The organism is Methylobacterium sp. 2A, assembly GCF_009806555.1.
Classification (GTDB): domain Bacteria; phylum Pseudomonadota; class Alphaproteobacteria; order Rhizobiales; family Beijerinckiaceae; genus Methylobacterium.
The window spans coordinates 109,482-164,486 of record NZ_VUOK01000010.1 but is presented as its reverse complement, the minus strand read 5'-3'; the positions used below and the strand labels follow the sequence as shown (position 1 = coordinate 164,486).

Sequence of the window (55,005 nt, the reverse complement as noted above, 5' to 3'; positions counted from 1 at the left end):
CCGCCTTCAGGTAGCCCTCAAGCGTTCCGTAGAACACCACGTCGCCAGCGGTGGCCAGAGCACCGGACCACACCGAGAACTGCTCGGGGTCGGACCACTTGATCTTGCCGTTGACGCCATCCCACGCGATGAAGTTGCCCATGCCGCCGTGCGAATTCGGGGCCGGGTACATCGAGAGGGTCGCACCGACATAGGGCTGGCCCGGGGTGTAGGTCACCCGGAACGGCTCGTAGTCCATGCAGACGTGGTTGGTGGGCACGTAGAACAGGTTGGTCTTCGGCGAGAAGGCCGCAGGCTGCTGATCCTTCGACCCGAGGGCCGCCGGGCAGATGCCCTTGGAGTTGGTGTCCTCGCCGTTCTGCTCGGTCGAGTACTTCGACACGACCAGCGGACGGCCGTAGGTCTTGGAGCCCTTGTCCATATCGACCTTGGACGCCCAGTTGACGGCCGGGTCGTACTTCTCGGCGACCAGCAGGGCGCCGGTCTCGCGGTTCAGCGTGTAGCCGAAGCCGTTGCGGTCGAAGTGGGTCAGGAGCGGCTGCTCCTTGCCGTCGATCTTCTGATCCGTGAGGATCATCTCGTTGATGCCGTCATAGTCCCACTCGTCGTGGGGGGTCATCTGGTAGACCCACTTGGCCACGCCCGTGTCGGGGTTACGCGCCCAGATGGTCATCGACCAGCGGTTGTCGCCCGGACGCTGCTTCGGGTTCCAGGTCGAGGGGTTGCCCGAGCCGTAATACATCAGGTCGAGCTTGGGATCGTAGGAGAACCAGCCCCAGGTGCAGCCGCCGCCGGTCTTCCACTGATCGCCTTCCCAGGTCTTCAGCGAGGAATCCTTGCCGACCGGCTTGCCGAGGTAGGTGGTCTTCTCCGGATCGACCAGCATCTGGTCGTCCGGGCCCTCGGAATAGCCGCGCCACACCTTCTTGCCGGTCTTCAGGTCGTAGGCGGTGACGTGGCACTGCACGCCGAACTCGCCGCCCGAGATGCCGACGATGACCTTGTCCTTGACCGGCAGAACCGTCGCGGTGTTGGTCTCGCCCTTCTTCGGGTCGCCGTTCACGACCGACCAGTTGACCTTGCCGGTCTTGGCGTCGAGCGACACGAGGGTGGTGTCGGCCTGGTGCAGGAGGATGGCGCCGTCGGCATAGGCCAGGCCACGGTTGACCGTGTCACAGCACATGACCGGGATCACGGACGGATCCTGCTTCGGCTCGTACTTCCAGAGGATCTTCGCCTCGTGGTCGAGGTCGAGGGCGTACACGATGTTCGGGAACGGCGTGTGCACGTACATGACGTTGCCGACGACGAGCGGCGAGCCCTCGTGGCCACGCAGGACGCCGGTCGAGAAGGTCCAGGCGACCTGGAGATTCTTGACGTTCGACGCGTTGATCTGGTCGAGCTTCGAATAGCGGGTGTTGGCGTAATCAACCGTCTGGAGCACTTGCTCCGCCGGGTTGGCGATGCCCTTCATCACGCTTTCATTGGCCAGCGCCGGCGCGGCAATCGCCGCGACACCCGCGCCGAGCGCAAGGAGATGCACTGCTCTCATGGGTTCCTCCGACAAGTCTTTGAGAATACGCGCGGCACACTGAGAGAAGGGTGCCGCTCGGACCCCGACCTGACTGTTTGCGACAGGGATGGACGCCTCGGTAGCGGGCTTCGTCGACTGAGGGAGATCTTTCAGATCCCCTGGGCCAGGAGCCGCCATCCCTGATGCGGCTCCCTCGAAACCGAGGCTTGCCCGGACCTTAAGAGATTTTTGAGCGCCGTCAACTCGCTGTTTCGCGGTTCTCTACACAGGGTGAAAGCTTCTTCTGAAGTTACAAACGCCGGCCAAACGTCACGGGGCCGCCAAAAGAAATGTTGCGCCGCACAATCGCCGGGCGGTTCCTTGCGAAAGAGATCACGGCCACGCGAGCGCGACCCATGCAGATCTTGCACTGGGTGCAGCGTTACTGCCGGTCCGCATGCAGCGATCGCGCGGATAGTGGCGGCATAGCCAACGATCGCTCCCACATGGCGATCGTGGTGAACTGCGTTGCGATATCGCTCTGCAGCAAAGCTGCGATGTATTGAGGCAGGTAAGACTTATACGCGTCATCGCAGCAGGCTCGAAAATGCGGGATCCTTTGGCATCCGGGCCAATCGGGCGCGACAAATTGCCGAATCGTCCCGGCTGTCGGGCGCCGATCGGCGGTCAATGACACGTGCGGTGAGCCTTTGCGCTCGGCGATCCCGATCGCCCTGGTTGCGGATGTCAGAGGATGCCGATCGGGCCTGTGCTCTCGAATTCCGCCGCGTCACCAATCAGGTCCGTGACGGAGATGCTGAGTCGACGACCATTGGCGAGCCGTAGCTGTGCGTCCGGCTCGAGCCAGATGGGCCGCAAATTGGAGTGGCTGCCGTGCAGCGAGCCGTACGCGACGACCCCGCCTCCCCGTCGCTCGACGACGACGCGATAGCGAACCCGAACCGAACCGCATCCCTCCGCCGTAACGAGACCGCGGCCGGTCAGCGTCTTCAGGACTTCGTTCGGCTCGAACATACGCGGGACGCACGGGCGGGAAGGAACGGCAATCGGATTGCCACTTAATCCCACCCGCCGGGCCGAGTCACGCCAGCGTGCTCGCGTTACCCTGCAATCGTCAGCAGTCGCTCAATCGGCAGGTCCGCAACCCGCCATCGGAAGAGGCGCGTCGAGATTCCGCACGACGATGCGGCCGTGTTCGACGGACAGCGCCAGCCGGCCCTGCTTGAGGGCCAGCGCCTTCTCGCCGAACAGCATCCGCCGCCAGCCTTCGAGGGCTGGCACTTCGGCCGCATCATCGTCGGCGATGGCTTCGAGATCATCGACGGTCGCGATGATCTTCGGCGCGACGCCCTCGGATTCGCAGACCGCCTTCAGCAGCACCTTCAGCAGTTCCACGATGGCCCCGTTGCCGCCGCTGCGGCGGAGACGTTCCGGCATGCGGATGTCGGCCGTATCGCGCGACAGGCCCCGCTCCACGGCCGCGAGGATGTCGGCGCCCGTGCGGGAGCGTTCGAAGCCCGCCGGGATCGTGCGCAGGCGGCCCAGCGCCTCGACGCTGCGGGGCGCGGCCGAGGCGATGTCGATGACCGCCTCGTCCTTGAGGACGCGCCCGCGCGGGACGTTGCGGGTCTGCGCCTCGCTCTCGCGCCACGCCGCGACCTCCATCAACACGGCAATCTCCCGCGGCTTGCGCATGCGTCCGGCGAGGCGCCGCCACGCCTGGGCCGGTTCGGCCCGGTAGGTCTCGGGCGACGTCAGCACCGCCATCTCCTCGTCGAGCCACGCGCCGCGGTCGGTGCGCAGCAATTCGGCGACGAGGACTTCGTAGACCTTCACCAGATGCGTGACGTCCGACAGCGCGTAGGTGAGCTGCGCGTCCGACAAAGGCCGCCGCGACCAGTCGGTAAACCGGGAGGATTTGTCGATCTTGGCCTTGGCGACGTCGTTGACGAGCTGCTCGTACGAGACGGAGTCACCGTAGCCGCACACCATGGCGGCCACCTGCGTGTCGAAGAACGGGTGCGGCAGGATCCCGCCCAGCATCCAGACGATCTCGAGATCCTGGCGGGCGGAGTGGAAGACCTTCACCGTGCGTGTATCCGCCATCAGCTCGATGAACGGCTTCAGGTCGATCCCGGGCGCCAGGGGATCGACCAGCACGGCGGTACCGTCCGGAGCTGCCATCTGGATCAGGCAGAGCTTGGGGTAGTAGGTCGTCTCGCGCATGAACTCCGTGTCGACGGTCACGAAGGGTTGCGCGGCCAGACGCGTACAGATGTCCCGCAGCGCGTCGGTTGAAGAAATCAGGTCCATGGACCGGCTATACGCAACCGGCGCGGCGCTGGGGAGGGAAACCGGCGCCGCGCCCCCGGTTTTTCCCGCATTCCCCGTCGCGAACCCCTTACGAAAAGGCCTCGACCGGCCGCGCGGTGGCCCTGCGGCGCGCCCGCGCCTGCCGTTTGATCCGAAGGGCAGCGGCCCGGCGTTGCGCTTCGGCGCGCCCGAGCAGCCGGTCGAGGATGCCGGTCTCGATCCGCTCGCCGGTGGCCCCGTCGACGAGACGGCGGATCCGGTCGACGCGGAAGCCGCGATAGCCGCCGCGGCGCGCATCGATGCCGCCGAGAAGCGTCCGGCCCGGTCCGAGCTTGAGTTCGCGCGCCTCGAGGGACCGGTTGCTCCAGGCACCGGTCGCATCCTCGTAGACGAGGTCGAAACGGCCGTCGAGCGGTAGCGTCCGCCACGCACGCGGCGGCGGGTCGCGGGGCGTCGCCGGCTCGACCGCCTTCGGGAAAAAAGCGTTGTCGTTCATGGACATCATATGGGGATTGCCGGCCCTATCCGGTAGTCCGGCCGCGCCCGCGGAGGCGGTTCGCGACGGGACCCGGCGCGGGCCGCGCCTGACGCTGCGCTTGACTTGGGGGGCCTCGCGTGAATGGTGCCGGCCTTCCCACAGAAGAAGCCCGTCATGCATCGTTACCGTTCCCACACCTGCGGGGCGCTCCGCCCGTCCGATGTCGGGCAGTCCGTCCGCCTCTCAGGCTGGTGCCACCGCATCCGCGACCATGGCGGCGTGCTCTTCATCGACCTGCGCGATCATTACGGGCTGACCCAGTGCGTGGTCGATTCCGATTCCCCCGCCTTCAAGGCGGCCGAGGGCGTCCGCTCGGAATGGGTCGTGCGGATCGACGGCCGCGTGCGCACGCGGCCCGCCGGCACCGAGAATCCCGAGCTGCCGACCGGCGCAGTCGAGGTCTACATCGACGACCTTGAGGTGCTGGGGCCCGCGGGCGAGCTGCCGCTGCCGGTCTTCGGCGACCTGGAATATCCGGAGGAGACGCGGCTGCGCTACCGCTTCCTCGACCTGCGCCGGGAGAAGCTCCACGCCAACATCATGAAGCGCGGCGCGATCATCGACTCGCTTCGCCGGCGGATGCGCGCGGGCGGGTTCTTCGAGTTTCAGACGCCGATCCTGACGGCCTCCTCGCCCGAGGGTGCGCGCGACTACCTCGTGCCCTCGCGCGTCCATCCCGGCAAGTTCTACGCGCTGCCGCAGGCGCCGCAGCAGTTCAAGCAGCTGACGATGATCGCGGGCTTCGACCGCTACTTCCAGATCGCCCCCTGCTTCCGCGACGAGGATGCCCGGGCCGACCGCTCGCCGGGCGAGTTCTACCAGCTCGATATCGAGATGAGCTTCGTCACCCAGGAGGATGTGTTCCAGGCGGTGGAGCCGGTGCTGCGCGGCGTCTTCGAGGAATTCGCCGAGGGCAAGCGCGTCACCAAGGAATTCCCGCGGATCACCTACGCGGATTCGATGCTGAAATACGGCGTCGACAAGCCGGATCTGCGCAACCCGTTGATCATCGCCGACGTGACCGACCTGTTCGCCCGCGAGGACGTGGCCTTCAAGGCGTTCAAGGGCGTGATCGCCTCCGGCGGCGTGGTCCGGGCGATCCCGGCGACCGGGGCGGCGAGCCAGCCGCGCTCGTTCTTCGACAAGCTCAACGACTGGGCCCGGTCCGAGGGCGCGCCGGGCCTCGGCTACGTCGTGTTCGAGGAGGAGAACGGCCAGCTCTCCGGCAAGGGGCCGATCGCCAAGTTCATTCCGGCCGAGGTGCAGGCGCTGATCGCCGAGCGGGCCGGGGCCAAGGCGGGCGATGCGGTGTTCTTCTCCGCCGGCGTCGAGGGCAAGGCGGCCGGGCTCGCCGGGAAGGCGCGCATCCGCATCGGCGACGAGCTGGGCCTGTGCGACAAGGACCAGTACGCCTTCTGCTGGATCACCGACTTCCCGATGTACGAGTGGAGCGAGGAGGAGAAGCGCATCGACTTCTCCCACAACCCGTTCTCGATGCCGAACATCGACCGCGAGGAGTTCCTGGCGCTCGATCTCGGAGCACTGGCCTCCGAGGATGAGAACGGCCCGAACACCAGGCGCATCCTCAACATCAAGGCGTTCCAGTACGACATCGTCTGCAACGGCGTGGAGCTGTCCTCCGGGGCGATCCGGAATCACCGTCCGGACGTGATGGAGAAGGCGTTTGCCATCGCGGGCTACGGCCACGAGGTGCTGGAGCAGAAGTTCGGCGGCATGCTCAACGCGCTCCGCATGGGCGCCCCGCCGCACGGCGGCATCGCGCCGGGGGTGGACCGCATCGTCATGCTCCTGTGCAACGAGCCGAACATCCGCGAGGTGGTGCTGTTCCCGATGAACCAGCGCGCCGAGGACCTGATGATGGGTGCGCCCTCCGAGGCGACGCCCAAGCAGCTGCGCGAGCTGCACATCCGGCTGAACCTGCCCGAGAAGAAGGCTTGAGCCCGGCCGCGCAGTGCCGCGCCTCGTCGCGATCGTCGTCGCGCATGACAGCGCGGCGGCGCTGCCCGCCTGCCTCGCGGCGCTCGCCGGCCAGCACGTGCCGGCGATCGTGGTCGATAACGCCAGCCGGGATGCCTCCGTGGCCGTCGCGGAGGAGGCCGGCGCGCGGGTGATCCGCAACGCCCGCAACGAGGGCTATGGCCGCGCCAACAACCGGGGCGTCCGGGCCGCGGAGACCGCGGAGCACGTGCTGATCGTCAACCCGGACGTGATCCTGCGGCCGGGTGCGGTTGACGCTTTGCTGACGGCGGCGCGGACCTGGCCGGATGCGGGCCTCCTGGCGCCGCGGCTGGTCGAGCCCGACGGGCGCTTCTTCTTCCAGGCGCGCTCGCTGCTTGCGCCCTATCTGACCAATCCCGGCGGCCGGCTCGCGCTGCCGCAGGGGGATGCCTGCGCGCCGTTCCTCTCCGGGGCCTGCCTGATGATGCCGCGCCGCCTGTTCCTGGACCTCGGCGGCTTCGACGAGCGGATCTTCCTGTTCTACGAGGACGACGACCTGTGCCGGCGCATCGCCGAGGCCGGGCGGGCGCTGATCCATGTCCACGCCGCCGAGGCGCTGCACGGCCGCGGCCGCTCCTCGGCGCCGGAGCGGGGCCGCGTGTTCCGCACCCGCTGGCATCAGGCGTGGTCGCGGGCCTATGTGAGCCGCAAATACGGCCTGCCCGATCCGAGCCTCGCGACCCTGCTGACCAACCTGCCGAAGGCGCTGCTCTCGGCCCTGGTGCTGCGCCGGAGCGGGCTGGAGCGCTATGGCGGCTCGACAGCCGGCGCCCTCGCCTTCCTGCGCGGCCGGACCGCGCTCGCCCGCGAGGGCCTGCCCGGATGAGTGCGCCGACCATCTCCGCCGCCCTCGGCGGGCGCAACGGCTTCACCGGGCTGCGGCTGGCCCTGGCCCTCGCCGTGGTGGTGTCGCACGCCTTCAGCGTCGCGACCGGAGCCGCCGGCGACGAGCCCCTGGCCCGGCTCACCGGCTACACGCTGGGCGAGCACGCAGTGAACGGCTTCTTCGCCGTCTCGGGCTTCCTCGTGACCATGAGCTGCGAGCGGCGCGGGATGCGCGACTACGTGCTGGCCCGCAGCTTACGGATCCTGCCCGGGCTGGCGGCCGCGACCCTCGTCGTGTCGCTCGGCCTCGGCGCCGTGCTGACCCGCCTGCCCGTCTTCGAGTACTGGCGCGATCCGCACCTGTGGTCGTTCATCCGCGGGACGCTGACGACCTTCAAGAGCAACGCCGCCCTCCCCGGCGTGTTCGAGTCCAACCCGTACCGGGCGCCCCTCGGCACGGTCTGGACGCTGAAATACGAAGTGCTGTGCTATCTCGGCGTCCTCGCCGCCGCCCTATGCGGTCTGCTGCGGCGGCGCTGGTCGGCCCTGGCGATCGTCGCCGGGCTCGCGCTGGCGCTGGCCATCGTGGGGGGGCTTCGGGGTTCCAACCTGCCCAAGGGCACCGAGACCGCCCTGCGCCTGCCCCTGATCTTCGCGGCCGGCGCCTGCCTCTATTTGTGGCGCGAGCGTTTGCGGATCTCCGGTGCCGCCCTGGCCTGCCTCGCCTTCGGGGCCTTCGTGCTCGCCCGGACGCCGGCCTATCCGGCCCTGCTGTTCCTGGCGGAGGCCTACGGCGTGGTCTGGCTCGCCCTCGAGCCCCTGGCGCGCGGATTGTTCGATCCGCCCGCCGATCTGTCCTACGGGGTCTATCTCTACGGCTGGCCGATCCAGCAGAGTCTGCACGCCCTGTGGCCGCAGATGTCTGGGCCCGCGCTGCTGGCGCCCGCCCTCGCCGTGACGCTGCCGGTGGCGGCCCTGTCCTGGTACGGGATCGAGCGGCCGGCCCTGGCGCTCAAGGCCAAGGCGCTGGGGCGGCGCCGCCTCGGTACGATCGAGCCGGCGGGGCCGTGAACGTCGGCATGCACAGCGATCGAAACGCGGGCGACCACGGCCTTCGTTCGCGCACTGACCTTTTCCCGGGCGCATGCAGCGCCAGCGGAATGCGACCTGGGATCCAGCGCAAAACGTCGCGAAGCGTCGATCTGGATTAACCTGTGCCGCTGACGCGGCGCTTTTCGTGCTAGGTCCCGGATCAGGTTCCGCTGTCGCTCCACCTGTCCGGGAAAGGGCGCGGGTCAGGAGCCGGAGGCGCCCGATCCCGCACGGTCGAGAAAGGACTGGATGCCCTGCAATGGCTGTTCAAACCATTGTCACCCCGTCGGGCGAGCGGCTGATCGTCCTATCCGAATCCGCCTACACGGCGCTTCTGGAAGCCGCCGAGGACGGGGCCGACCGGGCTGCTGTCGCCGCCTTCCGGCGTCGTTTCGATGCCGGGGACGAAGAATTCGTCCCCGGCGCCGTGGTGGACCGCCTGCTTGCTGGTGAGAACCGTATCCGCGTCTGGCGCGAGCACCGGGGCCTTGAGGCAGAAGCCCTTGCGCAACGGGCGGACATCACGCTGTCCGAGATATCTCAGATCGAGGCCGGCACCCGAGAGGGCACAGTTGGCACGTATCGCAAGATCGCCGAGGCTCTCGGTGTCGATCTCGACGACTTGGTGGCTTGAGCCCGTTAGAGAAATACTGCGATGGCCCCGGCGCCTCCGGCCGCCTTTGATCTGGCGGTCCGGCTTCTGGAGTCTCACGGCTTCACGGTCGTCGCGCGCAACGAGCGCGGCGACAGCCTCTATCTCAGGCCGGCCGACTGCCCGTGGCACCTGCGCCTGTCGAACCATGCCCGCACCGCCAAGCAGCGCGCCCGGCGCACCGACATCCTGGCGAGCCTCGTCATCGACGAGCCGCGCTCTGCGGAGCAGATCAAGGCGCTGGTGGCGGACGCCGTCCGCAACTTCCGCGCCTCGCTCGCCCGGAAGGCCGATCAGGCCTCGGAGGCAGGCTCGCGCAGGTAGGGCTCCACCGGGCCCTTCAGCTTCACCGTCATCGGGTTGCCGGCGCGGTCGAGGGTCTTGCCGGCCGAGAGGCGCACCCAGCCCTCGCTGACGCAATATTCCTCGACGTTGGTCTTCTCGACGCCCTTGAAGCGGATGCCGACGCCGCGCTCCAGCAGGGCCGCGTCGTAATACGGGCTGTTCGGGTTGACCGAGAGGCGGTCGGGCAGCGCGGGGTCGGACATGGTCGGGCTCCGGAGTGAGCGTGAGCGGCAAAAGTGGGCAGCGGATTACGCAATCCCCTGGCCGCCCGCAACGGCGTCCATGGCCGCGATGAGGCCAGCCGCGTCGCCGCCCTGCAGCAGCGGCACGAGCCGCGTCACGTCGGCGTGCGGCAGGTCCCACCACGCCGCCGCCAGCAGGGCCTCAACGGTCGCGGCGTCGAACCGGTGCCGCACCACCCGCGCCGGATTGCCCGCCACCACCGCGTAGGCGGGCACATCGCGGGTCACCACGGCGCGGGCCGCCACCACGGCCCCGTGGCCGATCGTGACGCCCGAGAGGATCATGCAGCCCGAGCCCAGCCAGACATCGTGCCCGATCGTCACGTCGCCCCGGGATGCATGGAAGTCCTCCGGCGCCCGCGCGTCCGGGAACAGCCCGCGCATCGCGGCGAACGGATAGGTGGACACCCAGTCCAGCCGGTGATCGCCGCCGAGCAGGATCTCGACTTTGTCGGCGATGGAACAATAGCGGCCGATCGTCAGCCGCCGCCCGCTCTCGGGGAACCGGACCTTTGGACGCCCGTACGAGTAGGCGCCTATGGAGAAGCCGTAGGCCCTCGCCAGCTTGGCGAGATGGAGCCGGGTCTCGTTGTTCGGGTTGCGCCCCCTGCGCAGCCGGTGCAACAGACCGGTCATGACGCGAGCCCGCGCGCTGTGCGGTCGCGTCGTCCTCGGTGAAAAAGGTGAGCGGGAGCGTGGGCGATGGCCGATAACATGTCCGAGGACCTCAAGGCCGGGGCGCTCGTCTACCACCGCCTGCCCAAGCCCGGAAAGCTCGAGATCCAGGCGACCAAGCCGCTCGGCAACCAGCGCGACCTCGCCCTGGCCTACACGCCCGGCGTCGGCGCCGCCTGCATGGCGATCCACGACGACCCGCAGGAGGCCGCCAACCTCACGGTCCGCCAGAACCTCGTGGCGGTGCTCACCAACGGCACGGCCGTGCTCGGCCTCGGCGATATCGGCCCGCTGGCCTCCAAGCCCGTGATGGAGGGCAAGGCCGTCCTGTTCAAGAAATTCGCCGGCATCGACGTGTTCGACATCGAGGTCGACCAGAAGGACGTGTCGAAGCTCGTGGACGTGGTCTGCGCCCTTGAGCCGACCTTCGGCGGCATCAACCTGGAGGACATCAAGGCGCCGGAATGCTTCGAGGTGGAGGAGCAGTGCCGGGCCCGGATGAACATCCCGGTCTTCCACGACGACCAGCACGGCACCGCGATCATCGTGGCGGCGGCCGTCCTCAACGGGTTGGAGCTCGCCGGCAAGAACCTCTCCGACGTCCGGATCGTCACCTCCGGGGCGGGCGCGGCGGCGCTTGCCTGCCTCAACCTGCTCGTGTCGCTCGGCGCGACCCGCGAGAACATCACGGTCACCGACATCAAGGGCGTGGTCTACAAGGGCCGCCCGGAGCTGATGGACCGCTGGAAGGACGTCTACGCCCAGGAGACCGACAAGCGCACGCTCGCCGAGGTGATCCCGGGGGCGGACGTATTCATCGGCCTTTCGGCCGGCGGCGTGCTGAAGCCGGAACTGCTCAAGGAGATGGCCGAGAAGCCGCTGATCATGGCGCTGGCCAACCCCTATCCGGAGATCATGCCGGATCTGGCCGAGAAGGAGCGGCCGGACGCGATGATCTGCACCGGCCGGTCGGATTTCCCGAACCAGGTCAACAACGTCCTGTGCTTCCCCTACATCTTCCGCGGCGCGCTGGATGTCGGCGCGCACAAGATCAACGAGGAGATGAAGAAGGCCGCCGTCAAGGCGATCGCCGGCCTCGCCCACGAGACGACTTCCGACGTGGTGGCGCGGGCCTACGATGGCGAGGCACGGCCGTTCGGGCCGAAATCGCTGATCCCGAGCCCGTTCGATCCGCGCCTGATCCTGCGCATCGCCCCGGCGGTCGCCAAGGCCGCGATGGATTCGGGCGTGGCCGGCCGGCCGCTTCAGGATCTCGACGCCTATGTCGAGAGCCTCGACCGGTTCGTGCACCGGTCCGGCCTAATCATGAAGCCGCTCTTCTCCAAGGCGAAGGCCGATCCCAAGCGGGTGATCTACGCCGAGGGCGAGGACGAGCGCGTGCTGCGCGCCGTGCAGGCGATCGTCGAGGACAAGGTCGCCTATCCGATCCTGGTCGGGCGCCCGCGGGTGGTGGAGACCCGCCTCAAGCGCTTCGGCCTGTCGATCGAGCACGGCCGGGACTTCGAGCTGATCGATCCCGAGGACGATCCGCGCTACCGCGCCTATGTCCAGACCTACCTGGACGTGGCGGGCCGGCGCGGCATCACCCCGGACGCGGCCCGGACGCTGGTGCGTACCAACAACACCGTGATCGGCGCCATCGCGGTCCGCCGGGGCGAGGCCGATGCGCTGATCTGCGGCCTCGAAGGGCGGTTCGAGACGCGGCTGCGCATCATCCGCGACGTGATCGGCTTGGCGCCGGGCGTCGAGCAATGCGCCGCCGTGAGCCTCGTGGTGACGCATAACGGCGCCTACTTCCTGGCCGATACCCATGTCCGGCCGAACCCCACCGCGGAGGAGATCGCCGACGTGGCGCAGGCCTGCGCCGGGCATGTCAGCCGCTTCGGGATGACCCCGAAGATCGCGCTGCTCAGCCACTCGGATTTCGGCCAGTCGGATTCGGCCTCCGCCATGAAGATGCGGGACGCCCTCGCGCTCCTGCAGAGGCGCGATCCGGAGCTGATGGTCGATGGCGAGATGCAGGCGGATTCGGCTCTCTCCGAGATGGTGCGCGACCGGGTGCTGCCGGGCTCGCGCCTCAAGGGGGCGGCGAACGTCCTGATCTTCCCGAACCTCGATGCGGCCAACATCGCGTTCCAGTTCGCGAAGGTGATGGCGGACGCCCTGCCGGTCGGCCCCCTGCTGATCGGACCGGCCAAGCCCGCCCACATCCTGACGCCGTCGGTGACCGCGCGCGGCATCGTCAACGTCACGGCCGCCGCGGTGGTCGAGGCGCAGGCCGACGCGCCGCCGCCGAAGGCCGAGGAGGCCGGGGCCGGGATGATTTCCGAGTGAGGAGACCTGCGGCGGCCGCACGCGTGGCCGTCGAATTGCTTGGCCGCGTCCGGGAAAACGCAACCACCGGATGCGGACATCATGTGCCAGGGCGACGACCCGAATTGCCACGCCTTCGCCGAACACCGGCGCCGGTTCAAACGCGATCTTGAGCCGGAGCGGCGCGCCTTCCTGAAGAGCGGCTTCGCCGCCACGGGCGCCGCGGCGGCAGCCTTCGCGGCCGGCGGCCCCTCGCTGGTGAGCCCGGCCCTGGCCCAGGCTTCGAGCGCCGGGTTTGCCGCGACCGGGCATTACCACCTGCCCGCCAACGCCGACACGGTGCATTGGGGCTTCTTCAGCCGCAGCCTCAAACCGCAGGTCGAGATCGGCTCGGGTGACTTCGTCACCATCGAGACGCTGACCCATCAGGCGAGCGACGATGCCGAGCGGATGATCCAGGGCGATCCGGGCGCGGAGAGCGTCTACCTGTGGACCAAGGACAAGATGGGCGTCTCGCCCCGCGGTGCCGGACCGATGGACGCCAAGATCGGCCCCGGCGGCGGCCTCGGCGTCCACATCTGCACCGGGCCTGTCGCGATCCGCAACGCCGAGCCCGGCGACGTGCTGGAGGTCCGCATCCTCGACGTGGCGCCCCGCCCCAGCGCCAACCCGAAATACAAGGGGCTCGCCTTCGGCAGCAACGCGGCGGCCTGGTGGGGCTTCCACTACAAGGACCTGATCACCGGCGACAAACCCCGGGAGGTGGTGACGATCTACGAGGTCGATGCCACCGGCGCGCGCGACTGGGCGCGGGCGGTCTACAGCTTCCGCTGGCCGGGCGTGACCGATCCGTTCGGGGTCGAACACCCGACCATCGACTATCCCGGCCTGCCGGTGGATCACGCCAAGACGCAGAAGACCTTCGACGTGTTGAAGGGCATCCGCGTGCCGATCCGTCCGCATTTCGGCACGATCGGCGTGGCCCCCGCCGAGGCCGACCGGGTCAACACGATCCCGCCGAGCTATACCGGCGGCAACATCGACAATTGGCGGATCGGCAAGGGCGCGACGCTCTACTTCCCGGTCGCGGTGCCGGGGGCGCTGTTCTCCGTGGGCGATCCCCATGCCAGCCAGGGCGATTCCGAATTGTGCGGGACCGCGATCGAGTGCTCGCTGACCGGCACGTTCCAGTTCGTCCTGCACAAGAAGGCCGATCTGCCCGGCTCGCCGCTGGAAGCCCTCGACTTCCCGATGATCGAGACGAAGGACGACTGGGTCCTGTCCGGCTTCAGCTACCCGAATTACCTGCGGGATCTCGGCCCGGACGCCCAGGCGGCGATCTTCGAGAAATCGTCGATCGACCTCGCCATGCGCGACGCCTTCCGCAAGATGCGCCAGTTCCTGATGCACGCGAAGGGGCTGACCGAGGACGAGGCGATCTCGCTGATGTCGGTGGCGGTGGATTTCGGGATCACGCAGGTCGTGGACGGCAACTGGGGCGTCCACGCCGTGGTCAGGAAGGCGATCTTCCCGGATCGGACCGCCTGAAACGCGTCGCGGCCTCAGCCGATCTCGACCCGACCGTCGAGGCCGACGACGCGGCCGAGGCCGCGGACGCGGTTCAGAAGACGGTCGCCGCTCAGGGCCTCCCAATCGCGCGGCAGCCGCAGGGTCACCCGCCCGTCCTCGACGGTGAGCGGCGCCCGGCCCAGCACCCCGTCCATCCCGGCCGAGATCGGGAACGCGATCCGCAGCAGCCCCCCGAGGAGCCTGGCCCGGTCGAACAGGCGGGAGCCCGCCACGCCGCGCAGGATCGGATTGGCCTTCTCCGGCGCAAGCCCGGAGTGCCGCAGCGACACCGCCAGGGCGAGATAGGCCCGGCCCGGGTGATCGACGCCCACGAACGCGGCGTTCTGGATCGCCCCGATGCTCTGCTCATCGCGGTAATCGGGATGGGCGCGCCAGCCGACATCCGAAAGCAGGCAGCCCGCATGGCGCAGGCGGCGTTCGTCGGCGGTCTCGTGGCCGTCCAGCGTCGCCACGAACCGGTCGGTCCAGGCGATCAGCTCCTCGCCGTGCCGGGGCGCCCGCGCGCGCAGGGTGTTGAGCTCCGCCGCCGAGGCGAGCAGTGGGTCGATCAGCCGGGCGTCCCGGTCGAGCTGCTCGAACAGCAGGCCCTCCCGGACGCCGGAGGCCGAGATCGCCACCTCCCGCGGGCGGCCGACCCGGATGATCTCCTCCAGCACCACCGCGCCATAGGCGAGGAGCGGACGCCGCGCCTCGGAGATCGCCTCGACGTCCTGCAGCAGCGAGACGTCGGTCTGCTCCACGAGCTGCAGGAAGGTCAGCTCGTCGTTCGGCTCGACCGTGTAGCCGTGCATCACGTGGACCGGGTAGCCGCGGGCCGCCATGTGCAGCCGCGCCAGCGCCCGCCACGTGCCGCCGACCGCGTAGAAGGTCCGGCCGCGCAGGGTTTCGAGCTGCGGCACGGCCTTGCGCATGTGCTCGCGCACGATCTTGGCGGCCTTCTTCACCGAGCCGCCGGAGAGATCCTGAAGGGCGAGGCCGCCGAGCGGCATGGTCACGCCCTGGCCGACCACGGTGCCGCGGACATCGACGAGTTCCAGCGAACCGCCGCCCATGTCGCCCACCACCCCGTCCGGCGCGTGAAAGCCGGAGATGACGCCCATCGCCGAGAGTTCCGCTTCGCGCCGGCCGGAGAGGAGCTGGATCTCCTGCCCGCAGGCCGCCTCCGCGGCGCGGAGGAAGTCGGGGCCGTTCTCCGCGTCGCGGGCCGCCGCGGTGGCCAGCACGAAGACACGGCCGACCCGCATCGTCTCGCACAGCACCCGGAACCGGGCCAGCGCGGCGAGCGCCCGGGCCACCGCCTCCTCGTTCAGCCGGCCGGTGGTGAGGACGTTGCGGCCGAGGCCGCACAGGACCTTCTCGTTGTAGAGCGGCGTCGGCGCCCGGGTCAGGCCGTCATAGGCGACCAGCCGGACCGAATTCGAACCGATATCGATGATGGCGACCGGGGATTGCGCGGCATGCACGGGCTGCTCCGCTTTGTGCGCGAGGAAGAGGTTGGCGCGAGAACTGCCCAAACGTCGAGGTCCTTGATTGCGCGTGGCCGGCTCGACGGACGCGCTGCCGGTGTGATCCGGGGCCGTGGCCGGTCGCACGGCGACCGAGATCGGCTCCAGATCCAGGATGTCGCTGCCCGGCTGCCGGGCTGGAAGCCAGGGCGGCGACGAGGAAACCACATGGCGTTGTGTAGGCGGACGGGTGCTTCCTTTGCGCAGTTCTTTGAGCGTGCGCAAGTTCCTGACGCAGAACCGCAACGCGTCCGTCCGAAACCTGTCGAGCCTCCGGCGCATCCGACGGAGATCTAGGCGCGCTGCGCCCGGCGGCTCAGCGCACGGGGACTCGACTTCTTCGACGCCTTGCCGCGGCCCGAGAGGCTCGGGTTCGTCATGAAATATTTATGTGCGTTGAACGGTTCCTCGCCGTCGGCCGGCTGGATCCGCTCGCACCCGCCGGAGGCGAGCAGCCGCCAGCTCTGGCGGTTGTCGAGGAGGTTCGCCAGCATGATCTGGTCGAGCACCTGCTGATGCACGGTCGGGTTGGTGATCGGCAGCAGCGCCTCGACGCGCCGGTCGAGGTTCCGGCTCATCAGGTCGGCCGACGAGATGTAGACCGTGGCCTTGGGATGGGGCAGCCCGACGCCGTTGCCGAAGGCGTAGATGCGCCCGTGCTCCAGGAAGCGCCCGACGATCGACTTCACCCGGATCGTCTCCGACAGGCCGGGGATGCCCGGCCGCAGGCAGCAGATGCCGCGCACCACGCAGTCGATCTGAACGCCCGCCTCCGAGGCGTCGTAGAGCGCATCGATGATCTGGGCATCCACCAGGGAATTGCACTTGATCCAGATCGCCGCCGGACGGCCGGCTTTCGCGTGCGTCACTTCGGCCTCGATATGTTCGAGGAGCCGGTTCTTCAGGGTCAGCGGCGAGACCGCCATCCGCTCCAATTCGGCGGGCTCGGCGTAGCCGGTGATGAAATTGAAGATCCGCGACACGTCCCGGGCGATCGCCGGATCCGCCGTGAAGAACGACAGGTCCGTGTAGATGCGCGCGGTGATCGGGTGGTAGTTGCCGGTGCCGACATGGCAGTAGGTGACGAGCCTGTCGCCCTCGCGCCGGACCACCAGCGACAGCTTGGCGTGGGTCTTCAGCTCCACGAAGCCGAACACCACCTGCGCGCCCGCCTTCTCCAGGTTGCGCGCCCAGCGGATATTCGCCTCCTCGTCGAAGCGGGCCTTCAGCTCCACCAGCGCGGTGACCGACTTGCCGAGCTCGGCCGCCTCCGCCAAAGCCGCCACGATCGGCGAGTTGGACGAGGTGCGGTAGAGCGTCTGCTTGATCGCCACCACGTTCGGGTCGCGGGCCGCCTGGGCCAGGAACTGCACCACCGAGTCGAAGGATTCGTAGGGGTGGTGGACGATGAAGTCCTTCTGGCGGATCGCCGCGAACACGTCGCCGCCGCTCTCGCGGATGCGCTCCGGGAAGCGCGGGTTGTAGGGCTTGAACTTCAGGTCCGGCCGGTCGATCCCGACCACCTGGGACAGCTCGTTCAGCGCCAGCATGCCCTCGACCAGGAATACCGCGTCCGGCGCGATCTCCAGCTCGTCCGCTACGAATCCGCGCAGATCCTCGGCCATCCCGGCCTCGACTTCCAGGCGGATGACCACGCCGCGGCGGCGCTGCTTCAGCGCGGTCTCGAAGTGGAGGACGAGATCCTCCGCCTCCTCCTCGATCTCGAGGTCGGAATCGCGCACCACCCGGAACGCGCCGCTGCTCTTCACGAGGTAGCCCGGGAACAGGCGGCCGGTGAACATCCCGATCACCTGCTCGATGGTGATCAGGTGCGCCGCAGTCTCGCTGTCGCTCACCGGCAGGCGCACGAACCGGTCGATGACGCCCGGCAGGCGGATGAGGGCGCGCAGCGTCCGCCCGTCCTTCGGCCGCACCAGCGTCAGCGCGATCGTGGTGCCGAGATTCGGGATGAACGGGAACGGGTGGGCCGGATCGATGGCGAGCGGCGTCAGAACCGGGAAGACGTGGGTGAGGAAGTAATCCTCCAGCCACGTCGCCTGCTCGGCGGTGAGGGCGGCGGGCTCGACGATGTCGATATCGGATTCGTGCAGCTCCGCGCGCAGCTCGCGCCAGCGCGCCTGCTGATCCGCCGCCAGCCGCGACACCTCCGCGCCGATCCGCACAAGCTGCTCGGAAGGGGACAATCCGTCTTGGGACGGGACCGTGAGGCCGGCGCGCACCTGATCGATCAGGCCCGCGACGCGGACCATGAAGAACTCGTCGAGATTGTTCGCCGAGATCGACAGGAAGCGCAGGCGCTCCAGCAGCGGATGGTTGGGGTTCGACGCCTCTTCCAGCACGCGCCGGTTGAACTGCAGCCAGGACAATTCGCGGTTCACGAACCGCTCCGGCGAGTGCCGCAGCCCGCGCCCGGCTTCGAGCACGGTCTCGCGGGCGGCGTCCGCCCGGGGTTCCTCGCGCTCGGCGAGGGCCGGCCATTCATCGGTCGTGTCCGGCACTTCGCCGGCCGGGGGCGGGGCGGCCTGATTGGCGGTCTGCGGTGCCGCAGGGGCTGCCGGACGGGCGAGAGCTGCGACGGGTGCGGGTGGCGCAGTCTGGGCAGCGGCGGCACCCTGCGCGGCGCTCGCCGGCGCGCGCCGGGCGACCGGGGGGCGGCGGGGGGTCGGATTGACCGCTGAACGCCGCCGGGGCTCCGCGGCCTCGTCGGCGGCTTCGCGTTCCACGGGCTTCTGCGTCGAATCCATTCCGGGTCCCTGCTCCTCGTCGCTGCGTCGCGCGTTCTACAATGTACACCGCGGGGTATCACGACAGTCTCGTGACGCCACGCGATTCCGCTCTCAGCCGTCCGGCTCGGCCTCGTCGTCGAAGCCCATGCGACGCAGGACGGCGAGGGCCAGCGGCCGGCTGATCCGCCTCTGCCGGCCGAGCGCATCCCGGTCGAGCTCGGCCACGACGTCGCGGGCACGACCGAGGGACCGATCGATTCGCAGGGCCAGCGAATCGATGACCCCGAGATCGACCACCAATTGGCGGTCGACGAACAGTTTCACCAGCACGGCCCGCAGGAGGGCATCGTCCGGCTCCGCGATGGCGATCCGGGGTGCGAGGCGCAGGCGCGAGCGCAGGTCGGGTGTCGCGAGGCCGAGGGCGTCGATGCCTGAGCCGCTCGTCAGCAGGAGTGGGCAGCCCAGCTCGCGCGCCCGGTTGAGCAGATGGAACAGGGCCGCCTCGTCCCGGCTCCCGGCCCGGTCGATATCCTCGATGACGAGCGCCCCGTTCGACACGAGGTGCTGGACCGCGTCCGCGTTGATGTCGGCGGCCGGAACCGTCCAGGCATGGGCGCGCTCGGCCCAGATCGCCGCGAGGTGGCTCTTGCCGCTGCCGGGCGGACCGGTGAGCACCAGCACGCTGTCGGGCCAGTCCGGCCACGCCTCGATCAGCGCGTAGGCGGCCTCGTTGGCCGGACCCACGAGGAAGTCCTCGCGGCCGTAGCGGGGATCGAGCGGCAGATCGAAGGCGAGCTGCCGGGGTGGTGAATTCTCGGGCATGCCGTCTCAGGATCATCCCGCATCGGCGCAGGTCAAGGGCCGATCCGCTGTCGGCGCGATCCGCCACCGACTCGCGCAACGCGCGGTTAGCCGCTAGAGCGGGCCGAGCAATCAGCGAGGTGGCGCGGGCATGACGGCCAGGGACGGCAAGGAGCCGACGACGGGGCTGACCTACGCGGCGGCGGGTGTCGATATCGACGCCGGCAACGCCATGGTCGAGACGATCAAGCCGCTGGTGCGGTCCACGCGGCGCCCCGGGGCCGACGCCGAGATCGGCGGCTTCGGCGGCCTGTTCGACCTGAAGGCCGCGGGGTTCCGCGACCCGATCCTGGTGGCGGCCAATGACGGCGTCGGCACCAAGGTCAAGATCGCGATCGAGACCGGGCTTCACGCCACGATCGGCATCGACCTCGTGGCGATGTGCGTGAACGACATCATCGTGCAGGGTGCAGAGCCGCTGTTCTTCCTCGACTACTACGCCACCGGCAAGCTGGTGCCGGGCGTCGGCGCCGATATCGTGCGCGGCATCGCGGAGGGCTGCCGGCAGGCCGGCTGCGCGCTGATCGGCGGCGAGACCGCCGAGATGCCGGGCCTCTACGACGGGTCGGATTACGATCTCGCCGGGTTCTCGGTCGGCGCCGCCGAGCGGGGCCGCCTGCTGCCGCGTCCGGGCATCCGCCCGGGCGACGTGGTGCTCGGCCTGCCCTCCTCCGGCGTGCATTCGAACGGCTTCTCGCTGGTCCGCCGGATCGTCGCGAAGACCGGCCTCGGCTGGGACGCGCCGGCCCCCTTCGCGCCGGAGACGAGCCTCGGCGAGGCGCTGCTGACGCCGACCCGGATCTACGTGAAGCCCCTGCTGGCGGCGCTCGGCGCCACGGACGGCATCCGGGCGCTCGCCCACATCACCGGCGGCGGCTTCCCCGACAATCTGCCCCGGGTCCTGCCGGACGATGTCGGCATCAGCATCGACCTCGACGCCGTGACCCCGCCGCCCGTGTTCGGCTGGCTCGCCCGCGAGGGCGGCGTCGCGGAGCCCGAGATGCTGCGCACCTTCAATTGCGGGATCGGCATGGTGGTGATCGCCGCCGCAGATGCTGTCGACGACGTCGACGACGCCCTGACGCGGGCCGGCGAGACGCCGGTGCGCCTCGGCCGCATCACGAAGCGGGGGCCTGAGCCCGTGACCTTCAGCGGGCGCCTCGCGCTCTGATGGCCGGCACGGGCAAGATGCGGGTCGCGATCCTGATCTCCGGGCGCGGCTCGAACATGGTGGCGATTCTCGACGCGGCCCGTGATCCGGCCTACCCGGCCGAGATCGTGCTGGTCCTGTCGAACCGGCCCGATGCGGCGGGCCTAGCCCGGGCTGCCGAGGCCGGCATCCCGACGCGGATCGTCGATCACACGGCCTATGCGGACCGCGCCGGTTTCGACGCCGCGCTCGATTCCGAGCTCCGGGCCGCTTCCGTCGAACTGGTGTGCCTCGCGGGCTTCATGCGGATCCTCACGCCGGGCTTCGTGGCCGGCTGGGCGGGGCGGATGATCAACATCCATCCCTCGCTGCTGCCCCTGTTCAAGGGCACGCACACGCACCGGCAGGCGCTCGATGCGGGCGTGCGCCTGCACGGCTGTACCGTCCATTTCGTGGTGCCGGAACTCGATGCCGGCCCGATCGTCGCGCAGGCGGCGATCCCGGTCCGCCAGGACGATGATCCCGACAGCCTCGCGGACCGCGTGATCGTGCAGGAGCGGCGCCTCTACCCGGCCGTCCTCGCCCTCGTTGCGAGCGGGCGCGCCCGCCTGGAGGGCGAGCGGGTCGTCATCGCCGAGCAGGCCCCCGAGGGCGTCCTGTTCAGCCTGTAAGGGGATCCCGAAGGGACGGGTCCCTTCGGTGGGGTCCGGGGCAGCGCCCCGGCGATCCTCAGACCGGGCGCTGCAGCTTGCAGCTGTCCAGCGCCGAGAGCGCCTTGGCGCGGGCCGAATCGTTGAAGTAGCCGGTGGTCCGATAGGCCTCGATCTCGGACTCGTCGAGGCTGCGCAGGGTCTGGCGGGCGTAGCAGCCGCAGGGGCGCTCCAGGGACGCCTCGGAGGCGCTGGTCATGCGGGCCTGAACGATTGTGCAGGCGTGGCGCACGCGGCCTTCGAGGTTCGCCTTGGTGGCGGTCTTGAGGGCCGGATCCGGCTCGTATTGCTGGAACGGAGCCGGGGATCCGCCCGCGAGGGCGGCGGTCGCCCCGAGGGCGACGAGACCGGTCGCGATCAGCAGGGGCAGGCGGCGCATCGTCATGGTGGTGAGGGTCCAGGCTGAGTTGGCTAAGCGCGGCCGTTGGACGCTTCCAGGCTCCCATCCGTCAATGGCGGACCGGACACACAGGGCGGCATTCACCCACCCCGAAGCGCAAGGTGGAGCGATGGCGGCCCGGTGTGCCCGGCCCGCCACCGCTGCCTGGATCAGCCGACGATGTCGGAATCCTGGAAGAACTGCGCGATCTCGATCTTGGCGTTCTCGGCGCTGTCCGAGCCGTGGACTGTGTTCTCGCCGACCGACTCCGCGAACTTCTTGCGGATCGTTCCCTCGGCGGCCTGGGCCGGGTTGGTCGCGCCCATGACCTCGCGGTACTTGGCCACGGCGTTCTCGCCCTCCAGGACCTGCACCACCACCGGGCCGGAGGTCATGAAGCTGACGAGCTCGCCGAAGAACGGGCGCTCCTTGTGCACCTCGTAGAACTTCTCGGCCTGCGCTTGGCTCATGCGGATGCGGCGCTGGCCGACGATGCGCAGGCCGGCCTCCTCGATCACCGCGTTGACGGCGCCGGTGAGGTTCCGCCGCGTGGCGTCGGGCTTGAGGATCGAGAAGGTGCGCTCGGTGGCCATGGTGCGTCCGGTCCGTCTGTGGAAAAGGCGTGCGGCGCGCCGAGATGCCGGGCGCGCCTCGTGAGCGAAAATCTCGCTTCGGCGCCGGGCTTATAGCGGTGGCTCTACGGGGTCTCAAGCGGCCCAGGCCGATCCGTTGCGGCAAGCGTGGCCGTGGCTCTGCCGCAACACTGCCGAAAAATCGCCCGATTGCAGCGGCGTACTCGCGCTCCATCGACTTCGTCCATCCCCCGGGCGTCCGCGACGCCCCCTTTCCGGAGACGAACCATGCGCATCGCCTTCAGCGCCGCCCTGCTTCTCGCCGGCCTCTCGGCCGCAGCCGCCGACACCGCCAAGGACCCCTCCGGCAAGGATCCCTCCGGCACCTGGCTGACCGGGGATGGCCGCGCCAAGATCCGGATCGACCGGTGCGGCCCGGGCCAGAAGCTGGTCTGCGGCAAGGTCGTGTGGCTCAAGGTGCCGACCACCGAGACCGGCGCCCCCCGCACGGATCTGAAGAACCCGGACCCGAAGAAGCGCAACCGCCCGGTCATGGGCCTTCAGCTGATCGACGGGTTGAAGCCCGATGAGGAGAAGTACACGGGCGAGATCTACAATATCGAGGAAGGTAAGATCTATACGGTCAGCCTCGAGCGGGAGAGCGAGGCCGAACTCAGCGTCTCCGGCTGCATGCTCAAGGTTCTGTGCGGTTCCCAGACCTGGACGCGGGTGCCGGACGTCAACCAGCAGGCCGCCAACAAGAACTGACCGCAGGAACCGACAGCTCGTCAGATCGCCGCGAGACCGCGCTGGACGGCAGGCCGCGCCAGCACGGTCTCCAGCCAGCGTTTCACGTTCGGCAGGGTTTCGATCTCGACACCCTGCTTGGAGTTGAGCTTGGCCCAGGCGAAGGTCGCGATGTCGGCGATCGAGTAGTCGTCGGCGAGGTAGGCACGCCCTTCCAGGCGGCGCTCCAGAACGCCGTAAAGGCGCTTCGCCTCGGCGGTGAACCGCTCGATCGCGTAAGGCACCTTCTCGGACGCGTAGATCTTGAAATGGTGGGTCTGGGTGAGCATCGGCCCGAAGCCGGCCACCTGCCAGAACAGCCACTGGTCCACGAGGACGCGGGCCCGCTCGTCCGTCGGATAGAACTGGCCGGTCTTGCGTCCGAGATATTGCAGGATGGCGCCCGACTCGAAGATCGAGATCGGTCGCCCGCCCGGCCCGTCGGGATCGACGATCGCGGGGATCTTGTTGTTGGGCGAGATCGCCAGAAAATCGGGCGCGAATTGCTCGTTCTTGGCGATGTCGACCGGGACGATCCTGTAGGGGAGCCCGCACTCCTCCAACATGATCGGGATCTTCCAGCCGTTCGGCGTGCTCCAGGTATGGACGTCGATCGGCCGCCCGGACACCGCTGCCATGCTCTGCCTGCTCCTCGACCGAACCGCCGCGGCGCGGCGCCCCTCCGCCGGGTTCGGACACTCCCGGCAGTGAAGACGATTTCCCCGCCGCGCTCAAGGGCTGAACGGCAAAGGCGCGACGTCGAGAGCCGCGGGCGGCTCATGATTGCGAAACCTGTTGCACTCGCTGTTGGCCGTGTCCGGCTCACCCTTGCCCAGCCCATGCGGGAGCGGCCAGATTGGCGCCCGGGGCGTCGTCGTGGCGCCCGGGGGACCGAGACGATGATCCGCCGATTCGTGACGATCGCGAGCCTGGCCGTGCCGCTGCTCGCGGCGCCGCCCGTGCTGGCGAAGGAGGTGCCCGCCAAGCCTCCTGCCGCCGCCGAGGCGCCGGCCGCTGCGCCGAATGCCCCGGCCGCGAAGGAGCTGACTCCCGGTCAGACCGCCGCGCGCACCCGTCAGAAGACCTGCGGCGCCGAATGGCGCGCGCTCACCGATGCGCAGAAGGCCGCGCAGGGTCCCAAATGGCCCCAATACTGGAGCAAGTGCAACAAGCGCCTGAAGGGCGGCGACAAGGCCTGAGTCGCCCGCGAACCGCAACGCTTTTCGTTCGTTCCTACCGCCGGAGCTTTGGATCGCCGGGGGTACGCGACATGACGGTTGGATGGCTGCCCCGGCGGATGCCGACAGCGTGTCGGGCCGACGGGGAGGCTGGTTCGGTGTGCGCGGGCGCGTCGACACGTCATCTCGGGGCCGTGACCGGCCGGGCCCGGAATGGCTGAGGCCGTGTCCGCGAGCCGGGCGCCGGCCTCGATCGCCGATCGCCTGCTCGCGTTCCTCGACGCCTGGGTGCCGAAGCCTGCAGCCTGGGCTTACGCATTGCGCATCTGGACCGCCATGATGCTGGCGCTGGCAGCGGCCTTCTGGCTTCAGCTCGACAGCGCCTCCTCGGCCGCCACCTGCGTGGCGATCCTCGCCCAGCCGAAGCGCGGGCAGGCCCTCTCGAAGGCGGTCTATCGCCTGCTCGGGACGCTGATCGGTGCCGTGGTGTCGATCGTCGTGGTGGCGCTGTTCGGGCAGGACCGGGTCCTGCTGCTCGTGAGCTTTGCGGTCTGGCTCGGCCTGTGCGTGTTCGTGGCGCAGTACCTTCAGGATACCCGCGCCTATGGGGCGATGCTGTCGGGCTACACGGTCGCGATCATCGCCCTCGGACAGATCGATCAACCCCAGGGTGCCTTCGATGCCGCGGTTTCCCGCGTCGCCGTGATCGTCCTCGGCATCGTGGCGATCACCTTCATCAACGACGCCCTCGCCTCCCCGAGCACCTGGCGGTCGCTGCTGCCGCAACTCCGTAAGGCCTGGGACGAGACGCGCGCCTACGCCCGCGAATCGCTGGCGCAGGGTGATCTCGGTGCCGCGCGCACCGCCGCTTTGATCCGGACGATCGCCCCGATGCGGGCCGATGCCAGCGCCATCGCGGGCGAACTCGACGACGGCCCGTTCCGTGCGGCGGGCGCGCGCAGCTGCATCGCGGCCCTCTACGTCATGGCCGCCTCGATCCGGACCGTGGCGGCGGCTGCCGCGCATCTGCGGAACCCGAGTCCCGCGGTCGTCGAGGCGATGGCGATCTGCCGCCGGGTTGCCGACGCGCCCGATCCCGACAGCCTCGATCGGGACGACGAGCGCCTGCGCGACCTCGTCGACGCGGCGATCCGCGACGGTCGGAGGCCCCTCGACGAGGTGGTGGCGCTCCAGCGCGCCCTGGATTTCGTCTGTGCGGCGACCTTCGCGCAGGATGGCATCAAGGCGGTGGCAGACGGGCACGAGCCCCTGCGCGACGCCGGCCTGCCGACCCACCGGGATTTTCCCGTGGCCCTTCGCGGCGCTCTCCGGGTCGCCCTCGGATTTGCCGCGGCCGCCGCGGCCTTCGTGGCGCTGGGCCTGCCGCAGGCCTCGTTCGCGCTCGTGCAGGTCGCGGCGACCGCCGCCCTGTCGTCGACGACGCCGGATCCGAAGAAATTCGCCACCGGCGTCGTGATCGGGATGATCCTCGCCGCCACCTTCGCCGGCATCGCGCGGTTCGCCTTCCTCAACGGCGTTCAAGGCTTCGCGCTTCTGGCCCTGGTGATGGCGCCGGTGATCTTTTTCGGCTGCTTCCTGTCGCTGAACCCGAAGACCTTCGGCATCGGCTTCATCGTCATCGTGTTCTTTCCGGTCCTGCTCGGCCCGTCCAACCCGCAGAGCTACGACGCGCAGACCTTCCTGCTGAACGCCTTCCTGGTCGTGGTCGCCGCCATCATCCTGTCGATCGTCGTCCGTCTGATCATCCCGGTGACACCGGCGCAGCAGCGCGTCTTCGCCCTCGATTCCGCCCGGCGCGCGCTCGCGGACGCCCTCGTCGGCGAGGGGGGCGACGCCACGACGCGCACGAGTTTGAACGCGGACCGGCTCTTTCAGTTCGCGGGCTTCAGTTCCGGGAGCGGCGCGGTGCGGCGGGCGAGCCTATCGCATGCCTTCGCGCTCGCACGGCTGGAGGCCGCCGCGGCCCGGGGCCATGCCGAACTGCGCCGGCTATGGCCGGTCCCCGCCCTGCGCGACGCGATCCTGCGGGCCCGGGCCGGACTGGCGGCAGCCGACGACCGCGCGCTCGAATCATCGGCCGGCGATCTGATCCGCGCGGCATCGCGGCAGGATCGGAGCGTGCGGCTCACGACGGCGCGGGCCGCGAGCGATCTCCTCACCGCGGCGCGAACCATCGCTCGTCACCGGAAGTTCCTCCGTCGTCTCGACATCGCGGCGGTTTGACCCCTCTAACGGACAGGTTCTCGAAGCGCGGCCATGTACGAGGACATTCACATCGGAGGCGTGCTGATCTCGTCGTTCGTCGCCTACGCCCTGGCGGCCTTCGTCATCCTCCTGATGCTGCGCTGGCTCTTCGCCCGCATCCGCTTCAGCCGCTATGTTGCCAACGCCCCGCTTGCCGAGGCCGGTATCTACGTCTGTGTTCTTGCCCTCCTCATCGCGTTGATCTGATGCCCGAAACGACCGCCGATGAGGACGACCCCAAGCCCGCGACCCGCGCGGACGCGCGGGATCACGACGATCTCCTGCCGGTGGTCCCGCGTCGGGGCCGGGCCGCCAAGATCTTCCGCCTGATCGCCACGGGGGTGATCCTGCTCTTCGCCTTCGCGGCGGCCGCCTATGTCTGGGAATTCTACGTGGAGGCGCCCTGGACGCGCGACGGCACGGTGCGCGTCCAGGTCGCCAATATTGCCCCGCAGGTCGCCGGTCAGATCGTGGAGGTGCGCGTTCACGACAACCAGAACGTGCGAAAGGGCGACGTGCTCTACGTGATCGATCCGGTCGATTTCGAGGTCGCCGTCACCCAGGCGGATGCCGAGGTTAAGAACCGGCAGGCCGATCTGCAGGTGAAGAACGCCCAGTCGGCCCGGCGTCAGGAACTCACCACGGTCTCCACTTCGGTGGAGGAGAAGCAGCAATATGCCGGCACGGCCAAGATCGCCGCGGCGGCGCTCGAAAGCGCGCAGGCGCAGCTTCGACAGGCCAAGATCAACCTCGAACGCACGCAGGTGAAATCCACCGTCAACGGCCGTGTCACCAACCTGCTGATGCGGGTCGGCGATTACGCCCGGACCGGAACCGCGAACATCAGCGTGGTCGACACCGATTCGTACTGGATCGACGGCTACTTCGAGGAGACGAAGATGCCCAACATCCATGTCGGCGACCGGGCCGACGTGAAGCTGATGGGCTTCGATCCGCATCTCACCGGGACGGTGGACAGCATCACCCTCGGCATCTCGACGCCGAATGCCGCTTCCAGCACGCAGGGTCTGCCGGACGTCAATCCCGTCTATACCTGGGTGCGTCTGGCGCAGCGCGTCCCCGTCCGGATCCGTATCGATCACGTTCCGCCGGAGATCCCGCTGATCGCCGGGATGACCGCAACCGTGGTGGTCAATGGCGGCCGCGCGCCGGCGCCGGCGTGGTTCATGGATCTGCGCCAGCGCGTCGCCGCCCTGATGCAGGCGCCCACCGTCGAGGCGGATCGGCGCTGAGGGGTTCCGGATGTGACTTCGGGCTGGTTCGCCGTGTTGTCCCCGCAGAAACATGTAGGCAAGAGATGGCCATGGTCCGGCTCGCAGTCACCGCGGCCCTTCTGCTGGCCGCATCCGTGCCGGCCCTCGCGGCGCCACCGAAGGCTGCGGTGTTCGACTTCCAATACTCGAACCTGTCGCCCGTCCCGACCGACTCCGCGGACATCGCGCGGCTGCAGCGGGTGAGCGACGAATTCCGCGCCCTGCTCACGGAGAAGGGTCTGTTCACCGTCGTTTCCACCGCACCGGTGCGCGCGGAAGTGTCCAAGGGTCCCAGACTCCGGCAGTGCAACGGCTGCGCGGAGACCTTTGCCCGCAAGCTCGGAGCGGACGTCGCGATCACCGGCGAGGTCCAGAAGGTCTCGAACCTGATCCTCAACCTGAACGTCTACGTGAAGCCGCTCGCCGGCCAAGCCGCCGAGAAGGCCTACAGCGTGGACCTGCGCGGCGACACGGATGAATCGTTCGATCGGGGCATCCGCTTTCTGGTCAGGAACAATATGGAAGCCGACAACCCGTTGGGGCACCATTGAAGATCCCGCGGCGGCGCGGGATCGATCCAAGTGTCTGATCGGCCTTGCGCTGCAACGCGTCGGAGCGGCGGACGCCGTGAAAAAGGTTTCTGCCGGCAAATTTGCAGTTGACCGATCGCGATGACGGGCGCAGTCTCCCCCTGTGCTTCGCGAAAGCAGGCACGGATCGGCCGGAAACCTTGAGGAGATCAGGTTTCGCAACGGTTGCGATGGTCTGAAGCTGGAGGAGACAGGGATGACTCCACCGCAGCGGAACGCCGCCTAGACGGTTCCGGGACCGGTTCGGCCCGTAGCTCAGCGGCACCACACGGACAGCCAGACGGAGGCGGCTCCAGGGGCGCAGAAGCGGCCGATACGGCACGCCTTCGAATGCGCGAAAGGCCCCAACTTGAGCCGTTCCGCCGCGGTTTCCTTGCAGAGGATTTGACGGCCCCTACCTGCCCGGCAGCGCCGCGGCGGGATTTCGTCGTGGCGGAGGCGATGGAGGTTCGGTCGACGCGCCGACCATCCAATCCACGCCTCATCCTGAGGTGCCCGCGTCAGCGGGCCTCGAAGGAGGCCTCCAGGGATCGCGCGACTTCCAGAGGCCTCCTTCGGGGCCTCTGCTGCGCTCCGGCACCTCAGGATGAGGGCACGGGTTGGAAGGCCGTCCGCGGTCGGCCGTTCACGCGATCCCGAGCTTCGCCTTCAGCAGGGCATTCACCGCCGCCGGGTTCGCCTTGCCGCCGGTGGCCTTCATGGTCTGGCCGACGAACCAGCCGAGCAGCGTCGGCTTCTCCTTGGCCTGCGCGACCTTATCGGGATTGGCGGCGATGATCTCGTCCACCGCCTTCTCGATGGCGCCGGTATCGGTCACCTGCTTCATGCCGCGGCTCTCGACCAGGGCGCGCGGATCGCCACCCTCGGTCCAGACGATCTCGAACAGGTCCTTGGCGATCTTGCCCGAGATCACGCCCTCGCCGATCAGGTCGATGATCGCCCCGAGCTGCGCCGCCGAGACCGGACTCGCCTCGATCGACAGGCCCTCCTTGTTGAGGCGGCCGAACAGCTCGTTGATCACCCAGTTGGCGGCGGCCTTGCCGTCCCGGCCTTTGGCGACCGCCTCGTAGTAATCGGCGGAGGCCCGCTCGGCGACCAGCACGCCGGCATCGTAGGGCGACAGGCCGTAATCGGCCACGAACCGGGCCTTCTTGGCGTCCGGCAGCTCGGGCAGCCCCTGCGCGAGGGCATCGACATAGGCCTGATCGAATTCGAGCGGCAGCAGGTCCGGATCGGGGAAGTAGCGGTAATCGTGCGCCTCCTCCTTGGAGCGCATCGAGCGGGTCTCGCCCTTGGTCGGGTCGAACAGGCGGGTCTCCTGATCGATCGTGCCGCCATCCTCCAGAATTGCGATCTGGCGCCGCGCTTCGGTCTCGATCGCCTGGCCGATGAAGCGGATCGAGTTCACGTTCTTGATCTCGCAGCGCGTGCCCAGCGGCTCGCCGGGGCGGCGCACGGAGACGTTCACGTCGGCGCGCAGGCTGCCCTTCTCCATGTCGCCGTCGCATGTGCCGAGATAGCGCAGGATCGTGCGCAGCTTGGTCACGTAGGCCTTCGCCTCCTCCGACGAGCGCAGGTCCGGCCGGGAGACGATCTCCATCAGCGCCACGCCCGAGCGGTTGAGATCCACGAAGCTGCGGGTCGGATCCTGGTCGTGCAGAGACTTGCCGGCATCCTGCTCCAGGTGCAGGCGCTCGATGCCGACGGTGATCGACGAGCCGTCGGCCATGTCGACCAGCACCTCGCCCTCGCCGACGATCGGGTCCTTGTACTGCGAGATCTGATAGCCCTGCGGCAGATCCGGGTAGAAGTAGTTCTTCCGGTCGAACACCGAGCGCAGGTTGATCTTCGCCTTGAGGCCGAGCCCCGTGCGCACCGCCTGGGCGACGCATTCGGCGTTGATCACCGGCAGCATGCCGGGCATCGCGGCGTCGACCAGCGAGACGTGGTCGTTCGGCTCGGCGCCGAACTCGGTGGAGGCGCCGGAGAAGAGTTTCGCCCGGCTGGAGACCTGGGCGTGGATCTCCATGCCGACGATCACCTCCCAATCGTGGAGGCCGCCCTTGATCAGCTTCTTGGGGTCGACGGGTGCGTTCATGGTCGTCCGGGCCGGAGGCGTCTTAACGGTGTGATCCCACCCTCAAACCTCATCCTGAGGTGCTGCGCAGCAGCCTCGAAGGAGGGCTCCAGAGGGCGTTGCGATCCCTGGAGGGCTCCTTCGAGGCCTCCGCTGCGCTCCGGCACCTCAGGATGAGGGTATGGGTGGGAGCCAATGTCCTGGGTTCACTTACGGGCCGCAGCGCGAAAAGATCAAGCGCGGCGTCGGATCGCCTTCTGCGCGCCGTAGCCGACGATCGCCCACAGCAACGCCGCGACGGCCCGGACCGGGAAGAAGGTCGGCCCGTCATGGGTGATCGGCGCCGGCCAGGGGATGCCGGCCGCGCTCACCGCGTAGGAGAACAGCACCGAGAAGCCCAGGGCCGCGATCGCCGCGATGAACACCTTGCCGAACTGGCTGGCGGTCCAGCCGAGATAGAGCGCCACAACGATCAGCGCCGGGTCGAACCCGGCCCAGATCCAGACCGTCCAGGGATAATACGGGACGGTCATGCCCACCACGGCTCGGGCAGCTTGGTGCGCCCGGCCGAATCCTCGATCACCTGGGCGACGGCGAACAGCGTCTCCTCGTCGAAGGGTCGGCCGATCAACTGGAGGCCGAGCGGCAGCCCCTGCCCGTCGAGACCCGCCGGCACCGCGATGCCCGGCAGCCCCGCCATGTTCACCGTCACGGTGAACACGTCGTTGAGGTACATCTCCACGGGATCGGCCGAAGCCTTCTCGCCGATGCCGAAGGCGGCCGACGGCGTCGCGGGCGTGAGGATCGCGTCGACCCCGTCCGCGTAAGCCTGCTCGAAGTCGCGCTTGATCAGGGTGCGGATCTTCTGCGCGCGGACATAGTAGGCGTCGTAGTAGCCCGCCGAGAGCACGTAGGTGCCGATCATGATCCGGCGCTTCACCTCGCGGCCGAAGCCGGCGGCGCGGGTGTTCTCGTACATCCCGGCGATGTCCTTGCCGGGCACGCGCAGGCCGTAGCGCACGCCGTCGTAGCGGGCGAGATTCGAGGAGGCCTCGGCCGGCGCGACGATGTAGTAGGCCGGCAGCGCGTAGGAGGTGTGCGGCAGCGAGATCTCCTTGATGGTCGCGCCGGCGGCTTTGAGCCACGCCGCACCCTCGTCCCAGAGCTTCTGGATCTCGGCCGGCATGCCGTCGACCCGGTACTCCTTCGGGATGCCGATGGTCAGGCCCTTCACGCCGCGGGTGACCGCCGCCTCGAAATCGGGGACGGCGAGATCGGCGCAGGTCGTGTCACGGGCATCCGCGCCGGCCATCGAGCCCAGCAGGATCGCGCAGTCGCGCACCGTGCGGGCGATCGGGCCGGCCTGATCGAGCGACGAGGCGAAGGCCACCGTGCCCCAGCGCGAGCAGCGCCCGTAGGTCGGCTTGATCCCGACCGTACCGGTGAAGGCCGCGGGCTGGCGGATCGAGCCGCCGGTATCGGTCGCGGTGGCGCCGAGGCAGAGCCGGGCCGCGACCGCGGCCGCCGAGCCGCCCGAGGAGCCGCCGGGCACGATCTGCGCGTCCGAACCCTTTCGCCGCCAGGGCGAGACCACGTTGCCGAAGGCGCTGGTCTCGTTGGACGAGCCCATGGCGAACTCGTCGAGATTCAGCTTGCCGAGCATCACGGCGCCGTCGCGCCACAGATTGGCCGACACCGCCGATTCGTAGTGCGGCTCGAAGGTCTCGAGGATCTTGGAGCCTGCCGTCGTGGTCACGCCCTCGGTGCAGAACAGGTCCTTGATGCCGAGCGGAATGCCCTCCAGCGGCCGGGCCTCGCCGGAGGCGAGCTTCCGGTCGGAGTCTTCGGCCATCGCCAGGGCGCGGTCCGGCGTCTCCCGGATGAACGCATTCAGGACGCGGGCCTTCTCCATGGCGTCGAGATGCGCCTGCGTCAGCTCGCGGGCCGAGAGCCGCTTCGCCTTGAGGGCGTCGCGCGCCTCGGCCAGGGTGAGTTCGTTCGGATTCACGCTGTTCACGTCCCCGCGCGCCGCAGCGCGCCCACCAGAAATCCGGTCCGCAAGGTTCGAGCCGAAACCGGCCTACTCGACCACCTTCGGGACCAGGAAATAATTGTCCTCGGTCTCGGGCGCGTTTGCCACGACATCGGCAGCGCGGCCGCCCTCGGTGACCACGTCTTCGCGCTTCTTCATCGCCATCGGCGTCACGGAGGTCATGGGCTCGACGCCGGAGACGTCGACCGCCCCGAGCTGCTCCACGAAGGCCAGGATCGCGTTCAGCTCGCCCTGCAGCGGCCCGACCTCGTCGTCGGTGACCGCGATCCGCGCCAGATGCGCGATGCGCCGAACCGTCTTCTCGTCGACCGACATGCCGTCCCGTTCGCCCCTGTCCGGGAGCGGCCTCCCGGGATCGGCCGGGCTATAGCACCGGGTTCCGACGCGCCGCAACGCGGGGTGATCCGCTCGCGGCGTCGGCCCAGTGCGGATCAGGTCACCACGTGACGCGGCGTCACCGACATCTCGATCGTGATACCGGGCTGGCGCACCGGTTGCACCCTGGCCTGGACGAACCCCAGAACCAGGATTTCGAAGGCCAGCAGCAACATAAGCCGATGCCGGCGCGGCATCCGCGGCGCGGAGCGGACCGGTGTGGAACGGATGAGCGCGCCGGTTGTCGACAAGGCAGGAACCCGAGCGGTGGTTTAACGAAGCTTTAACCTAACCTAGACGGGAACGGCTTCGCGTCCATCCGGTGCGATCTACGGAGTCCGGCAAGCCTGTGGATGAGAGAGCGGGATCGATGTGGGATCGGATCTTCACCAGCCTGTCCCCGGGCTTCACGCCGGGCGAGTCGGAGCTCGGTCGCGCGGCCGCGGAGCTTGGCTTCGCGCTGCCCGCCTCCTACCGCAGCTTCTGCCGGACCTGCGGCGTCGGCCTGGCGGGGGAGCAGGTCAGGATCGCGGTTCCGGGTCCCTACGAAGCGAGCGATCTGTTCACGCAGGCGGGGATCATCGCCCACAGCGTCGGTTCGGCCATCGGGATGCTGGAGGACGGGGACGAGCCGCATCGTTTCGATGTCGAGGGCGGCGATCCGGCCGTGGTCGAGCGCGCCTGCTTCTTCGGCCGGAGCGAGGATGGCGGTTTCCTGTTCTGGGACGTGACGGGCAGCGGCCCGGAATACGAGATCTGGCTGCTCGCTCCGGATCTGACGACGATTCGGTTCGGCGGTGAGAGCCTCGACGATTTTTTCACGCGGGTCACCGGTCCGTCCGCCGCCCTGGTGCTCGGGCCGGGGTTTGACCCCCTTCCACCGCGGTTCGAGGGCGTCTCGGAGGCTACCTTGGCGCGCGGCGCGCAGGCGGAACCATGAATCACGACGCAATCCGCGCTTTCGCAGCCGCCTCGCGCGGCGGGGCACGGCTGATCGGTATCGATCTCGGCACCAAGACGATCGGCCTCGCCTTGTCGGATCTGGGCCGGCAGATCGCGACGCCGCTGGAGACGATCCGCCGGGTGAAGTTCACGCCGGACGCGCAGCGACTCGCCGCCCTGTGCCGCCGGCACGCGGTCGGCGGCCTCGTGGTCGGCCTGCCGCTCAACATGGACGGCAGCGAGGGGCCGCGGGTGCAATCGACCCGGGCCTTCATGCGCAACCTCGCGCCGATCCTGCCCCTGCCCCACGTCTTCTTCGACGAGCGCCTGTCGACCGCGGTGGTGACCCGGGCGCTGATCGAGGCCGACGCGTCCCGGGCCCGGCGCGGCGAACTCGTGGACAAGCTCGCCGCCGCCTACATCCTCCAGGGCTGCCTCGACGTGATGCGCCACCTCGCCGACGCTGAAGCCGGCTTGGAGGCCGACTCGGCGGCTGACTCGGACCCGTTCAGCGGCTGAGCAGCGAGACCGCGCCGCTGCCATGGCGCTCGATCCGCCCGTCGAGTTCCAGTTCCAGCAGGACGGTCTGCACCACCCGGATCCCGAGGCCGGCGGTGCGGGCCAGCTCGTCCGTGCCGACGGGGCTTGGCCCGAGCAATCCGACAATGCGGGCGCGATCGTCGACCGGCTCCGGCAGGTCCTCCGAGCTTCCCGAGGCGGCGGGCTCCGCCGTTTGGAAGAGGTCGGGAGCCGCAAGCGTGTCCGGGTTCGCCGCGTCGAGGTCGATCTCGTCCCAGAAGTCCGGCTGCTCGCGGAGATCCGGCCGTCCCCGCGCCGGGGCGGCATCCGCGTCCGGGCCGCGCTCGATGATCGGGCCGAGCACATCGAGGATATGGGAGACCTCGGAGACGAGCGCCGCGCCCTGGCGGATCAGGTCGTTGGTGCCCTCGGCGCGCGGATCCAGCGGCGAGCCGGGCACGGCGAAGACCTCGCGGTTCTGCTCCAGGGCGTAGCGCGCGGTGATGAGCGAGCCGGAGCGGCGCGCCGCCTCGATGACCACGGTGCCGTAGGACAGGCCTGAAATGATGCGGTTGCGCCGCGGGAAATCCCGCCCCCGCGGCACCCAGCCCATCGGCATTTCGGCCAGCACCGCCCCGCCCTCCCCCAGGATCGCGTCGACCAGGGCGCCGTGGTTGGTCGGGTAGATCCGGTCCTGTCCGCCGGCCATCACCGCTACGGTGCCGGTTGGAAGGCTGGCCTTGTGGGCCCGTGCGTCGATGCCCCGGGCCAAGCCCGACACCACGATCAGCCCCGCCTCGCCGAGGCCGCGGGCCAGCCGCTCCGTGAAGGCGAGCCCGGCCGTGGAGGCGTTGCGCGAGCCGACCAGGGCGACCGCCGGACGGTTCAGGATCGCGGCGCCGCGCAGGGCCAGGAGCGGCGGCGCCGCGTCGGTCTGCTGGAGGAGGCGCGGATACCCCGCCTCGCCGGTGGCGATCAGCCGGCCGCCGAGGCGCGCCAGGGCCGCGACCTCGTCTTCCGCCTGTGCCCGGCTCGGGGGCTCCAGCCGTTTGCCCTGACGGCGGCCGAGATCGGGCATCGCGTCGAGGGCGGCGGCGGCGCCGCCGAACCGGTTGATCAGCGTGCGGAAGGTGCGCGGTCCGACGCCCTCGGTGCGGATCAGGCGCAGCCAATCGAGACGCTGGGCATCGGTGAGCTGCATGCGATCCCCCCAAGGACCGCGCATCTCATGCCTGCGCTCAGCCCTTCTGGCCGATGCGCCCCTCGGTGCCGGACGCCAGCCGGCGGATGTTGGGCGCGTGCTTCCACCATAGCAGCACGCCCATCAGCAGGAACAGCAGAGCTTGCGCCGGTGCGCCGAGGGTCCAGAGCGCCACGGGCGTCGCCGCCGAGGCGACGAGCGCCGCCAGCGACGAGTACCTGAGCGCGAAGGCGAGGCCGAGCCAGATCAGCGCGAAGATCCCCAGCGCCGGCGGCGAGAAGGCGAGGAGCACACCGATGAAGGTAGCGACACCCTTGCCGCCCTTGAAGCCGAGCCAGACCGGAAAACAATGGCCCAGGAAGGCGCCGAGGCCGGCGGCGAGCGCCGGCCCCTCCCCCAGGTTCCGGGCGATCAGGACCGCCGCGGTCCCCTTCAGGGCATCGCCCAGCAGGGTCGCGGCGGCGAGTCCTTTCCGGCCAGTGCGCAGCACGTTGGTAGCGCCGATATTTCCGGAGCCGATCGCCCGCACGTCGCCGAGCCCGGCGAACCGGGTCAGGATGAGGCCGAACGGAATCGAGCCCAGGGCGTAGCCGAGGATGAGGCCGCCGAGGGCGGCCCAGGTCGCGAGATCCGCGGGCATCAGGCCGCCGCCGCCAGGTCGTCCATCGCATGGACGATCTCACCGCCGACCAGGGTCAGCACGGCGGCACCCTGAAGGCGCGCCTCGTCGAAGGGCGAATTCTTCGACCGCGACTTCAGCCGCCGCTTGTCGAGCACGTAGGGCAGATCGGGATCGATCAGCACGAGATCGGCCGGCGCGCCGACCGCGAGGCGGCCGGCTTCGCGCCCGAGGATCCGGGCCGGGTTCACCGTCAGCGCGGCGATGAGCTTCGGCAGTTCGAGATCCCCGGTATGGACGAGCCGCAGGGCCGCGCCCAGCAGGGTCTCGATCCCGAGGGCGCCGTCCGCCGCCTCCGCGAAGGGCAGGCGCTTGGTCTCCACGTCCTGCGGATTGTGGTCGGAGACGACCACGTCGATCACGCCCTCGCCGAGCGCCCAGACCACCGCGTGCCGGTCGGCTTCATCGCGCAGGGGCGGCGAGAGCCGGCAGAAGGTGCGGTAATGGCCGATATCGTTCTCGTTGAGGACGAGGTTGTTGACCGAAACCCCGCAGGTCACCGGCAAGCCATCCTGCTTGGCCCGGCGGACGATCTCGATCGAATCGGCGCAGGAGATCATGGCGGCGTGGTAGCGGGCGCCAGTCAGCCGCACGAGGCGGATGTCGCGCTCCAGCATCACGGTCTCGGCCTCGCGGGGGATGCCCATCAGGCCGAGGCGGGACGCGAGCTCGCCCTCGTTCATCACGCCCTCGGCGACGAGATCGGCATCCTCGACATGCTGCATCACCAGGGCATCGAAGTCCCGGGCATAGGTCAGTGCGCGCCGCATCACCTGGGCGTTGCCGACCGCGTGCAGCCCGTCCGTGAACGCCACCGCCCCGGCTTCCTGGAGCAGGCCGAACTCGGTCATCTCCCGGCCGGCGAGCCCCTTGGTGATCGCGGCGGCCGGCAGGACATTGACGCTCGCCGTGTCGCGCGCCCGGCGGAGTACGAAATCCACGATGGCCGGCCCGTCGATCACCGGGTTGGTGTCGGGCATGCAGACCAGCGTGGTCACGCCGCCCGCGGCGGCGGCGGCGCTCGCCGAGGCCAGGGTCTCCCGGTGCTCGGCCCCGGGCTCGCCCACAAAGGCGCGCATGTCGATGAGGCCGGGCGTCAGGACGCGGCCGAGGCAGTCGATGCGCTTCGCGCCGTCCGGCGTGCCGGGGGCGGCGCCGCTGGCGAGATCGGCGATCCGGCCGTCCCGGACCAGGACTGCGCCGGCGGTCTCGCGGCCGGTCGCCGGATCAAGGAGGTTGGCGTTCGCCAGAAGGTAGCTGCTCACAGGGGCGCCCTCGCGGAAGTGGCCGGGCCGTCGAGGCGCATGGCGAGGCCGGCCGCCGCCATATGGGCCTTGGCTTCGGCCACGCTCGCCTGCCCGAAATGGAAGATGGAGGCCGCCAGCACGGCGCTCGCCCCGCCCTGCGCCACGCCGGCCACGAGGTCGTCGAGCCCGCCGACGCCGCCGGAGGCGATCACCGGAACGGAGACGGCATCGCTGATCGCCCGCGTCAGGGCGAGGTCGTAGCCGGAGCGGGTCCCGTCCTTGTCCATGGAGGTGACCAGCAACTCGCCGGCGCCCTTCTCGGCCACAAGGCGCGCGAACGCCACGGCGTCGATGCCGGTCGGATCGCGACCGCCATGTGTAAAAATCTCCCAGGCGGCGGGCGCCCCGGGCGGCGAGACGCGCTTGGCGTCGATCGCCACCACGATGCATTGGGCGCCGAATTTTTCCGCAGCGCGGGCGACGAGATCCGGGTCCTTCACGGCCGCGGTGTTGATTGCGACCTTGTCGGCCCCGGCGAGCAGGAGCGCGCGGACATCCTCCACGGTACGGACCCCGCCGCCCACGGTGAGCGGCATGAAGCAGGCCTCGGCGGTTCGGCTGACGATGTCGAGCAGGGTGCCCCGGGCCTCGCGGCTCGCGGTGATGTCAAGGAAGCAGAGTTCGTCGGCGCCGGCCGCGTCGTAGACCTTGGCGGCCTCGACGGGGTCGCCGGCATCGCGCAGACCCTCGAAGCGGACGCCCTTCACGACGCGCCCGTCCTTCACGTCGAGGCAGGGGATGATGCGGGTCTTGAGCACGGCGTCTCGACAGGTTGATCAGGTTTCAGGATCGATCGCGAAGTGGCGATCCATGACGTCCTGATAGGTGTAGGGGCAAGCCTCAGGAAAGCGGCTGACTGCGAGCCTCGTCTCCTTGGCGGCGTCGAGGCGCGCGACACGATAGGCCTTGCTAATGGCTTCGGCGAGACGGCTCTTCAATCCCGGGCTCTCGCTCAGCTCTTCGGCGATGTGGATGCGATGGGTTGCGATCGAGATCATCCAACTCCGTGTGCGCTTGCCGGGCTGGTAGTCAAACTTGAGCATGTGCAGCAGCACAACGCGCAAGGCGCTCACCAGACTGGCGAACTGGCTCCTGCCCAAGCTCTCGATTTCCTCAGCCAGATTCTCGTAATCCAAAGCGGAAAAATCGCCGGAGCGCAGACGCGCGCCCTGCTCCTGGGTCCAGGTGTAGAAATCGTCCGCGTAGGCTGTCCCGGCCGCGGCGGGTCGGGTCTTCACCGCCGTCATCGAGACCTCCCGAGTCAGCGCCGCCACCGGGAGTGATCTATCACGAAGCCGGGCCGCGCGCCGCAGCGATTGCCGCGAGCGCCGCCTCCGGATCGATGCGGCCGTCGTAGAGCGCCCGGCCCGTGATGGCGCCTGCGATCAGCGCGCAATCCGGCTGGAGGAGGCGATGCACGTCGTCGATCGAGGCGAGGCCGCCCGAGGCGATCACCGGAATGCGCACGGCCTGCGCCAGCGCCAGAGTCATCTCGACGTTGAGACCTTTCAGGATCCCGTCCCGGGCGATGTCGGTGTAGATGATCGCCGCGACGCCCGCATCCTCGAAGCGGCGGCCGAGTTCCTCCGCCGTCATGCTGGAGGTCTGTGCCCAGCCCTCGACCGCGACGCGCCCGTCCTTCGCGTCGATGCCGACCGCGATCTTGCCCGGATGCTGGCGTGCGGCCTCGCGGACGAAGCCGGGATCGCGCACCGCGGCGGTCCCGATGATCACCCGCGAGACGCCCTTGGCCAGCCAGCCCTCCAGGGTCTTCATCTCGCGGATGCCGCCGCCGAGCTGCACCGGGATGGTCACGCGTCCCAGGATCGCGTCCACCGCCGCGGCGTTGCGCGGGGCGCCCGCGAAGGCCCCGTCGAGATCGACCACGTGCAGCCAGGGAAAGCCCTGCGCCTCGAAGATCGCGGCCTGGGCGGCCGGATCGTCGCCGAACACCTTGGCCTGGGCCATGTCGCCCTGGATGAGGCGGACGCAGCGTCCCTCCTTGAGGTCGATCGCCGGGTACAGGATCACGGGAGTTTCAGTCCTTCTTACCGAGGCAGGGACGCCCTCAGGGGCGCCATTTCAAAAAATTCGCGATGAGCGCGAGGCCCAGCCGCTGGCTCTTCTCCGGGTGGAACTGCGTGCCGGCGATGTTGTCGCGCGCGACGAGGGCGGTGATCGGTCCGCCATAATCCGCGCGGGCCACCACATCGCCGGGACTTTCGGGCGACAGCGCATAGCTGTGTACGAAATAGGCGTGCAGGCCGTCCTCGCCGGTGGGAATGCCGGCGAGCAGCGCGTGGTCGCGCGCCGGACGCAGGGTGTTCCAGCCCATATGGGGGACCTTAAGGGTCGGGTCCGACGGTTTGATCAGGCCGACATCGCCGGGGATCCAGCCGAGGCCCGGCGTCGTGGTGTATTCCAGCCCGCGGGTCGCCAGGAGCTGCATCCCGACGCAGATCCCGAGGAAGGGGCGTCCGTCCCGGTGGGCGACCTGCGTCATCGCCTCGACCATGCCGGGCACGGCGTCGAGCCCGCTTCGGCAATCCGCATAGGCGCCGACGCCGGGCAGGACGATGCGGTCGGCCCTGGCCACCACCTCCGGATCGGCGGTCAGGCTGATGCGCGCGTCGCACCCACCTTCGCGGGCGGCGCGCTCGAAGGCCTTGGCGGCGGAGTGGAGGTTGCCCGATCCGTAATCGATGATCGCGACCGACTCGGTACTCATGCGCGTGTCGTCCGGTCCATCACCGGGCACCCTCGTGAGCGGGGAACAGGCCGATCACCGCCTCGCTGCGCCGGCTCGGTCCATTCGGGAAAGGCGCACGGGGCGGTGCCGGGTTCGCGTCCAGCCACCGGCCGAGCGCGCGGGCCTCGGCCTCCTCGGAGCTGCTGGCGATCACGGCATCGCGCGCCGGCCAGCCCCGCCGGGCCAGCGTCCAGCGGCGCAGGCTCGATGCCTCCAGCCCGATCAGCCATCCGGCCAGCAGAGTGGCGATCAGGCCGGCGCCGGTCGGCAGCCCCAGGAGAAGTCCCCCGCCGGCGAGCGCGATCAGGCCGACCAGCACGATCAGCGCCGCGACCCAGAGCCGGTGATAGAGGAACCACAGCACCGTGAACGCGAAGGCCGACCACGAAAAGCCATCCGGCACCAGCACGGCCCGCTCGAGGCCGGTTGCCTCGCCGGGACGGGCATCGGGCGGCAGGTGGAGCGTGTAGCTGCGCATCCGCATCGCGGAACTCCGACAAGTGCGCTCTCCAGACCGCCACGGGGCGGCGGGGGAGCGCGACGACACGATGCTCTACAGGGAGCCCTTCGTGGAGGGAACGCGCCCCTCCTCCCGGGGATCGATCGCCACCGCCTTCCGCAAGGCCCGAGCCAGACCCTTGAAGCAGCTCTCCGCGATATGGTGGGCGTTGTCGCCGTAGAGGGTTTCGACGTGCAGGGTGAGGCCGGCATTCATCGCGAAGGCCTGGAACCACTCGCGCACCAGCTCGGTGTCGAATTGTCCGATCTTCTCCACCCGGAACGCCGTGCGGAACACCAGGAACGGACGGCCCGAGATATCGACGCAGACCCGGGTCAGCGCCTCGTCCATCGGCAGGTGGATGTCGGCGTAGCGCGTCACCCCGCGCTTGTCGCCGAGCGCCTTCGCGAAGGCCTGACCGAGCGCGATGCCGCAATCCTCGGCGGAATGGTGCTGATCGATGTGCAGGTCGCCCACGACCTTCACGTCGAGGTCGAACAGGGCGTGCCGCGCCAGCAGGTCGAGCATGTGGTCGAGGAAGCCGATCCCGGTCGCGATGGTCGATCGGCCGGTCCCGTCGAGGGCGACGGTGACCGCGATGTCGGTCTCCGCGGTCTTCCGGGTGATGGTGGCGCTGCGCATCTTGTTTCGGACTTTGCGTCGAGGGCGGCCGCTGCCGCCTGCGCCTTCTAGAAGGACTTATCGGGAAATGGAAAGGGTGGTCGCCTATCCGTTCAGCACCCGACCCGCAACGGCGTCGAGCTTGGCGAGCAGAGCGGGATCCCGGACGGCCGGCGCCGTCATGATTGCCCCGTCGAGCGCCCGGTGCGAGCCCGCCGGACAGGGTTCGCGCTCGGCCGGGAAGTCGCGCGCCAACCGTGCCACCAGCCGCGCCGCCTTGTCGGCATTGGCCCGCGCCACCGCCACCACGGCCGCCACGTCCACGGCGTCGTGGCCGGGGTGCCAGCAATCGTAGTCGGTCACCATGGCGATGGTCGCGTAGGTGATCTCGGCCTCGCGGGCGAGCTTGGCCTCGGGCATGTTGGTCATGCCGATCACGTCGAAGCCTTGCGCCTTGTAGGCCCGGGATTCGGCGAGCGAGGAGAATTGCGGCCCGTCCATGCAGACATAGGTGCCGCCGCGATGGACCGCGATCTGTTCCGCCTTGGCGGCGGCCGCGATGTGCGCCTGGAGACCGGGTCCGACCGGATGGGCCAGCGAGACATGGGCGACACAGCCGTCGCCGAAGAACGAGGAGGCGCGCCCATGGGTGCGGTCGACGAACTGGTCGACCAGCACGAACAGGCCCGGCGGCAGCTCCTCGCGGAACGAGCCGCAGGCCGAGAGCGAGACGAGGTCGGTGACGCCGGCGCGCTTCATGGCGTCGATATTGGCGCGGTAGTTGATGCCGGCAGGCGAAAAGCGGTGGCCGCGCCCGTGGCGGGCCAGGAACACGATCTTGGTGTCACCGATCCGCCCGATCCGCAGGGCGTCCGAGGGCTCGCCCCAGGGGGACGCGATCCGCTCCTCGCGGACATCCTCGAGCCCCGGCAGGTCGTAGACCCCGGAGCCACCCATCACACCGAGGACCGCTGCGGTCATGCCGGATTCCCTCAACGCGCGACACCTTGGCAGCGCGGCCTATCCCACCCGCCACCTCATCCTGAGGTGGCGGAGCAAAGCGGAGGCCTCGGAGGAGACCTCCCGTAGCCGCGGTGATCCCTGGAGCCCGCCTTCGAGGCCCGCTGACGCGGTCACCTCAGGATGAGGTGGCGGAGGGGACGAAGGGTATCGAAAGGAGGACCGACGCGGCGGGCGAGCGGTAGCACGGAGCGCCGATCAAAAAAAAGACGGACCTCGCGAGGGAGGCCCGCCAACGTCGTCGATCCGGGTGATGGCCTCAAAAGGCCTTGTGCAGCTCCGGCTGGAGGCCGTGGACCTCGCCACCGACATCGGCCCAGATCTTCTTCTTCACGTAATAGAGCAGCCCCGACAGGATGATCAGGAACAGGATCACCCGGAAGCCCAGGGCCTTGCGGTCCATCATGTGCGGCTCGGCCGCCCACATCAGGAAGGCCGCGACGTCCTTGCCGTACTGGTCGACGGTCTCGGGCACCACCGGCTGCCCCTTGTCGTCCTTCGGGTAGGTGACCTGCCCGTCGGTGATCGGCGGCGGCATCGCGATGATGTGGCCGGGATAGTACTTGTTGTAGTGGCCGCCATCCGGCACCGTGAAGTCCTTCGGCGGATCCTCGTAGCCGTTGATCAGCGCGTGGATGTAATCGGGGCCCTGCTCCGAATAGCCGATGAAGGGCAGCCAATCGGTCAGGAAGTAGAGCGAGCCGCGCGAGAAGGTCCGGGCCTTGGCGATCACCGAGAAATCCGGCGGCGCCTTGCCGCCATTCGCCGCTGCGGCGGCCTGATCGTTCGGGAAGGGCGGCGGGAACGTGTCGGCCGGGCGACCCGGGCGGTCGAACATGTCGCCCGCATCGTTCGGCCCGTCCTTGACCTGATAGGTCGCGGCCAGCGCCTTGACCTGGGCGGCGGTGAAGTCCGGGCCGCCCTCCTGCGCGAGGTTGCGGAAGGCGACCAGCTTCATGGAATGGCAGGCCGAGCAGACTTCCTTGTAGACCTGGAAGCCCCGCTGCAGCTGCGCGGTGTCGAAGCGGCCGAACGTGCCGGCGAAGCTCCAGTTCACGCGGGCCGGGATCGGTCCGCCATGCCCTTCCTGGGCGGAGACCGGCGCGGCGCCGAGCAGCAGGGCCGCAAGGGCGGCGGTCGAGAGGACGCGGGTCATCATCATGGTCCTGTCGTCAGCCCGTCAGCCCTTGGTGGTCGGTGCGGCGGCGGCGCCCGCCGGCATGCCGGATCCGCTCACCTGCTGGCCCGGCCCGGTCACGCTCTCGAGGATCGAGCCCGGCAGCTTCTTCGGCGTCTCGAACAGGCCGCAGAGCGGCATGACGATCAGGAAGTGGGCGAAATAGTAGGCGGTGCAGATCTGCGCGGCCAGCACGTAACCGCCTTCCGGAGGCTGCGAGCCCAGCCAGCCGAGCAGCAGGGTCGCGCCGATGAACACCCAGAAGAACTGGCGGTAGATCGGCCGGTAGTTGCACGAGCGGACCCGCGACGTGTCGAGCCAGGGGGCGAAGGCCAGGATGATCACCGCCGAGAACATCAGGATGACGCCGCCGAGCTTGCTCGGGACCGCGCGCAGGATCGCGTAGAACGGCAGGAAGTACCATTCGGGCACGATATGGGCGGGCGTCACCGCCGGGTTCGCCTGGATGTAGTTGTCGGCATGGCCGAGATAGTTCGGCTGGTAGAACAGGAACCACGAGAACAGGATCATGAACACGCAGGTGGCGAACACGTCCTTGACCGTCGCGTAGGGCGTGAACGGCACCGCGTCCTTGCCCGACTTGATCGGGATGCCGACCGGGTTGTTCTGACCCGTGACGTGGAGCGCCCAGACGTGCAGCACGACGACGCCCGCGATCATCCACGGCAGCAGGTAGTGCAGCGAGAAGAAGCGGTTCACCGTCGGGTTGCCGACCGAGTAGCCGCCCCAGAGCAGGGTCTGGATCGTGTCGCCCACCACCGGGATCGCCGCCAGGATGTTGGTGATGACGGTGGCGCCCCAGAAGCTCATCTGACCCCAGGGCAGCGTGTAGCCGAGGAAGGCGGTGGCCATCATCAGCAGGTAGATCACGACGCCCAGGATGTAGAGCACCTCGCGCGGGGCCTTGTAGGACCCATAATAGAGGTTGCGGAACATGTGCAGGTACACGGCGACGAAGAACATCGACGCGCCGTTGGCGTGCGCGTAGCGCAGCAGCCAGCCATAGTTCACGTCGCGCATGATCTTCTCGACGGAGGTGAAGGCACCCGTCGCCGAGGGCTCGTAATGCATCGCCAGCCAGACGCCGGTGACGATCTGGATGCCGAGGAACGCGATCAGGATCGCCCCGAAGGTCCAGAAGTAGTTGAGGTTGCGCGGCACCGGGAAGGCGACGAACGAGGAATGCACCAGCCCGACGATGGGCAGGCGCGCCTCGAACCATTTCGCCACGCGGCTCTTGGGGACGTAGGTGCTGGCCGTTCCGCTCATGCTTCCGTCCTCCTCAGGCCGCTTCCTTGCCGCCCTCGCCGATCCGGATCTTGGCGTCCGTCTCGAAGGCGTAGGGCGGGATCGGCAGGTTGATCGGCGCCGGTCCGTGGCGCACGCGGCCCACCGCGTCGAATTGCGAGCCGTGGCACGGGCAGGCCCAGCCCTCGAAATTGCCCTGGTGACCGATCGGCACGCAGCCGAGATGCGTGCAGTTGCCGTAGACCACGAGCCACTGGTCATGACCGTTCTTGACGCGGGTCGTGAAGGCGGCCGGGTCGATCATCGCCGAGAGCGGGACCGCCTTCATGTCGGCCACTTCCTTGGCGGTCAGCTTGCGCACGAAGATCAGCTTGCCGCGCCAGAAGACGTTGACGATCTGACCATCCTGGATCGGCGTCAGATCAACCTCGATCGGCGCGCCGGCCGCGATCGTGTCGGCGTCGGGCGCCATGGAGGAGATCAGCGGCCAGACGGCGGCGCCGGCACCGACGGCGAGCGCGGCGCCGGTGGCCAGGAACAGGAAGTCGCGGCGGCTGCCGTCTTGCCCGTGGCTGTCCTGCCCGTGGGCCACGGGAGCGGCGGCTGATGTGTTCGCCAAGATCTTGACTCCGTGCGTCGGCGTTAGAGCCGCAGGCGCCCTGCCCTGGTCTCCCGGCTGAGGCCAGGATCAAAGCATTATCGTTCTAATGCGGGCAATGAGACCGTCTGCCGCCCCTGAGTCAAGCGGCCGTTTGCACCGCAACGATACGGTTCGGACATCTTTGTCCAGATATTTTGCCGACTGCCGTGCGGGCTGCCGCGTCAGGCCACCGCACTGTCGTACCGGGACGTTCCATCGGCCAGGAAGCCGCCCGACTGGCGCGACCACAGGCCGGCATAGACGCCGCCGCGTGCGACCAACTCCCCGTGCGTCCCCTCCTCGACGATCCGCCCGTGGTCGATCACAACGAGCCGGTCGAGCGCTGCGATGGTCGACAGCCGATGGGCGATCGCCAGCACGGTCTTGCCGGCCATCAGCGTGTCGAGGGACTCCTGGATCGCGGCCTCGACCTGGCTGTCGAGGGCCGAGGTCGCCTCGTCCAGGATGAGAATCGGCGCATCCTTGAGAATCACCCGGGCGATGGCGATCCGCTGGCGCTGTCCGCCCGAGAGCTTCACGCCGCGCTCGCCCACCTGGGCATCGTAGCCGCGCCGCCCCTTGTGGTCGACGAGATCGGCGATGAAGCCGTCCGCATGGGCCAGCCGCGCGGCCTGCGCGATCTCCTCGTCGGAGGCCCCCGGGCGGCCATAGGCGATGTTGTCGCGGATGGAGCGGTGCAGCAGCGACGTGTCCTGGCTGACCATCGCGATGGCCTCGCGCAGGGATTGCTGCGTCACCGTCGCGATGTCCTGCCCATCGACGAGGATGTGCCCGCTCTCCACGTCGTAGAGGCGCAGGAGCAGGCTCGCGAGGGTCGACTTGCCCGCGCCGCTGACGCCGACGAGCCCGACCTTCTCGCCGGGACGGATGGTCAGAGAAAAGTCCTCGATCACCGTAGCGTCGCCGCGGCCGTAGTGGAAGCCAACCGCCTCGAACCGGATCTCGCCGCCGGTGACGACGAGGTTCCGCGCGTTCGGGGCGTCGATGAGCGCGTGGGGCCGCGCCATCGTCTGCATGCTTTCCTGAACCACGCCGACATTCTCGAAGACGCCGCGCACGGTCTGCATCACCCAGCCCGACATGGCGATCAGCCGGAGCACCAGGGCGAGCCCCGCCGAAGCCTCGCCGGTGGTCATGCCGCCCCCGCGCCACAGGACGAGGCAGGCCGCGCCCGTGGCGATCAGCAGGGTGCTGTTGAGGATACCCAGCAGGCTGGTGGTGAGCGTCACCAGCCGGAACTGGTGCAGGTACGCCTCGGTGTGGACCTCCACGGCGTCGCGCACGGCGGCCCGCTCCTCCCGATCCCGGGCGAAGAGTTTGACCGTCAGGATGTTGGTGTAGCTGTCGACGATGCGGCCGATCAGCGTCGAGCGCGTATCGGCGGTCCTGTGCGAGCGGGCTCGCGCCCGGGGCACGAACCACGTGGTGAGCCACGCGTAGGCGCCGATCCAGAGCAGAACCGGCACAGCCAGCCAGGGGGAGATCGAGCTGAACAGCCCGACCGCGGTGACCGCGTAGATCGCCACGTAGAGCAGCGTGTCGATGAACACGACGGCGAGTTCGCGCACGGCCGGCCCCACCTGCACGACGCGGTTCGCGAGGCGCCCCGAGAAGTCGCCCTGGAAATACGAGAGCGCGTGTCCGAGGGTGTAGAGATGCGCCCGCCAACGGATCTGGCTGGTCGATTGCGGCACGATGAGCTGATTGGACAGTACCTCGTGCGCCCAGATCGAGACCGGCCGGACCACCGCGATCAGCAAGACCGCGAGGCTGATGCCGAGGGCGTGATCCGACAGCACCGTGGCTCGATCGGCGGTGCCGAGCAGGTCGATGAACCAGCGCATGACGAGGTAGAGCGAGGCCTCGACCGTGCCGGCGATCACCGCGATGACGAATAGGACCGCCAGGGCGACGCGAATCGGGCGCAGGTAGAACCACGCGAAGCCGAGCACAGAGCGCGGCGGCATCTGCGATTCATCGAAGGGCGCGAACGGATCGACGCGGCGCTCGAGCCAATCGAGAAACATGCGGCCTGGGGCGTGACGCTACGGGAGCCCCTCATGTAAGCGCGCGGCGCCCCGCGCCAACCGCGCGCGGAGGTCGCGCCGTGTCGTTCAGCGGTTCAGCGCGAGGGCGGCGCCCGACTTGGTCAGGGCACCCTCCAGGCCGCCGCCGCCCTGGCGCAGGCGCGCCGCCACGGTACCGCCCGGCTGGTAGAGATAGACCTCGCCGTCGCGGAAATCCCAGGCCGAGACCTTGGCCAGATCCTTGTTCGGGCAGGCGGAGGCCGACGCCTTGTAGAGGTCCAGCGCCGGCGCGCTCGAGAGCGTGACCTTGCAATTCGCGCCGGTCGCGTCCCGGGCATCCCAGCTTCCGACCACGGCGGCGCGTCCGGTGGCGACCACCGGCGGCGGTGGCGCCGGCGGGGTCACGGGTTCGGCGATCACCGTCGGAGCGGCGGGGGACAGGGAGGCCTGCGGTCCGGGGGGCGGCGGGGCATCGGGGCTTGCCGCCACGCCGGGTGGAGGCGCGAGCGGCGCGGCTGTCACCGTTCCGGAGGGGATGGCCGGCACCGTATCGAGGGACGCCTGCGGCGCCCGGGTCCGGGGCGCGTCGAGCCGGCTGGACGCGCAGGCCCCGAGGCTGGCGCCCAGGCAGAGAACGGCGAACGTCGACAGGCTCGGGCGCAGCATCGGTCCACTTGGGTCAGGCTTGAACAGGCACGCTTTCACGCGTCGTTCCTGACTCGTTGGCAAATGCGCTGACGGCAAGGCGGCGGCGCCGACAGACGGTGAGTCCGTCGAAGAACGCGCGCCTTTTCGAGACAGTGTGGCCTTGAGGCCGCAAGTCTATGCAATCAGAGCGCGCGTTCGACCATCATCTTCTTGATCTCGGCGATCGCCTTCGCGGGATTGAGGCTCTTCGGGCAGGTGTTGGCGCAGTTCATGATCGTGTGGCAGCGATAGAGCCGGAACGGATCGTGCAGATTGTCGAGCCGGCCGCCGGTGTTCTCGTCCCGCGAGTCGATCAGCCACCGATAGGCCTGGAGCAAAGCCGCCGGGCCGAGGAACTTGTCGCCGTTCCACCAGTAGCTCGGGCAGGACGTGCTGCAGCACGCGCAGAGGATGCACTCGTAGAGCCCATCGAGGCGCGAGCGGTCCTCCGGGGTCTGGCGCCACTCCTTCTCGGGGGCCGGAGTCTCGGTCTGCAGCCACGGCTCGATCGCCGCGTGCTGGGCGTAGAAGTTGGTGAGATCCGGCACGAGGTCCTTCAGGACCGGCATATGGGGCAGCGGGTAAATGCGGATCGCCCCGTCCTTGTCCTTGCGGGTCATCACCGGCAGGGCGTTGTCGGGGTTCTTGCACTCGTCGATGCCCATCGTGCAGGCGAGCGCATTCTGGCCCTCGATGTTCATGGCGCAGGAGCCGCAGATGCCCTCGCGGCAGGAGCGGCGGAAGACCAGGGTCGAATCGACCTTGTTCTTGATCCACAGCAGCGCGTCGAGGACCATCGGGCCGCAATCCTCGCGATCGACCTGATAGGTGTCGATCCGCGGATTGGCCCCGTCATCCGGGTTCCAGCGGTAGATCTTGAAGGTCTGCAGGCTCTTGGCGCCCGGAGGAGCGGGCCAGGACTTGCCCTGCGTGATCTGGGAGTTCTTCGGGAGGTTGAACTGGGCCATTGCGTCGATGTCCGGCAGTATCGATCAGGAAATGGGATTGGGATCGAGGATCCGCACGCGCACGCGCTCGTCTTCGATCGTGATGATTGCGCCGATCTCCAGGGGGCCGCCGTGCTCGCTCAGCACGCGCGTCACCAGGGCCAGATGGCGCTCAAGCTCGACGCGTCCGCACCGGAGTTGGATCACGCTCGGGGCGATCAGCGCGTTCCGTGTCAGGGCTGCACCGAAATCGAGATCGCGCGTGAGCACGATCGCGCCGTTTGCGCGTGCCCACTCCATGATGGCTTCATCGGTCGCATCCTGAGGCCCGATCGTGCTCCAGTGCGCCGCCGTGAAGCCCCGGCGTTCCAGCGCATCGATCCAAGCAATCGACAGGTTCATGTCGACCACGAGTTTCATGCGGCGACCAGGGCGATTTCCCTGAAGCCGGCGAGCGAGGCACCGAAGCGCAGGGCTTCGAGAATGTCTTCCCGCTTCAGGTAGGGATAGTCCGACAGCAGCTCGTCGATGGTCGTCCCACCGCCCAGCTCACCCAGGATCATTCCGACCGTAACCCGTGTGCCGCGGATACAAGGTTTGCCGCCCATCACCGCGGTATCGACCGATATCCGGGGAAATCCCTGGTAGGTATGCGGCACGACAGACCTCCGTTCACCTCAGTACGACCGGCTTTCGGTGCCCGATTTGGCGCTGCTCGGATTAATACACCCGTGCCTTCGGCTCGATGTACTGGATTTCGTTCGACATCGTGTAGGTGTGAACCGGACGATAATCGATGTTCACTTGGTGCTGGCCCTCGTCGAGCCAGGACAGGGTGTGCTTCATCCAGTCCTTGTCGTTGCGGTCCGGGAAATCCTCGCGGGCGTGCGCGCCGCGGGATTCCGTGCGGTTGGCGGCGGATTCCATCGTCACCACCGCCTGACCGATCAGGTTGTCGAACTCCAGGGTCTCCAGCAGGTCCGTGTTCCAGACGAGCGAGCGGTCGGTGATTTTCACGTCCGCGGCGGCGTTCCAGACCTTGTGGATCAGACCCTTGCCCTCCTCCAGAACCTCGCCGGTGCGGAACACGGCGCAGTTGTTCTGCATCGTCTTCTGCATCTCGGCGCGCAGCTCTGCGGTCGGCGTCGAGCCGTTGGCGTAGCGGAACCGGTCGAGGCGCTCGAGGGCCTTGTCGGTGGCGCCCTTCGGCAACTCCATCGCACGGCCGTTCGGCTCGACGATCTCGGCGCAGCGCTTGCCGGCGGCGCGGCCGAACACCACGAGGTCGATCAGCGAGTTCGAGCCGAGGCGATTGGCGCCGTGCACCGAGACGCAGGCCGCCTCGCCGATCGCCATCAGACCGGGCACGACCGTGTCGGGGTTGCCGTCGCGGAGCGTCAGCACCTCGCCGTGATAGTTCGTGGGGATGCCGCCCATGTTGTAGTGCACGGTCGGGATGACCGGGATCGGCTCCTTGGTCACGTCGACGCCCGCGAAGATCTTTGCGGATTCCGAGATGCCGGGCAGGCGCTCGTGCAGAATCTTCGGATCGAGGTGATCGAGGTGCAGGTAGATGTGATCCTTGTTCTTGCCGACGCCGCGGCCGTCGCGGATCTCCATGGTCATGGAGCGTGAGACCACGTCGCGCGAGGCGAGATCCTTCGCGGAGGGGGCGTAGCGCTCCATGAAGCGCTCGCCCTCGGAATTGGTCAGGTAGCCGCCCTCGCCACGCGAGCCCTCGGTGATCAGGCAGCCCGCGCCGTAGATGCCGGTCGGGTGGAACTGCACGAATTCCATGTCCTGCAGCGGCAGGCCGGCGCGCAGCACCATGGCGTTGCCGTCACCGGTGCAGGTATGGGCTGAGGTCGCCGAGAAATAAGCGCGCCCGTAGCCGCCGGTCGCCAGGATCGTCATCTGGGCGCGGAACCGGTGGATCTCGCCGGTCGCCTGATCGAGCGCGATGACGCCGCGGCAGCGGCCCTCGTCGTCCATGATCAGGTCGAGGGCGAAATACTCGATGAAGAAGTCGGTCTGGTTCTTCACCGCCTGCCCGTAGAGGGTGTGCAGCATGGCGTGGCCGGTGCGGTCGGCCGCCGCGCAGGTGCGCTGGGCGGTGCCCTTGCCGTAATCGGTGGTCATGCCGCCGAACGGGCGCTGATAGATCTTGCCCTCCTCGGTCCGCGAGAACGGCACGCCCCAGTGCTCAAGCTCGTAGACGGCGGCCGGGGCGTTGCGCACGAGGTACTCGATCGCGTCCTGATCGCCGAGCCAGTCCGACCCCTTCACGGTGTCGTACATGTGCCAGCGCCAGTCGTCCGGGCCCATATTGCCGAGCGAGGCCGAGATGCCGCCCTGCGCCGCCACGGTGTGCGAGCGGGTCGGAAATACCTTGGTGATGCAGGCGGTGCGCAGGCCGGCCTCCGAGCAGCCGACGGTGGCGCGCAGGCCCGCGCCGCCCGCGCCGACGATCACGACGTCGAAGGCGTGATCGTGGATGGTGTAGGCAGGTCCGCTGCCGTTGGTGCCGTTGGCGGCCATGGTCGGCTCCTCGAATCTGGTGTTGGCGGGGTTCAGGCCGGCTGACCGAAGCCGATGCGCAGGACCGCGTAGAGGCAGGCCACGGCCACGAGGACCGCGTAGACGTTGTTGGCGAACACCGCGGCGATCTTGGTCGCCTGCGCGTGGACGTAGTCCTCGATGATCACCTGCATGCCGAGCCGCATGTGGAGGGTCACCGACAGCAATGCCAGGATGAGGATGATCGAGACGAAGGGTCTCGCGACGATATGCGCGGCGTCCGCATAGGTACGGCCGGCCATGCTGGCGATGATGACCACGAAAGCCAGCATCAGCACCGTGTTGGTGACCGCTGTGATTCGCTGCAGCCACCAATGGCCGACGCCGTGATGGGCGACGCCGAGACCGCGCACGCGCGCCCGCGGGGTGCGGATGGAGACGCGGGTGTCCTGGCGGATCTGTTCCTGTGCCATCGCGGCCTCCTCAGCGGACCAGAAGGGCGACAGCCCAGATGACGAGGGTGAGCGCCACGGACCCGATCAGGGTGAGGCGGGACATGGCGAGGCGCTTCTCCCGATCGAAGCCGATCCCGAAATCCCACGCGAAGTGGCGCAGACCGCCGAGCATGTGGTGCATCAGGATCCAGGTGTAGACGAACAGGATCAGGCGCCCGATCACGGAGCCGAAAAATCCGGCCACGTAAGAATAAGCGACCGGTCCGGAAGCCAGGGCGAGCAGCCAGATCGCGACGAGGGCAGTCCCGCCGTACAGAGCCGTGCCGGTGATGCGGTGGAATACCGACATCGCCATGGTCCATGTCCAGCGATAGATCTGGAGATGCGGCGAAAGCGGCTGTGCCACTGTCGGGCGAGCGGTGGGTGCCATCGGGTTGAAGCCTCGCAGCTGCGAACTGGACCGTCTCTAATCTGGTAGCGCTAGTGCCTGCGCGGGCAAGCCGCAATCCGTCATGGTGCGACGCAATGTGCCCGGGCAGGCTACACAAGTCGAAATCTGTCACTTAAAGAGGCCGAGCACCCTCCACCACGCGTAGTCGAGGGGCGCGGCCACAACGAGCCCGGTCAGACCGAAGCTCAGAGTCAGGCGCGTTGCGTCCCGGAGGCGCACACCGCCGAGCTCGCTGGCGAACACGATCGGGGGCGCTTGGTACGGGAAGAACACCGTCGAGTAACCGATCACCTGGAGCGAGACGACCGCCAGCGGTGACAGTCCGCTGGCCCGCGTCATCTCGGCCGCCAGCGCCGTGTAGAGGGCCGGCGCACCGTTGGCCGTGACGAGCAGCGTCAGCACCGTGCCGATGCCGGTGAGCACGGCGAAGTCCTGAGCCGGCGCATCGGGCGACAGGGGCGCCAGGGTGAGCAGCAGGTGCCCGAGGCGCTCGCCCAGCCCCGTTTCGTTGATGAGGGCCACGAGGCCGAGCAGGGCCGCGATGTAGAAGCAGGTTCTCAGATTCACCTGCTGGAAGGCCTCGGCCGGCAGCACCCCGATGCGCGGCAGCAGGCAGGTCACCGCGGCCGCCAGGCCGATCCAGGCCGGCGCGAGCCCATGCAGGCTGTCGGTCATCCAGAGCGCGAGGGTGCAGGCGAGGATCGTCGCGAGGCGTCGCTCGGCCGCCGAGATCGGCGGCAGCGGCTCCAAGGCGGGCGTGCCTCCGGCCAGCCGATCCGGGAAGAGCCGCACCACCAGGGCCGTCAGGATGACGCCCTTGACGAAGGCCAGAACCGGCGCATGCAGGAGAAAGTACGACAGATAGGAGAGGTGGAGCCCGAGCAGACGTTCGGCGGACCCGGCCATCACGAGATTCGGCACGTTGGCGGGCAGGATCGCCGCGGACAGGACCGGTGTCGCGACGCCCACCGCCAGGACGGCGCCGGTCCGCCCGGGACGGCCGGGGCCGAGCCCGAACGCATCGCAGAGCGCCAGCGTCACCGGGATCATCAGGGCGATCCGCCCGAGATTGGACGGCATCACGAAGGCGATGAGGAAGCTCAAAGTCACGAGCCCGGCGATGAGCTGCGCGTAGGAGCCCGACAGGCGCAGCGCGAGGGCGCGGGCCATGCGGGCGCCGAGCCCCGTGCGGGTCATGCCCTGCCCGACCACCATCCCGGACAGGACCAGCCAGAAGGCCGAAGCCGAGAATCCGGAGAAGACTGTGCCGGCGCTGCCCAGGCCAAGGAGCATCGCCAGGCCGAAGAATGCGAGCGCCGTCACCACCTCGGGAAGCAGGGCGGTGGCCCATAGGCCCATGCATAGGACGAGCAGGGCTGCGGTTGCCGGGACCGTCGCAACGCTGCTCACGCGATCCTCCTGCCGCCAACCCAGCCCAGGCTGCATCCTGGCTCTTCTGGAACGGTTCGCAATTCGGGACTGTTTGACGGAGCCTTCGCGGCTGACGAAGGACCCCCGTCTCTGCGGGACGCCGGCCGGCGGCCTGCCACAAGCGGAAGCCCGACCGTGGGGCGGTCGGGCTTCGAGATGCGATCGTCGTGGTTGGAGGCTGGAGCGGCTCAGTAGCCGTAGCCGTCATAGCCGCAAGAGGCCGGATCGTAGGCACCGTAGCCGTAATCGTAGCTGCAGCTGTCATAGCCGAACCCGCCGAGGCCGTACCCGACGCCGAGCCCGAGGCCGACACCGGCGAGGCCATAGCCAAGGCCACGCCCGTAGCCATGGCCATACCGGCGACCCGCGAAGCCGCGGCCGGCGAGGCCGCGGTTTCCGATGACACCACGCGTTCCAAGAGTTCCGACCCGGCCGGCATTGCCGAACCCGCCGGTCCGAAGGCTTCCGACGCCGGCACCAGTCACCCCGGTCCCGCCGAGGCCCGCGCCGCGGAAGCCGCCACCCAGCCCGCCCACGCGGGCGCCACCGACGCCGGCGCCGCCGAGACCGCCGCCGTGGAAGCCCCCGCCATGAAAGCCGCCGCCGAAGCCGCCGCCGTGAAACCCGCCGCCGCCGAAGCCGCGCGCATCCGCGCCAGCCGGGTTAAGAGCCACCGCTGCCAGCAGAGCGGTCGATGCCAGTGTGAGACGCGTCATTGGACAATCCAGCAAGTCGATAAGTCGCTGTTCGTCCAACACCGCGGAACTCAGGCGTATCCAAGCTTGAGTATTCACCCACGCGTGTCTTTCGGTCGCTGGCATGGATGCGGGGCACAGTTCCGCGAAAGCTCGGCGGTGAGCCGCCGCATGCCCTGATCAACGGAAGGGCGGCTCATCGAAGCTGCGCAGCTTGCGCGAGTGCAACCCGTGCCGGTCGGCGCGCAGGACGTCGAGGGCCGCCAGACCGACCTGCAGGTGCTCCGAGACGGCCCGGTCGTAGAAGGCGTTGGCGGCGCCCGGCAGCTTGATCTCGCCGTGGAGCGGCTTGTCCGACACGCAGAGCAGCGCGCCGTAAGGCACGCGCAGGCGGAAACCCTGGGCCGCGACGGTGCCGCTCTCCATGTCGACCGCGACGGCGCGGGACTGGTTGATTCGCCGCCGCTCCT

57 protein-coding genes (2 of these 57 running past the window's edge) are annotated in these 55,005 nt (G+C 68.9%); 17 read left to right on the top strand and 40 right to left on the bottom strand.

Annotated elements, in window-relative coordinates; all coding sequences use genetic code 11:
* From xoxF1 to FVE89_RS05870, 4 genes are all read right to left on the bottom strand, one after another.
* Positions 1–1,552, bottom strand: the 5' portion of a protein-coding gene (gene xoxF1, locus FVE89_RS05885; RefSeq protein ID WP_160533105.1) for a lanthanide-dependent methanol dehydrogenase XoxF1. The gene continues 254 nt to the left of window position 1, outside the view; only the first 1,552 of its 1,806 coding nucleotides appear in the window; its start codon is at positions 1,550–1,552; the stop codon falls past the left edge of the window.
* Positions 1,553–2,260: 708 nt separating this feature from the next.
* Positions 2,261–2,548, bottom strand: a complete 288-nt coding sequence (locus tag FVE89_RS05880) for a hypothetical protein (protein WP_160533104.1) — start codon at positions 2,546–2,548, stop codon at positions 2,261–2,263.
* Positions 2,549–2,659: 111 nt separating this feature from the next.
* The gene (rnd, locus tag FVE89_RS05875; RefSeq protein ID WP_160533103.1) at positions 2,660–3,847 is read right to left on the bottom strand and encodes a ribonuclease D; all 1,188 of its coding nucleotides are present in this window, start codon (positions 3,845–3,847) and stop codon (positions 2,660–2,662) included.
* Between the two features lie 88 nt (positions 3,848–3,935).
* On the bottom strand, positions 3,936–4,343 hold the full coding sequence (locus tag FVE89_RS05870) for a hypothetical protein (RefSeq protein WP_246730509.1): 408 nt from the start codon (positions 4,341–4,343) through the stop codon (positions 3,936–3,938).
* A gap of 156 nt (positions 4,344–4,499) precedes the next feature.
* Here FVE89_RS05870 and aspS point away from each other — a divergent pair, with 156 nt between their 5' ends.
* From aspS to FVE89_RS05845, 5 genes are all read left to right on the top strand, one after another.
* A complete protein-coding gene (gene aspS / locus FVE89_RS05865) occupies positions 4,500–6,344 on the top strand; it encodes an aspartate--tRNA ligase (RefSeq protein ID WP_160533101.1) in 1,845 nt (614 codons plus the stop codon).
* 13 nt (positions 6,345–6,357) lie between these two features.
* Complete coding sequence (locus tag FVE89_RS05860) at positions 6,358–7,230, top strand: glycosyltransferase family 2 protein (RefSeq protein ID WP_160533100.1); 873 nt, start codon at positions 6,358–6,360, stop codon at positions 7,228–7,230.
* Entirely contained in the window at positions 7,227–8,300 is a 1,074-nt protein-coding gene (locus FVE89_RS05855) for an acyltransferase (protein WP_160533099.1), read from the top strand. Before FVE89_RS05860 ends, FVE89_RS05855 begins: the two co-directional genes overlap by 4 nt.
* Positions 8,301–8,580: 280 nt before the next feature.
* On the top strand, positions 8,581–8,955 hold the full coding sequence (locus tag FVE89_RS05850) for a helix-turn-helix transcriptional regulator (RefSeq protein ID WP_160533098.1): 375 nt from the start codon (positions 8,581–8,583) through the stop codon (positions 8,953–8,955).
* A gap of 21 nt (positions 8,956–8,976) precedes the next feature.
* Positions 8,977–9,297, top strand: a complete 321-nt coding sequence (locus FVE89_RS05845; protein WP_160533097.1) for a hypothetical protein — start codon at positions 8,977–8,979, stop codon at positions 9,295–9,297.
* On the opposite strand, the gene FVE89_RS05840 is transcribed toward FVE89_RS05845, so the two are convergent.
* Together FVE89_RS05840 and FVE89_RS05835 are read right to left on the bottom strand one after the other, a co-directional pair.
* A complete protein-coding gene (locus tag FVE89_RS05840; RefSeq protein WP_160533096.1) occupies positions 9,267–9,521 on the bottom strand; it encodes a DUF3297 family protein in 255 nt (84 codons plus the stop codon). The genes FVE89_RS05845 and FVE89_RS05840 overlap by 31 nt on opposite strands.
* 45 nt (positions 9,522–9,566) lie before the next feature.
* Positions 9,567–10,196, bottom strand: a complete 630-nt coding sequence (locus FVE89_RS05835) for a CatB-related O-acetyltransferase (protein ID WP_202130607.1) — start codon at positions 10,194–10,196, stop codon at positions 9,567–9,569.
* Positions 10,197–10,262: 66 nt separating this feature from the next.
* Between FVE89_RS05835 and FVE89_RS05830 the strand changes: the two genes are divergently transcribed.
* A complete protein-coding gene (locus FVE89_RS05830) occupies positions 10,263–12,590 on the top strand; it encodes an NADP-dependent malic enzyme (protein WP_160533095.1) in 2,328 nt (775 codons plus the stop codon).
* An 81-nt stretch (positions 12,591–12,671) separates the two neighbouring features.
* A complete protein-coding gene (locus FVE89_RS05825) occupies positions 12,672–14,117 on the top strand; it encodes an acetamidase/formamidase family protein (RefSeq protein WP_160533094.1) in 1,446 nt (481 codons plus the stop codon).
* Between the two features lie 14 nt (positions 14,118–14,131).
* Here the strand turns inward: FVE89_RS05825 and ppx are convergent, their stop codons facing one another.
* From ppx to FVE89_RS05810, 3 genes are all read right to left on the bottom strand, one after another.
* Entirely contained in the window at positions 14,132–15,673 is a 1,542-nt protein-coding gene (ppx, locus tag FVE89_RS05820; RefSeq protein ID WP_160533093.1) for an exopolyphosphatase, read from the bottom strand.
* 284 nt (positions 15,674–15,957) lie between these two features.
* The gene (locus FVE89_RS05815; protein ID WP_160533092.1) at positions 15,958–18,429 is read right to left on the bottom strand and encodes an RNA degradosome polyphosphate kinase; all 2,472 of its coding nucleotides are present in this window, start codon (positions 18,427–18,429) and stop codon (positions 15,958–15,960) included.
* A gap of 93 nt (positions 18,430–18,522) precedes the next feature.
* Positions 18,523–19,233, bottom strand: a complete 711-nt coding sequence (locus FVE89_RS05810) for a hypothetical protein (protein WP_160533091.1) — start codon at positions 19,231–19,233, stop codon at positions 18,523–18,525.
* Between the two features lie 130 nt (positions 19,234–19,363).
* Between FVE89_RS05810 and purM the strand changes: the two genes are divergently transcribed.
* Positions 19,364–20,443, top strand: a complete 1,080-nt coding sequence (purM, locus tag FVE89_RS05805; RefSeq protein ID WP_160533090.1) for a phosphoribosylformylglycinamidine cyclo-ligase — start codon at positions 19,364–19,366, stop codon at positions 20,441–20,443.
* The gene (purN, locus tag FVE89_RS05800) at positions 20,443–21,093 is read left to right on the top strand and encodes a phosphoribosylglycinamide formyltransferase (protein ID WP_160533089.1); all 651 of its coding nucleotides are present in this window, start codon (positions 20,443–20,445) and stop codon (positions 21,091–21,093) included. The genes purM and purN overlap by 1 nt, the downstream gene beginning before the upstream one ends.
* A gap of 58 nt (positions 21,094–21,151) precedes the next feature.
* Here purN and FVE89_RS05795 read toward each other — a convergent pair whose 3' ends face one another.
* On the bottom strand, positions 21,152–21,517 hold the full coding sequence (locus FVE89_RS05795; protein ID WP_160533088.1) for a hypothetical protein: 366 nt from the start codon (positions 21,515–21,517) through the stop codon (positions 21,152–21,154).
* A gap of 164 nt (positions 21,518–21,681) precedes the next feature.
* Positions 21,682–22,104, bottom strand: a complete 423-nt coding sequence (ndk, locus tag FVE89_RS05790) for a nucleoside-diphosphate kinase (RefSeq protein ID WP_160533087.1) — start codon at positions 22,102–22,104, stop codon at positions 21,682–21,684.
* Positions 22,105–22,371: 267 nt separating this feature from the next.
* Between ndk and FVE89_RS05785 the strand changes: the two genes are divergently transcribed.
* Positions 22,372–22,851, top strand: coding sequence for a DUF2147 domain-containing protein (locus tag FVE89_RS05785; RefSeq protein ID WP_160533086.1), 480 nt, complete (start codon positions 22,372–22,374; stop codon positions 22,849–22,851).
* 20 nt (positions 22,852–22,871) lie between these two features.
* Here the strand turns inward: FVE89_RS05785 and FVE89_RS05780 are convergent, their stop codons facing one another.
* A complete protein-coding gene (locus tag FVE89_RS05780; protein ID WP_160533085.1) occupies positions 22,872–23,507 on the bottom strand; it encodes a glutathione S-transferase N-terminal domain-containing protein in 636 nt (211 codons plus the stop codon).
* 261 nt (positions 23,508–23,768) lie between these two features.
* Here FVE89_RS05780 and FVE89_RS05775 point away from each other — a divergent pair, with 261 nt between their 5' ends.
* The 5 genes from FVE89_RS05775 (at position 23,769) to FVE89_RS05755 (ending at position 28,137) form a co-directional block, all read left to right on the top strand.
* Entirely contained in the window at positions 23,769–24,068 is a 300-nt protein-coding gene (locus tag FVE89_RS05775) for a hypothetical protein (RefSeq protein ID WP_160533084.1), read from the top strand.
* Between the two features lie 192 nt (positions 24,069–24,260).
* Positions 24,261–26,291, top strand: coding sequence for an FUSC family protein (locus FVE89_RS05770; protein ID WP_160533083.1), 2,031 nt, complete (start codon positions 24,261–24,263; stop codon positions 26,289–26,291).
* Positions 26,292–26,324: 33 nt separating this feature from the next.
* Positions 26,325–26,519 (top strand): DUF1656 domain-containing protein, encoded by a 195-nt coding sequence (locus tag FVE89_RS05765; RefSeq protein ID WP_160533082.1) that lies wholly within the window; start codon positions 26,325–26,327, stop codon positions 26,517–26,519.
* The gene (locus FVE89_RS05760; RefSeq protein WP_160533081.1) at positions 26,519–27,565 is read left to right on the top strand and encodes an HlyD family secretion protein; all 1,047 of its coding nucleotides are present in this window, start codon (positions 26,519–26,521) and stop codon (positions 27,563–27,565) included. The genes FVE89_RS05765 and FVE89_RS05760 overlap by 1 nt, the downstream gene beginning before the upstream one ends.
* A 71-nt stretch (positions 27,566–27,636) precedes the next feature.
* Entirely contained in the window at positions 27,637–28,137 is a 501-nt protein-coding gene (locus FVE89_RS05755; protein ID WP_160533080.1) for a DUF3280 domain-containing protein, read from the top strand.
* A gap of 664 nt (positions 28,138–28,801) precedes the next feature.
* Here the strand turns inward: FVE89_RS05755 and gatB are convergent.
* The 4 genes from gatB to gatC all read right to left on the bottom strand — a co-directional run bounded on the left by gatB (position 28,802) and on the right by gatC (position 32,621).
* The gene (gene gatB, locus FVE89_RS05750) at positions 28,802–30,274 is read right to left on the bottom strand and encodes an Asp-tRNA(Asn)/Glu-tRNA(Gln) amidotransferase subunit GatB (RefSeq protein ID WP_160533079.1); all 1,473 of its coding nucleotides are present in this window, start codon (positions 30,272–30,274) and stop codon (positions 28,802–28,804) included.
* A gap of 212 nt (positions 30,275–30,486) precedes the next feature.
* Positions 30,487–30,786 (bottom strand): hypothetical protein, encoded by a 300-nt coding sequence (locus tag FVE89_RS05745; RefSeq protein ID WP_160533078.1) that lies wholly within the window; start codon positions 30,784–30,786, stop codon positions 30,487–30,489.
* On the bottom strand, positions 30,783–32,261 hold the full coding sequence (gene gatA, locus FVE89_RS05740; protein WP_160533077.1) for an Asp-tRNA(Asn)/Glu-tRNA(Gln) amidotransferase subunit GatA: 1,479 nt from the start codon (positions 32,259–32,261) through the stop codon (positions 30,783–30,785). Before gatA ends, FVE89_RS05745 begins: the two co-directional genes overlap by 4 nt.
* A 72-nt stretch (positions 32,262–32,333) precedes the next feature.
* Complete coding sequence (gene gatC, locus FVE89_RS05735) at positions 32,334–32,621, bottom strand: Asp-tRNA(Asn)/Glu-tRNA(Gln) amidotransferase subunit GatC (protein ID WP_007564343.1); 288 nt, start codon at positions 32,619–32,621, stop codon at positions 32,334–32,336.
* 430 nt (positions 32,622–33,051) lie between these two features.
* Between gatC and FVE89_RS05730 the strand changes: the two genes are divergently transcribed.
* Positions 33,052–33,621 (top strand): SMI1/KNR4 family protein, encoded by a 570-nt coding sequence (locus FVE89_RS05730; protein WP_160533076.1) that lies wholly within the window; start codon positions 33,052–33,054, stop codon positions 33,619–33,621.
* A complete protein-coding gene (gene ruvX / locus FVE89_RS05725) occupies positions 33,618–34,142 on the top strand; it encodes a Holliday junction resolvase RuvX (protein WP_160533075.1) in 525 nt (174 codons plus the stop codon). The genes FVE89_RS05730 and ruvX overlap by 4 nt, the downstream gene beginning before the upstream one ends.
* Here the strand turns inward: ruvX and dprA are convergent.
* The 24 genes from dprA to FVE89_RS05605 all read right to left on the bottom strand — a co-directional run.
* Positions 34,132–35,343: a DNA-processing protein DprA gene (dprA, locus tag FVE89_RS05720; protein ID WP_160533074.1), complete on the bottom strand. Its 1,212-nt coding sequence runs from the start codon at positions 35,341–35,343 to the stop codon at positions 34,132–34,134. The two genes, ruvX and dprA, sit on opposite strands and share 11 nt — an antisense overlap.
* Positions 35,344–35,380: 37 nt before the next feature.
* A complete protein-coding gene (gene plsY, locus FVE89_RS05715; protein WP_160533073.1) occupies positions 35,381–35,983 on the bottom strand; it encodes a glycerol-3-phosphate 1-O-acyltransferase PlsY in 603 nt (200 codons plus the stop codon).
* Entirely contained in the window at positions 35,983–37,287 is a 1,305-nt protein-coding gene (locus FVE89_RS05710) for a dihydroorotase (protein ID WP_160533072.1), read from the bottom strand. The genes plsY and FVE89_RS05710 overlap by 1 nt, the downstream gene beginning before the upstream one ends.
* A complete protein-coding gene (gene hisF / locus FVE89_RS05705; RefSeq protein ID WP_160533071.1) occupies positions 37,284–38,087 on the bottom strand; it encodes an imidazole glycerol phosphate synthase subunit HisF in 804 nt (267 codons plus the stop codon). Before hisF ends, FVE89_RS05710 begins: the two co-directional genes overlap by 4 nt.
* 18 nt (positions 38,088–38,105) lie before the next feature.
* The gene (locus tag FVE89_RS05700; RefSeq protein WP_160533070.1) at positions 38,106–38,576 is read right to left on the bottom strand and encodes a DUF29 domain-containing protein; all 471 of its coding nucleotides are present in this window, start codon (positions 38,574–38,576) and stop codon (positions 38,106–38,108) included.
* A 40-nt stretch (positions 38,577–38,616) separates the two neighbouring features.
* Positions 38,617–39,360: a 1-(5-phosphoribosyl)-5-[(5-phosphoribosylamino)methylideneamino]imidazole-4-carboxamide isomerase gene (gene hisA, locus FVE89_RS05695; RefSeq protein ID WP_160533069.1), complete on the bottom strand. Its 744-nt coding sequence runs from the start codon at positions 39,358–39,360 to the stop codon at positions 38,617–38,619.
* A 37-nt stretch (positions 39,361–39,397) separates the two neighbouring features.
* Positions 39,398–40,057, bottom strand: coding sequence for an imidazole glycerol phosphate synthase subunit HisH (hisH, locus tag FVE89_RS05690; RefSeq protein WP_160533068.1), 660 nt, complete (start codon positions 40,055–40,057; stop codon positions 39,398–39,400).
* A 19-nt stretch (positions 40,058–40,076) separates the two neighbouring features.
* Complete coding sequence (locus tag FVE89_RS05685) at positions 40,077–40,562, bottom strand: DUF2628 domain-containing protein (protein ID WP_160533067.1); 486 nt, start codon at positions 40,560–40,562, stop codon at positions 40,077–40,079.
* A 69-nt stretch (positions 40,563–40,631) separates the two neighbouring features.
* Positions 40,632–41,219, bottom strand: a complete 588-nt coding sequence (gene hisB, locus FVE89_RS05680; protein ID WP_160533066.1) for an imidazoleglycerol-phosphate dehydratase HisB — start codon at positions 41,217–41,219, stop codon at positions 40,632–40,634.
* 84 nt (positions 41,220–41,303) lie between these two features.
* Positions 41,304–42,179, bottom strand: coding sequence for an S-methyl-5'-thioadenosine phosphorylase (locus tag FVE89_RS05675; protein ID WP_160533065.1), 876 nt, complete (start codon positions 42,177–42,179; stop codon positions 41,304–41,306).
* 298 nt (positions 42,180–42,477) lie between these two features.
* Positions 42,478–43,380: a cytochrome c1 gene (locus FVE89_RS05670; RefSeq protein WP_160533064.1), complete on the bottom strand. Its 903-nt coding sequence runs from the start codon at positions 43,378–43,380 to the stop codon at positions 42,478–42,480.
* 18 nt (positions 43,381–43,398) lie between these two features.
* The gene (locus FVE89_RS05665) at positions 43,399–44,685 is read right to left on the bottom strand and encodes a cytochrome b N-terminal domain-containing protein (RefSeq protein ID WP_160533063.1); all 1,287 of its coding nucleotides are present in this window, start codon (positions 44,683–44,685) and stop codon (positions 43,399–43,401) included.
* Positions 44,686–44,698: 13 nt separating this feature from the next.
* Positions 44,699–45,256, bottom strand: a complete 558-nt coding sequence (petA, locus tag FVE89_RS05660; protein WP_160533125.1) for a ubiquinol-cytochrome c reductase iron-sulfur subunit — start codon at positions 45,254–45,256, stop codon at positions 44,699–44,701.
* A gap of 230 nt (positions 45,257–45,486) precedes the next feature.
* Positions 45,487–47,352, bottom strand: a complete 1,866-nt coding sequence (locus FVE89_RS05655; protein WP_160533062.1) for an ABC transporter ATP-binding protein — start codon at positions 47,350–47,352, stop codon at positions 45,487–45,489.
* Positions 47,353–47,439: 87 nt separating this feature from the next.
* Entirely contained in the window at positions 47,440–48,018 is a 579-nt protein-coding gene (locus FVE89_RS05650) for an AprI/Inh family metalloprotease inhibitor (protein WP_160533061.1), read from the bottom strand.
* 164 nt (positions 48,019–48,182) lie between these two features.
* Positions 48,183–49,007, bottom strand: a complete 825-nt coding sequence (locus FVE89_RS05645) for a succinate dehydrogenase iron-sulfur subunit (protein WP_160533060.1) — start codon at positions 49,005–49,007, stop codon at positions 48,183–48,185.
* A gap of 24 nt (positions 49,008–49,031) precedes the next feature.
* Positions 49,032–49,406 carry a DUF5615 family PIN-like protein gene (locus FVE89_RS05640; protein WP_160533059.1) on the bottom strand — a complete coding sequence of 125 codons (375 nt, stop codon included), beginning with the start codon at positions 49,404–49,406 and terminating at the stop codon, positions 49,032–49,034.
* Positions 49,403–49,645, bottom strand: coding sequence for a DUF433 domain-containing protein (locus tag FVE89_RS05635; RefSeq protein WP_160533058.1), 243 nt, complete (start codon positions 49,643–49,645; stop codon positions 49,403–49,405). The genes FVE89_RS05640 and FVE89_RS05635 overlap by 4 nt, the downstream gene beginning before the upstream one ends.
* 61 nt (positions 49,646–49,706) lie before the next feature.
* Positions 49,707–51,524: a succinate dehydrogenase flavoprotein subunit gene (sdhA, locus tag FVE89_RS05630; protein WP_160533057.1), complete on the bottom strand. Its 1,818-nt coding sequence runs from the start codon at positions 51,522–51,524 to the stop codon at positions 49,707–49,709.
* 32 nt (positions 51,525–51,556) lie between these two features.
* Positions 51,557–51,976 carry a succinate dehydrogenase, hydrophobic membrane anchor protein gene (gene sdhD, locus FVE89_RS05625; RefSeq protein ID WP_160533056.1) on the bottom strand — a complete coding sequence of 140 codons (420 nt, stop codon included), beginning with the start codon at positions 51,974–51,976 and terminating at the stop codon, positions 51,557–51,559.
* 10 nt (positions 51,977–51,986) lie between these two features.
* Positions 51,987–52,388 carry a succinate dehydrogenase, cytochrome b556 subunit gene (sdhC, locus tag FVE89_RS05620; RefSeq protein WP_160533055.1) on the bottom strand — a complete coding sequence of 134 codons (402 nt, stop codon included), beginning with the start codon at positions 52,386–52,388 and terminating at the stop codon, positions 51,987–51,989.
* A gap of 129 nt (positions 52,389–52,517) precedes the next feature.
* A complete protein-coding gene (locus FVE89_RS05615) occupies positions 52,518–53,819 on the bottom strand; it encodes an SLC13 family permease (protein ID WP_160533054.1) in 1,302 nt (433 codons plus the stop codon).
* A 209-nt stretch (positions 53,820–54,028) separates the two neighbouring features.
* A complete protein-coding gene (locus FVE89_RS05610; protein ID WP_160533053.1) occupies positions 54,029–54,556 on the bottom strand; it encodes a hypothetical protein in 528 nt (175 codons plus the stop codon).
* Positions 54,557–54,715: 159 nt separating this feature from the next.
* Positions 54,716–55,005: the end of an AMP nucleosidase gene (locus tag FVE89_RS05605; RefSeq protein WP_160533052.1), read on the bottom strand. It continues 1,204 nt past the right edge of the window; the window shows 290 of its 1,494 coding nt (coding positions 1,205–1,494); its start codon lies beyond the right edge, outside the window; it ends in the stop codon at positions 54,716–54,718.

Coding starts and splice junctions, on each gene's coding strand:
- FVE89_RS05880 (WP_160533104.1), bottom strand. CDS start 2,548: ATGTTCGAGCCGAACGAAGTCCTGAAGACGCTGACCGGCCGCGGTCTC.
- rnd (WP_160533103.1), bottom strand. CDS start 3,847: ATGGACCTGATTTCTTCAACCGACGCGCTGCGGGACATCTGTACGCGT.
- FVE89_RS05870 (WP_246730509.1), bottom strand. CDS start 4,343: ATGAACGACAACGCTTTTTTCCCGAAGGCGGTCGAGCCGGCGACGCCC.
- aspS (WP_160533101.1), top strand. CDS start 4,500: ATGCATCGTTACCGTTCCCACACCTGCGGGGCGCTCCGCCCGTCCGAT.
- FVE89_RS05855 (WP_160533099.1), top strand. CDS start 7,227: ATGAGTGCGCCGACCATCTCCGCCGCCCTCGGCGGGCGCAACGGCTTC.
- FVE89_RS05850 (WP_160533098.1), top strand. CDS start 8,581: ATGGCTGTTCAAACCATTGTCACCCCGTCGGGCGAGCGGCTGATCGTC.
- FVE89_RS05845 (WP_160533097.1), top strand. CDS start 8,977: ATGGCCCCGGCGCCTCCGGCCGCCTTTGATCTGGCGGTCCGGCTTCTG.
- FVE89_RS05840 (WP_160533096.1), bottom strand. CDS start 9,521: ATGTCCGACCCCGCGCTGCCCGACCGCCTCTCGGTCAACCCGAACAGC.
- FVE89_RS05835 (WP_202130607.1), bottom strand. CDS start 10,196: ATGACCGGTCTGTTGCACCGGCTGCGCAGGGGGCGCAACCCGAACAAC.
- FVE89_RS05830 (WP_160533095.1), top strand. CDS start 10,263: ATGGCCGATAACATGTCCGAGGACCTCAAGGCCGGGGCGCTCGTCTAC.
- FVE89_RS05825 (WP_160533094.1), top strand. CDS start 12,672: ATGTGCCAGGGCGACGACCCGAATTGCCACGCCTTCGCCGAACACCGG.
- FVE89_RS05815 (WP_160533092.1), bottom strand. CDS start 18,429: ATGGATTCGACGCAGAAGCCCGTGGAACGCGAAGCCGCCGACGAGGCC.
- FVE89_RS05810 (WP_160533091.1), bottom strand. CDS start 19,233: ATGCCCGAGAATTCACCACCCCGGCAGCTCGCCTTCGATCTGCCGCTC.
- purM (WP_160533090.1), top strand. CDS start 19,364: ATGACGGCCAGGGACGGCAAGGAGCCGACGACGGGGCTGACCTACGCG.
- purN (WP_160533089.1), top strand. CDS start 20,443: ATGGCCGGCACGGGCAAGATGCGGGTCGCGATCCTGATCTCCGGGCGC.
- FVE89_RS05795 (WP_160533088.1), bottom strand. CDS start 21,517: ATGACGATGCGCCGCCTGCCCCTGCTGATCGCGACCGGTCTCGTCGCC.
- ndk (WP_160533087.1), bottom strand. CDS start 22,104: ATGGCCACCGAGCGCACCTTCTCGATCCTCAAGCCCGACGCCACGCGG.
- FVE89_RS05785 (WP_160533086.1), top strand. CDS start 22,372: ATGCGCATCGCCTTCAGCGCCGCCCTGCTTCTCGCCGGCCTCTCGGCC.
- FVE89_RS05780 (WP_160533085.1), bottom strand. CDS start 23,507: ATGGCAGCGGTGTCCGGGCGGCCGATCGACGTCCATACCTGGAGCACG.
- FVE89_RS05775 (WP_160533084.1), top strand. CDS start 23,769: ATGATCCGCCGATTCGTGACGATCGCGAGCCTGGCCGTGCCGCTGCTC.
- FVE89_RS05770 (WP_160533083.1), top strand. CDS start 24,261: ATGGCTGAGGCCGTGTCCGCGAGCCGGGCGCCGGCCTCGATCGCCGAT.
- FVE89_RS05765 (WP_160533082.1), top strand. CDS start 26,325: ATGTACGAGGACATTCACATCGGAGGCGTGCTGATCTCGTCGTTCGTC.
- FVE89_RS05760 (WP_160533081.1), top strand. CDS start 26,519: ATGCCCGAAACGACCGCCGATGAGGACGACCCCAAGCCCGCGACCCGC.
- FVE89_RS05755 (WP_160533080.1), top strand. CDS start 27,637: ATGGTCCGGCTCGCAGTCACCGCGGCCCTTCTGCTGGCCGCATCCGTG.
- gatB (WP_160533079.1), bottom strand. CDS start 30,274: ATGAACGCACCCGTCGACCCCAAGAAGCTGATCAAGGGCGGCCTCCAC.
- FVE89_RS05745 (WP_160533078.1), bottom strand. CDS start 30,786: ATGACCGTCCCGTATTATCCCTGGACGGTCTGGATCTGGGCCGGGTTC.
- gatC (WP_007564343.1), bottom strand. CDS start 32,621: ATGTCGGTCGACGAGAAGACGGTTCGGCGCATCGCGCATCTGGCGCGG.
- FVE89_RS05730 (WP_160533076.1), top strand. CDS start 33,052: ATGTGGGATCGGATCTTCACCAGCCTGTCCCCGGGCTTCACGCCGGGC.
- ruvX (WP_160533075.1), top strand. CDS start 33,618: ATGAATCACGACGCAATCCGCGCTTTCGCAGCCGCCTCGCGCGGCGGG.
- dprA (WP_160533074.1), bottom strand. CDS start 35,343: ATGCAGCTCACCGATGCCCAGCGTCTCGATTGGCTGCGCCTGATCCGC.
- plsY (WP_160533073.1), bottom strand. CDS start 35,983: ATGCCCGCGGATCTCGCGACCTGGGCCGCCCTCGGCGGCCTCATCCTC.
- FVE89_RS05700 (WP_160533070.1), bottom strand. CDS start 38,576: ATGACGGCGGTGAAGACCCGACCCGCCGCGGCCGGGACAGCCTACGCG.
- hisH (WP_160533068.1), bottom strand. CDS start 40,057: ATGAGTACCGAGTCGGTCGCGATCATCGATTACGGATCGGGCAACCTC.
- FVE89_RS05685 (WP_160533067.1), bottom strand. CDS start 40,562: ATGCGGATGCGCAGCTACACGCTCCACCTGCCGCCCGATGCCCGTCCC.
- hisB (WP_160533066.1), bottom strand. CDS start 41,219: ATGCGCAGCGCCACCATCACCCGGAAGACCGCGGAGACCGACATCGCG.
- FVE89_RS05675 (WP_160533065.1), bottom strand. CDS start 42,179: ATGACCGCAGCGGTCCTCGGTGTGATGGGTGGCTCCGGGGTCTACGAC.
- FVE89_RS05670 (WP_160533064.1), bottom strand. CDS start 43,380: ATGATGATGACCCGCGTCCTCTCGACCGCCGCCCTTGCGGCCCTGCTG.
- FVE89_RS05665 (WP_160533063.1), bottom strand. CDS start 44,685: ATGAGCGGAACGGCCAGCACCTACGTCCCCAAGAGCCGCGTGGCGAAA.
- FVE89_RS05655 (WP_160533062.1), bottom strand. CDS start 47,352: ATGTTTCTCGATTGGCTCGAGCGCCGCGTCGATCCGTTCGCGCCCTTC.
- FVE89_RS05650 (WP_160533061.1), bottom strand. CDS start 48,018: ATGCTGCGCCCGAGCCTGTCGACGTTCGCCGTTCTCTGCCTGGGCGCC.
- FVE89_RS05645 (WP_160533060.1), bottom strand. CDS start 49,007: ATGGCCCAGTTCAACCTCCCGAAGAACTCCCAGATCACGCAGGGCAAG.
- FVE89_RS05640 (WP_160533059.1), bottom strand. CDS start 49,406: ATGAAACTCGTGGTCGACATGAACCTGTCGATTGCTTGGATCGATGCG.
- sdhA (WP_160533057.1), bottom strand. CDS start 51,524: ATGGCCGCCAACGGCACCAACGGCAGCGGACCTGCCTACACCATCCAC.
- sdhD (WP_160533056.1), bottom strand. CDS start 51,976: ATGGCACAGGAACAGATCCGCCAGGACACCCGCGTCTCCATCCGCACC.
- sdhC (WP_160533055.1), bottom strand. CDS start 52,388: ATGGCACCCACCGCTCGCCCGACAGTGGCACAGCCGCTTTCGCCGCAT.
- FVE89_RS05610 (WP_160533053.1), bottom strand. CDS start 54,556: ATGACGCGTCTCACACTGGCATCGACCGCTCTGCTGGCAGCGGTGGCT.